This is a genomic window from Methylocystis silviterrae (assembly GCF_013350005.1).
GTDB lineage: Bacteria > Pseudomonadota > Alphaproteobacteria > Rhizobiales > Beijerinckiaceae > Methylocystis > Methylocystis silviterrae.
This window is the reverse complement of the sequence record NZ_JABVWW010000012.1, coordinates 1-55795: the sequence shown is the minus strand read 5'-3', so window position 1 is coordinate 55795 and position 55795 is coordinate 1. Positions and strand designations below refer to the sequence as shown.

The 55795-nt window shown below is 63.8% G+C and carries 56 protein-coding genes and 2 tRNA genes (1 of these 58 cut by a window edge); 34 read left to right on the top strand and 24 right to left on the bottom strand.

The annotated features are described in order from the left end of the window. Window positions 1-25, top strand: the end of a protein-coding gene (locus HUN39_RS13050) for a hypothetical protein (RefSeq protein ID WP_232366082.1). It extends 746 nt beyond the left edge of the window; the window shows 25 of its 771 coding nt (coding positions 747-771); its start codon lies off the left edge, out of view; the stop codon is at window positions 23-25. Here the strand turns inward: HUN39_RS13050 and HUN39_RS13045 are convergent. Beyond that, entirely contained in the window at window positions 22-372 is a 351-nt protein-coding gene (locus HUN39_RS13045) for a septal ring lytic transglycosylase RlpA family protein (RefSeq protein WP_175094936.1), read from the bottom strand. The two genes, HUN39_RS13050 and HUN39_RS13045, sit on opposite strands and share 4 nt — an antisense overlap. Window positions 373-796: 424 nt before the next feature. On the opposite strand from HUN39_RS13045, the gene HUN39_RS13040 reads away from it, so the two are divergent. From HUN39_RS13040 to glyS, 4 genes are all read left to right on the top strand, one after another. Then, a complete protein-coding gene (locus HUN39_RS13040) occupies window positions 797-1414 on the top strand; it encodes a hypothetical protein (protein WP_175094935.1) in 618 nt (205 codons plus the stop codon). Between the two features lie 83 nt (window positions 1415-1497). Beyond that, window positions 1498-1917 carry a hypothetical protein gene (locus HUN39_RS13035; RefSeq protein WP_175094934.1) on the top strand — a complete coding sequence of 140 codons (420 nt, stop codon included), beginning with the start codon at window positions 1498-1500 and terminating at the stop codon, window positions 1915-1917. A gap of 89 nt (window positions 1918-2006) precedes the next feature. Then, entirely contained in the window at window positions 2007-2969 is a 963-nt protein-coding gene (gene trxB, locus HUN39_RS13030) for a thioredoxin-disulfide reductase (protein ID WP_175094933.1), read from the top strand. Between the two features lie 328 nt (window positions 2970-3297). Further along, complete coding sequence (glyS, locus tag HUN39_RS13025; RefSeq protein WP_175094932.1) at window positions 3298-5475, top strand: glycine--tRNA ligase subunit beta; 2178 nt, start codon at window positions 3298-3300, stop codon at window positions 5473-5475. Between the two features lie 215 nt (window positions 5476-5690). On the opposite strand, the gene HUN39_RS13020 is transcribed toward glyS, so the two are convergent. Continuing rightward, a complete protein-coding gene (locus HUN39_RS13020) occupies window positions 5691-6920 on the bottom strand; it encodes a penicillin-binding protein activator (RefSeq protein ID WP_175094931.1) in 1230 nt (409 codons plus the stop codon). 179 nt (window positions 6921-7099) lie between these two features. On the opposite strand from HUN39_RS13020, the gene rsmI reads away from it, so the two are divergent. Then, window positions 7100-8014, top strand: coding sequence for a 16S rRNA (cytidine(1402)-2'-O)-methyltransferase (rsmI, locus tag HUN39_RS13015; RefSeq protein ID WP_175094930.1), 915 nt, complete (start codon window positions 7100-7102; stop codon window positions 8012-8014). Window positions 8015-8175: 161 nt separating this feature from the next. Continuing rightward, window positions 8176-8556, top strand: coding sequence for a YraN family protein (locus HUN39_RS13010; protein ID WP_175094929.1), 381 nt, complete (start codon window positions 8176-8178; stop codon window positions 8554-8556). 15 nt (window positions 8557-8571) lie between these two features. Here the strand turns inward: HUN39_RS13010 and HUN39_RS13005 are convergent, their stop codons facing one another. Then, complete coding sequence (locus HUN39_RS13005) at window positions 8572-9318, bottom strand: metallophosphoesterase (protein ID WP_175094928.1); 747 nt, start codon at window positions 9316-9318, stop codon at window positions 8572-8574. Between the two features lie 157 nt (window positions 9319-9475). Between HUN39_RS13005 and HUN39_RS13000 the strand changes: the two genes are divergently transcribed. The 9 genes from HUN39_RS13000 (at window position 9476) to ung (ending at window position 17880) form a co-directional block, all read left to right on the top strand. Further along, the gene (locus HUN39_RS13000) at window positions 9476-11179 is read left to right on the top strand and encodes a multiheme c-type cytochrome (protein WP_175094927.1); all 1704 of its coding nucleotides are present in this window, start codon (window positions 9476-9478) and stop codon (window positions 11177-11179) included. 261 nt (window positions 11180-11440) lie between these two features. Beyond that, window positions 11441-12409, top strand: coding sequence for a hydroxylamine oxidation protein HaoB (gene haoB, locus HUN39_RS12995; protein WP_175094926.1), 969 nt, complete (start codon window positions 11441-11443; stop codon window positions 12407-12409). Between the two features lie 182 nt (window positions 12410-12591). Further along, a complete protein-coding gene (tolQ, locus tag HUN39_RS12990; RefSeq protein WP_175094925.1) occupies window positions 12592-13335 on the top strand; it encodes a protein TolQ in 744 nt (247 codons plus the stop codon). 9 nt (window positions 13336-13344) lie between these two features. Continuing rightward, entirely contained in the window at window positions 13345-13794 is a 450-nt protein-coding gene (locus HUN39_RS12985; protein WP_018407708.1) for an ExbD/TolR family protein, read from the top strand. Window positions 13795-13805: 11 nt separating this feature from the next. After that, window positions 13806-14960: a cell envelope biogenesis protein TolA gene (locus HUN39_RS12980; protein WP_175094924.1), complete on the top strand. Its 1155-nt coding sequence runs from the start codon at window positions 13806-13808 to the stop codon at window positions 14958-14960. A 247-nt stretch (window positions 14961-15207) separates the two neighbouring features. Continuing rightward, window positions 15208-16527, top strand: a complete 1320-nt coding sequence (tolB, locus tag HUN39_RS12975; RefSeq protein WP_175094923.1) for a Tol-Pal system beta propeller repeat protein TolB — start codon at window positions 15208-15210, stop codon at window positions 16525-16527. 32 nt (window positions 16528-16559) lie between these two features. Next, window positions 16560-16856 (top strand): nucleotidyltransferase family protein, encoded by a 297-nt coding sequence (locus HUN39_RS12970; protein ID WP_018407705.1) that lies wholly within the window; start codon window positions 16560-16562, stop codon window positions 16854-16856. After that, window positions 16856-17215 (top strand): HepT-like ribonuclease domain-containing protein, encoded by a 360-nt coding sequence (locus HUN39_RS12965; protein ID WP_175094922.1) that lies wholly within the window; start codon window positions 16856-16858, stop codon window positions 17213-17215. The genes HUN39_RS12970 and HUN39_RS12965 overlap by 1 nt, the downstream gene beginning before the upstream one ends. Beyond that, window positions 17212-17880 (top strand): uracil-DNA glycosylase, encoded by a 669-nt coding sequence (ung, locus tag HUN39_RS12960; protein WP_175094921.1) that lies wholly within the window; start codon window positions 17212-17214, stop codon window positions 17878-17880. Before HUN39_RS12965 ends, ung begins: the two co-directional genes overlap by 4 nt. 53 nt (window positions 17881-17933) lie before the next feature. Here ung and HUN39_RS12955 read toward each other — a convergent pair whose 3' ends face one another. Next, entirely contained in the window at window positions 17934-18578 is a 645-nt protein-coding gene (locus HUN39_RS12955) for a glutathione S-transferase family protein (RefSeq protein WP_175094920.1), read from the bottom strand. Between the two features lie 20 nt (window positions 18579-18598). Next, window positions 18599-19708 (bottom strand): calcium:proton antiporter, encoded by a 1110-nt coding sequence (locus tag HUN39_RS12950; protein ID WP_175094919.1) that lies wholly within the window; start codon window positions 19706-19708, stop codon window positions 18599-18601. A gap of 179 nt (window positions 19709-19887) precedes the next feature. Between HUN39_RS12950 and uvrC the strand changes: the two genes are divergently transcribed. Further along, window positions 19888-21873, top strand: a complete 1986-nt coding sequence (gene uvrC / locus HUN39_RS12945) for an excinuclease ABC subunit UvrC (RefSeq protein ID WP_175094918.1) — start codon at window positions 19888-19890, stop codon at window positions 21871-21873. Between the two features lie 102 nt (window positions 21874-21975). On the opposite strand, the gene HUN39_RS12940 is transcribed toward uvrC, so the two are convergent. Next, complete coding sequence (locus tag HUN39_RS12940) at window positions 21976-22314, bottom strand: lysozyme inhibitor LprI family protein (RefSeq protein ID WP_232366081.1); 339 nt, start codon at window positions 22312-22314, stop codon at window positions 21976-21978. Between the two features lie 62 nt (window positions 22315-22376). Between HUN39_RS12940 and HUN39_RS12935 the strand changes: the two genes are divergently transcribed. From HUN39_RS12935 to HUN39_RS12920, 4 genes are all read left to right on the top strand, one after another. Then, window positions 22377-23222 carry a YihY/virulence factor BrkB family protein gene (locus HUN39_RS12935; protein WP_175094917.1) on the top strand — a complete coding sequence of 282 codons (846 nt, stop codon included), beginning with the start codon at window positions 22377-22379 and terminating at the stop codon, window positions 23220-23222. Window positions 23223-23304: 82 nt separating this feature from the next. After that, window positions 23305-25782, top strand: a complete 2478-nt coding sequence (locus HUN39_RS12930) for a DNA translocase FtsK (RefSeq protein ID WP_175094916.1) — start codon at window positions 23305-23307, stop codon at window positions 25780-25782. 69 nt (window positions 25783-25851) lie between these two features. Next, complete coding sequence (locus HUN39_RS12925) at window positions 25852-26766, top strand: outer-membrane lipoprotein carrier protein LolA (protein ID WP_175094915.1); 915 nt, start codon at window positions 25852-25854, stop codon at window positions 26764-26766. Between the two features lie 4 nt (window positions 26767-26770). Then, window positions 26771-27721, top strand: coding sequence for a sodium:calcium antiporter (locus tag HUN39_RS12920; protein ID WP_210266962.1), 951 nt, complete (start codon window positions 26771-26773; stop codon window positions 27719-27721). A 2-nt stretch (window positions 27722-27723) separates the two neighbouring features. Here HUN39_RS12920 and HUN39_RS12915 read toward each other — a convergent pair whose 3' ends face one another. From HUN39_RS12915 to pdxR, 9 genes are all read right to left on the bottom strand, one after another. Continuing rightward, window positions 27724-28758 carry an aspartate-semialdehyde dehydrogenase gene (locus HUN39_RS12915; protein WP_175094914.1) on the bottom strand — a complete coding sequence of 345 codons (1035 nt, stop codon included), beginning with the start codon at window positions 28756-28758 and terminating at the stop codon, window positions 27724-27726. Between the two features lie 36 nt (window positions 28759-28794). Beyond that, complete coding sequence (locus tag HUN39_RS12910; protein ID WP_175094913.1) at window positions 28795-29178, bottom strand: hypothetical protein; 384 nt, start codon at window positions 29176-29178, stop codon at window positions 28795-28797. A 73-nt stretch (window positions 29179-29251) separates the two neighbouring features. After that, window positions 29252-30040: a succinate dehydrogenase iron-sulfur subunit gene (locus tag HUN39_RS12905; RefSeq protein ID WP_210266961.1), complete on the bottom strand. Its 789-nt coding sequence runs from the start codon at window positions 30038-30040 to the stop codon at window positions 29252-29254. Window position 30041: 1 nt separating this feature from the next. Next, entirely contained in the window at window positions 30042-31874 is a 1833-nt protein-coding gene (sdhA, locus tag HUN39_RS12900; RefSeq protein WP_175094912.1) for a succinate dehydrogenase flavoprotein subunit, read from the bottom strand. A 145-nt stretch (window positions 31875-32019) separates the two neighbouring features. Continuing rightward, window positions 32020-32415, bottom strand: coding sequence for a succinate dehydrogenase, hydrophobic membrane anchor protein (gene sdhD / locus HUN39_RS12895; RefSeq protein WP_175094911.1), 396 nt, complete (start codon window positions 32413-32415; stop codon window positions 32020-32022). A gap of 13 nt (window positions 32416-32428) precedes the next feature. After that, complete coding sequence (gene sdhC, locus HUN39_RS12890) at window positions 32429-32836, bottom strand: succinate dehydrogenase, cytochrome b556 subunit (protein WP_175094910.1); 408 nt, start codon at window positions 32834-32836, stop codon at window positions 32429-32431. A 162-nt stretch (window positions 32837-32998) separates the two neighbouring features. Further along, window positions 32999-33721 carry an outer membrane protein gene (locus HUN39_RS12885; RefSeq protein ID WP_175094909.1) on the bottom strand — a complete coding sequence of 241 codons (723 nt, stop codon included), beginning with the start codon at window positions 33719-33721 and terminating at the stop codon, window positions 32999-33001. Between the two features lie 172 nt (window positions 33722-33893). After that, on the bottom strand, window positions 33894-35108 hold the full coding sequence (locus HUN39_RS12880; RefSeq protein ID WP_175094908.1) for an MFS transporter: 1215 nt from the start codon (window positions 35106-35108) through the stop codon (window positions 33894-33896). Between the two features lie 214 nt (window positions 35109-35322). Beyond that, window positions 35323-36846, bottom strand: coding sequence for a MocR-like pyridoxine biosynthesis transcription factor PdxR (pdxR, locus tag HUN39_RS12875; protein WP_175094907.1), 1524 nt, complete (start codon window positions 36844-36846; stop codon window positions 35323-35325). Between the two features lie 242 nt (window positions 36847-37088). On the opposite strand from pdxR, the gene HUN39_RS12870 reads away from it, so the two are divergent. Then, entirely contained in the window at window positions 37089-37286 is a 198-nt protein-coding gene (locus tag HUN39_RS12870) for a hypothetical protein (RefSeq protein ID WP_175094906.1), read from the top strand. Window positions 37287-37345: 59 nt separating this feature from the next. On the opposite strand, the gene HUN39_RS12865 is transcribed toward HUN39_RS12870, so the two are convergent. Both HUN39_RS12865 and HUN39_RS12860 read right to left on the bottom strand, forming a co-directional pair. Beyond that, a complete protein-coding gene (locus HUN39_RS12865; RefSeq protein WP_014892689.1) occupies window positions 37346-37624 on the bottom strand; it encodes a hypothetical protein in 279 nt (92 codons plus the stop codon). Window positions 37625-38150: 526 nt separating this feature from the next. Beyond that, window positions 38151-38225 (bottom strand) — tRNA-Val (locus HUN39_RS12860). 251 nt (window positions 38226-38476) lie between these two features. Here HUN39_RS12860 and HUN39_RS12855 point away from each other — a divergent pair. From HUN39_RS12855 to HUN39_RS12845, 3 genes are all read left to right on the top strand, one after another. Continuing rightward, window positions 38477-38656, top strand: coding sequence for a YdcH family protein (locus tag HUN39_RS12855; RefSeq protein WP_175094905.1), 180 nt, complete (start codon window positions 38477-38479; stop codon window positions 38654-38656). Between the two features lie 107 nt (window positions 38657-38763). Further along, complete coding sequence (locus HUN39_RS12850) at window positions 38764-40179, top strand: protein adenylyltransferase SelO (protein WP_175094904.1); 1416 nt, start codon at window positions 38764-38766, stop codon at window positions 40177-40179. Between the two features lie 102 nt (window positions 40180-40281). Continuing rightward, window positions 40282-40497 (top strand): YdcH family protein, encoded by a 216-nt coding sequence (locus tag HUN39_RS12845; RefSeq protein WP_175094903.1) that lies wholly within the window; start codon window positions 40282-40284, stop codon window positions 40495-40497. Window positions 40498-40544: 47 nt separating this feature from the next. Here the strand turns inward: HUN39_RS12845 and HUN39_RS12840 are convergent, their stop codons facing one another. After that, a complete protein-coding gene (locus HUN39_RS12840) occupies window positions 40545-41756 on the bottom strand; it encodes a cation:proton antiporter (RefSeq protein WP_175094902.1) in 1212 nt (403 codons plus the stop codon). 193 nt (window positions 41757-41949) lie between these two features. On the opposite strand from HUN39_RS12840, the gene purE reads away from it, so the two are divergent. Together purE and HUN39_RS12830 are read left to right on the top strand one after the other, a co-directional pair. Further along, on the top strand, window positions 41950-42414 hold the full coding sequence (gene purE, locus HUN39_RS12835) for a 5-(carboxyamino)imidazole ribonucleotide mutase (RefSeq protein ID WP_175094978.1): 465 nt from the start codon (window positions 41950-41952) through the stop codon (window positions 42412-42414). Then, window positions 42414-43490 (top strand): 5-(carboxyamino)imidazole ribonucleotide synthase, encoded by a 1077-nt coding sequence (locus HUN39_RS12830; RefSeq protein ID WP_175094901.1) that lies wholly within the window; start codon window positions 42414-42416, stop codon window positions 43488-43490. Before purE ends, HUN39_RS12830 begins: the two co-directional genes overlap by 1 nt. On the opposite strand, the gene nhaR is transcribed toward HUN39_RS12830, so the two are convergent. Further along, a complete protein-coding gene (nhaR, locus tag HUN39_RS12825) occupies window positions 43487-44377 on the bottom strand; it encodes a transcriptional activator NhaR (RefSeq protein WP_175094900.1) in 891 nt (296 codons plus the stop codon). The two genes, HUN39_RS12830 and nhaR, sit on opposite strands and share 4 nt — an antisense overlap. 119 nt (window positions 44378-44496) lie before the next feature. On the opposite strand from nhaR, the gene HUN39_RS12820 reads away from it, so the two are divergent. From HUN39_RS12820 to HUN39_RS12805, 4 genes are all read left to right on the top strand, one after another. Then, entirely contained in the window at window positions 44497-44724 is a 228-nt protein-coding gene (locus HUN39_RS12820) for a hypothetical protein (RefSeq protein ID WP_175094899.1), read from the top strand. A gap of 91 nt (window positions 44725-44815) precedes the next feature. Continuing rightward, window positions 44816-45484: a carbonic anhydrase gene (locus HUN39_RS12815; protein WP_175094898.1), complete on the top strand. Its 669-nt coding sequence runs from the start codon at window positions 44816-44818 to the stop codon at window positions 45482-45484. 45 nt (window positions 45485-45529) lie between these two features. Continuing rightward, the gene (locus HUN39_RS12810; RefSeq protein ID WP_175094897.1) at window positions 45530-47095 is read left to right on the top strand and encodes a SulP family inorganic anion transporter; all 1566 of its coding nucleotides are present in this window, start codon (window positions 45530-45532) and stop codon (window positions 47093-47095) included. Between the two features lie 132 nt (window positions 47096-47227). After that, window positions 47228-47917: a DUF2490 domain-containing protein gene (locus tag HUN39_RS12805; protein WP_175094896.1), complete on the top strand. Its 690-nt coding sequence runs from the start codon at window positions 47228-47230 to the stop codon at window positions 47915-47917. Between the two features lie 24 nt (window positions 47918-47941). On the opposite strand, the gene HUN39_RS12800 is transcribed toward HUN39_RS12805, so the two are convergent. The 5 genes from HUN39_RS12800 to HUN39_RS12780 form a co-directional block, all read right to left on the bottom strand. Next, window positions 47942-49951, bottom strand: a complete 2010-nt coding sequence (locus HUN39_RS12800) for an acetyl-CoA carboxylase biotin carboxylase subunit (protein WP_175094895.1) — start codon at window positions 49949-49951, stop codon at window positions 47942-47944. A gap of 74 nt (window positions 49952-50025) precedes the next feature. After that, window positions 50026-50661 carry an ATP-dependent Clp protease proteolytic subunit gene (locus HUN39_RS12795; RefSeq protein ID WP_175094894.1) on the bottom strand — a complete coding sequence of 212 codons (636 nt, stop codon included), beginning with the start codon at window positions 50659-50661 and terminating at the stop codon, window positions 50026-50028. 206 nt (window positions 50662-50867) lie between these two features. Next, complete coding sequence (gene tig, locus HUN39_RS12790; RefSeq protein WP_175094893.1) at window positions 50868-52214, bottom strand: trigger factor; 1347 nt, start codon at window positions 52212-52214, stop codon at window positions 50868-50870. Window positions 52215-52290: 76 nt separating this feature from the next. Then, window positions 52291-52375, bottom strand: a tRNA-Leu gene (locus HUN39_RS12785). Between the two features lie 218 nt (window positions 52376-52593). Next, entirely contained in the window at window positions 52594-52911 is a 318-nt protein-coding gene (locus HUN39_RS12780) for a hypothetical protein (protein ID WP_175094892.1), read from the bottom strand. Between the two features lie 109 nt (window positions 52912-53020). Here HUN39_RS12780 and HUN39_RS12775 point away from each other — a divergent pair, with 109 nt between their 5' ends. The 3 genes from HUN39_RS12775 (at window position 53021) to HUN39_RS12765 (ending at window position 55739) form a co-directional block, all read left to right on the top strand. Then, on the top strand, window positions 53021-54373 hold the full coding sequence (locus HUN39_RS12775) for a multicopper oxidase family protein (protein WP_408631407.1): 1353 nt from the start codon (window positions 53021-53023) through the stop codon (window positions 54371-54373). 253 nt (window positions 54374-54626) lie between these two features. After that, entirely contained in the window at window positions 54627-55559 is a 933-nt protein-coding gene (locus HUN39_RS12770) for a crotonase/enoyl-CoA hydratase family protein (RefSeq protein WP_175094890.1), read from the top strand. A gap of 3 nt (window positions 55560-55562) precedes the next feature. Then, window positions 55563-55739, top strand: coding sequence for a hypothetical protein (locus HUN39_RS12765; protein WP_175094888.1), 177 nt, complete (start codon window positions 55563-55565; stop codon window positions 55737-55739). The last annotated feature ends 56 nt before the right edge of the window (window positions 55740-55795 follow it).

The following is a 55795-nucleotide window of genomic DNA, read 5'->3' as shown; positions in this document are numbered from 1 at the left end:
CAGCGCATTCTGGTGGCGATATTAGTTCGCAACCTGCTCCACCCTGACATGTGCGACGCCCGCCGATCTGAAACCGAGGCTGTCCGCGGCCGCGACTGAGACATCAATAACCCGGCCGCGCGTAAACGGCCCGCGATCGTTCACCGTGACGACGATCGAACGATTGTTGCGCAAATTGGTCACGCGCACCTTCGATCCGAACGGCAATGTCCGATGGGCGGCCGTCAGCGCGCCGACATGCGCGCCGCTCGCCGTGCGCCCCCTGTGCGCGTAATAGGACGCTTGGCCGACCCATTCACCCGCTTTCGTCGCCGTGGACGCGAATAGGCTGACGGCGCCAAGGGCCAGAACTCCGGACACAAACTTTTTCACAACATTCTCCTTGCAAAGGCCGCAAGCGACTCCGCAGATCCGTCGCCAATAGAAATCGCTCGTGACCAAACAATGGCGAGATCAAAATCGCCACGCGGCCCGTTGCTGAACACTTCAAAAATTATGAAGCCGCGCTTAAACTAACATTGTTCCATTACTGCTTATTCTTGTCTTTGACAGACATGACTGCTCTGCGCGTAGAAACGTCTTTTATGTCTGTGACATAAGCGCAACACTTCCAAACTATTTTCAGCAGGAGACTCCGCCCCCTGCTCAAGCGTCGAAGGCAGAGCTTCTTGAAGTGCGTGCGCCGCGCGCGATTTAGTGACGTTGGCGGGGTTGGCGGCGAATTTTGAGCGGCAGGACCGCGCATGGATTTTCGCCCGCCAGCGCAACTTGTTGAGACCACGATCAGGAGCTGGAAATGTCTCAATCGGTCAAGACGGCGGTCGCGACGGCCGCGCTGGTTATCGGGTTGCTGGCCCATACGGGCGTCGCTGAGGCGCAAAGGGGCGGCTTTGGCGGCCGAGGCGGCGGGTTCGGCGGCGGCGGTTTCGGCGGATTCAGAGGCGGCGGCTTCGGCGGCGGACACGGCGGCGGACTTGGCGGCGGATTTGGCGGCGGATTTGGCGGCTTCAGGGGCGGCGGTTTCGGCGGCGGCTTCCGTGGCGCGGTTCTGCCCGGCGGGGGCTTTAGAGGCGGCTGGGGCGGCGGCGGCTGGCGCGGCGCCGGCTGGGGCGGCGGATGGCGCCGCGCCGGCTGGGGCGGCGGCTGGGGCAGGCCTATGATCGGCGGTTGGGGCGGCGGATGGGGCTGGCGACGTCCGTGGGCGCGCTCCTATTGGCCGTGGTATGGCGCGGGCCTGATCGGCGCCGGATATGGCTTGGGTTGGGGTTCGTCCTATTATTCCAACATCGGCTACGGCGGCTGCTACCAGCTTCGCAGCGTGTGGACCAATTGGGGTTGGCGGCCCCAGTGGGTGAACGTCTGCTCCGGCTGGGGCGGCGGTTGGGGCGGCTGGAACACCGGTTGGGGCTGGTAAGCCGATCGCTTCGCGTCGGCATTTGAAACACACGCGCCCTCCCGGTCTGGGAGGGCGTTTTTGCATCGGGAGAGGAGCTGGAGATGTCTAAAGTAATCAAAGCGGCGGCCGCGACCGGCGCTCTGCTCATTGGCTTGATGGCCCATTCCGGCGCCTCGCAGGCGCAGCGATGGGACGGATGGCGCGGCTTCGGCTGGGGCGGCGGCGGCTTCCAAGGCGCGATACTGCCCGGCGTCCACTGGGCCGGCCGTTGGGGCGGCCGTGCCGGCCCAGGCCGGCCGGTGGGCTGGGGCCAGCCTTGGGGCTGGAGCTATTACCGCACAGACCTGCCCGCCTATTCGCCGGGATACGGCGCGGGCGTTGGTTGGGGCTGGCCCAGCTACGCCACCGCCGGCTATGGCGACTGCTATCAGATCCGCCGGGTGTGGACCCATTGGGGCTGGCGACGCCAATGGATGAACGTCTGCCCGGGCTGGGGCGGCGATGGCGGCTGGGGCTGGTAAGCCGGACTTCCACGCGGCGGCCGGCCAAGCGGTTGCGGCGACGCTGATAATGGCTAGATTGCGGGCGTCTTCACTCGCGAGGCCACCTCATGCCGCAGCATGCGCGCGTCATCATCATCGGCTCCGGTCCGGCCGGCTATACGGCGGCGATCTACGCCGCCCGCGCGCTGCTCGAGCCGATGCTCATCGCCGGCTTCGATCAGGGCGGCCAGCTCATGATCACGACCGAGGTCGAAAATTATCCCGGTTTCGCCGAGCCGATCCAAGGGCCCTGGCTCATGGAGCAGATGCGCCTGCAAGCCGAACATGTCGGGACGAAGCTCGTCTCAGATCACATTGTCGAGGCGCATCTCGACGAGCGGCCGTTCAGGCTCACCGGAGATTCGGGCAAGTCATACACCTGCGAATCGCTGATCATCGCCACTGGCGCCAAGGCGAAGTGGCTGGGTCTGCCGAGCGAGGAAAGGTTCAAGGGCTTCGGCGTCTCCGCCTGCGCGACCTGTGACGGATTTTTCTTTCGCGGCAAGAAAGTGCTTGTCGTCGGCGGCGGCAACAGCGCGGTCGAAGAGGCGCTGTATCTTTCAAATCTCGCGTCGCATGTGACGATCATCCACCGCCGCGACGAATTCCGCAGCGAGCGCGTCTTGGTGAAGCGTCTGCTGGCGCAGGAAAACGTCTCGGTTCTCTTCAATCACGTCGTCGACGAAATCGTCGGCGACGAGAACCCGCTGAGCGTCACCGGGGCGCGCGTCAAGAATGTCGCAACCGGCGCGATCCACACGCTTGAAGCGGATGGCGTCTTCATCGCGATCGGCCATTCGCCGGCTTCCGAACTTTTCCGCGGCCAGTTGACGATCAAACCGTCCGGCTACATCGCCGTCGAGCCCGGATCGACGCGCACCAGCATGCCGGGCGTCTACGCCGCCGGCGACGTCGCCGACGAAGTCTATCGCCAGGCCGTCACCGCGGCGGGCCTCGGCTGCATGGCGGCGCTCGAAGTCGAGAAATTTCTGCTCGAGGCGCCGAAGTCGGCGGTCAAGGAAATCGCCTGAGATATTTCAGACGAGCGCGCGCCTCCACCCTCCCCTTGCAAACCGGGTGTTCCCGGTTTGCGTTTTTGTAAAATAATCAAAGTCGGCAACAGCCGACTTTGATTGGGGGAGGCTCGCGCCGAAGGCGCGGGGTGGGGTGACGACCCCCACGCGCGCGCTCGACACAATATGCGGCGCGCTGTACGAGCGTCCGAATGAAAGCTCTGCTTTCACCCCACCCCGGACTGCTTCGCAGTCCGACCCTCCCCCTCAAGGGGAGGGTGAATAAACCGAGGCGCATGTCTTCCGCACCGGGCGGAGGGAATGAGGCGCAGAGCATAAAAGCGCAATGTCCGATCTCCTTCTCGAACTTTTCTCCGAAGAAATTCCGGCGCGCATGCAACGGCAGGCGGCTGACGATCTGAAGCGGCTCGTCACCAATGCGCTTGTCGATCGCGGTCTGACTTACGAAGGCGCCGCCGCCTACGCCACGCCGCGCCGTCTCGCGCTGCAAGTGGTGGGCCTGCCGTCGCGCCAGCCGGACCTGCGCGAAGAGCGCAAAGGCCCGCGCGTCGGCGCGCCGGAGGCGGCGATCGCCGGGTTTCTGAAAAGCGCCGGCCTCGCCTCGCTCGATCAGGCGAAGATCGCGAAGGACCCGAAAAAGGGCGAGTTCTATGTCGCGGTCATCGAGCGCGCCGGCGCGGAGACGATCGACGTTCTCGCTGAAATTCTGCCGACGATCGTCAAGAGCTTTCCCTGGCCGAAATCGATGCGCTGGGGCGCGGCGTCCGAGCGCGGGGATTCGCTACGCTGGGTGCGGCCGCTCCATTCCATTGTGGCGACCTTCGGACCGGAGACGGAATCTCCCGAAATCGTCCGCTTCGGGGTCGACGGAATCGCGTCGGGCAATGTGACCCACGGCCATCGCTTCCTGGCGCCGCAGCCCATTCGCGTGAAGCGCTTCGAGGATTATGCGCTCTCGCTCGAGCGCGCCAAAGTCGTGATCGATCCGGCGCGTCGGCGCGACATCATTCTGCATGACGCGAAGGATCTCGCCTTCGCGCAAGGGCTGGAGCTTGTCGAAGACCCTGCCCTGCTCGATGAAGTCGCCGGCCTCGTCGAATGGCCGGTGACGCTCATGGGCAAGTTCGACGAGAGCTTCCTCGCCATTCCGCCGGAAGTGATCCGCGCAACGATCCGCGTGAACCAGAAATGTTTCGTGCTGCGCAAGGACGACGCGCTCACCAATCGCTTCATCCTCGTCTCGAACATAGAAGCCTCCGACGGCGGCGCGACGGTCGTCGGCGGCAATGAGCGCGTCATCGCCGCGCGTCTGTCTGACGCGAAATTCTTCTATGAGACCGACCTCAAGGCGAGGCTCGAAGAGCGTCTGCCGAAGCTCGACGCCATCGTCTTTCATGAAAAGCTCGGGACGCAGGGCGAGCGCGTGAAACGCATCGCAGCGCTGGCGAAGGAGCTTGCGCCGATCGTCGGCGCCGACGCTTTTCTCGCGGAACGCGCGGCGACGCTCTGCAAGGCGGATCTCGTCTCCGAAATGGTTGGAGAATTTCCCGAACTGCAGGGTCTGATGGGCCGCTATTACGCCAGCGCGCAAGGCGAGGACGCCAGCGTCGCCGCAGCGATCGAGGACCATTACAAGCCGCAGGGACCGAACGACCGCATCCCGACCGATCCCGTATCGATCGCGGTGGCGCTCGCCGACAAGCTCGACACGCTCGTGGGTTTCTGGGCGATCGACGAAAAGCCGACGGGCAGCAAGGACCCTTACGCGCTGCGCAGAGCGGTTTTGGGCGTAATCAGGATCGCGCTGGAGAATGAGTTGAGGCTATCGCTTCACGGCGTCATGGCCGGGCTTGTCCCGGCCATCCACGCGCAGCGTAAGGGCGTGGATGCCCGGAACAAGTCCGGGCATGACGTCGCGGTGGACCTTCTCGAATTTTTCATCGATCGGCTGAAGGTCTACTTGCGCGACAAGGGGGCGCGACACGATCTGATAGATGCGGCGCTTGGCGCCGTCGCTTTCGCCGACTCCGGTGAGGAGCAAGCGACAGGCGCGCCGCTACAGGACGATCTGCTCATGATCACGCGCAAAGTCGAGGCGCTCGACACATTCCTTGCGACCGACGACGGAAAAAACCTGCTCGCCGGCTATAAGCGCGCCAGCAACATCCTGAAAGCCGAAGAGAAGAAGGACGGGCCGGACGCCTATGCGCAGCGCCATGCGCCAAACCTGCGCATCGAGCCGCAAGAGCATAAGCTTGCCGCCGCCATCGCCCGCGCGCGCGAAGAGACGGCGGAGCATCTTACGAAGGAAGATTTCGCCGGCGCCATGCGCGCGCTGTCAAAGCTTCGCGAGCCGGTCGACGTCTTCTTCGACGATGTGACGGTCAACGCCGACAACGCCGATCTGCGCCTCAACCGCCTGCGCCTCCTCGCCGAACTGCGCCGCGTGATGATGGGCGTCGCCGATTTCGGCAAGATCGCGGGAGAGACCGGGACAGCGTAACCCTCTCCCATAGGGAGAGGGTGGCTGCGAAGCAGCCGGGTGAGGGGTTCCCCTCACGACGATTTGCGCGCAGCCCCTCATCCGACCCGGCAAAAGCCCGTCGCTTGCGACGGGCGTCCTAGCGGACGCCCTTTGGCCGGGCCACCTTCTTTCTGGGGGAGAAGGAAGCGCGCCCCCTCTTGAACAGGGGGTTGAACAGTGGCCGCTGCGAAGAGCTATGCCCCATTCCCGGTGAAATTACGCGGCGCGGGCGAGATGATCTTCGCCGAACCGCCGCCGATCTCCAGCACCGACAATCCGCGCTCGTTGCCGCCGTCCGGCCTGAAGCGGAAGACGCCGTCGGCGCCGTTGAAGCCGGAAGGATTGGTCAGCACGCTTTCCGAATAGCGTTGCGATCCTTGCGAGCGCGACAGCGCGATGGCGAGCGACACGGCGTCATAGGCGAGCGTCGCGACGCGCGCCGGGTCGGACCCGTATTTGGCCTTGTAGCGCTGCGCGAAAGCGTTGAAGCCGGCGTTCTCCGGGGCGGTGAACCAGGCGCCCTGCAGCGCCGGCAGGCTCAGCGTGCGCGCGTCGTTCCACAGGCCGGTGCCGAAAATCTGCACCTTCTTGGAGTCGATGCCATTCGCCACGAGCTCTTTCGACACCGCCTGCATCGCCTCGGCCTGCTCGGGAATGAACAGCGCGTCGAACTGATCGCGCACGGCGGCTAAACGCTTCACGGAATCGCCGGGCGCGCCCGGCTTGTAGCGCTCGATGACCGGCACGCGAATGCCGTAAGTCGCGGCGCTCTGCTGGAACTGCGCCATGGCCAGCGTGCCGTAATCGTTTTCGGGCACCAGCGCCGCAATCGATTTCTTGCCGTGCTGCGACGCGTAGCTGACGCCGCGGTCGACATAGCCCTCGACCGGGAAGGACAGCAGATAGCTGCCGCGGCCCGCGGCCGAGGAGTCCGTCGAAAAGGCGATCATCGGCTTATTGGCGGAGCGCGCGACGCGGCTGGCCTCCTTGACGCCGGCGCCAAACACCGGACCCAGAACGACTTCGGCGCCCTCGTTGATCGCCGCCTGCGTCGCCGCGGCGGCGCCGGACGGCGTCGAGCGATCGTCCTTGACGAGGATCGTCACGTCATTGGCGCCGCTGTCTGCATAGGCGAGCTTTGCTGCGTTGAGCAGCGACGCGCCGACGGAGGAAGGACCTGAAGGGCCCGTCAGCGGCACGATCAGCGCGATTTTCACCGCGCCTGTTCCGATCGTCTCGCTTTCCGCGGGGGCGGTCTGGGTCGCGCCGCTGAGCTTTAGATCGCGCACGCCAGGCGCCCACGGCCCGCTCGTGGGACTGCAGGCGGCGAGCGTGGCCGCAAGGCTGACGAGCGCGGCGCGCTTCGTCACGGCCCCGCCGCGCGTGAACGCGCCGGCGCGCGCGCGAGAAGACAATGTCGACATGAAAACCCCCTGCGCGCCCGGGGCTCCCGCCATGGCGCGGCTATTCCGCGCTAAGGGTCCGAGTCCCTAGCCGAAAGTCAATAGACGGTCCATTTGGAGGAATTGCGGCTGGCGTGCAGTTGGCGCTTGTCCTCTTAAACGAACATCTAGTATCTTAAAACGAACAAAGAGCGACGCGCATGACCATCGAGGCCATTTCTCCGCCTGCTGCGAGCTACACCGCCTTCGGCCTGCGCGCCGAAGCCGAGAGAATCGAGCCGGGACTGCACCTTGTCGCGACTCCGATCGGCAATCTGAAGGACGTTTCATTTCGCGCGCTCTCCACCCTCGCCGCGGCGGACGCCGTGGTCGCCGAGGACACAAGGGTCACCAAGACGCTGCTCGCCCATTATGGAATTTCGACGCCGCTGATCGCCTATCATGAGCACAACGCCAGGGTGATCCGCCCTCACCTTCTGGCGCGCCTCGAGGCGGGGGCGAAGCTCGCGCTCGTCTCCGACGCCGGCACCCCGCTCGTCTCCGATCCGGGTCTTCGGCTCGTCCAGGAGGCGCTGGAAAAAGGCGTGCATGTGACGTCAGTGCCCGGCCCTTCCGCCGTGCTGGCGGCGCTGGTCGTCGCCGGATTGCCGACCGACCGCTTCTTCTTCGAGGGGTTTCTGCCCCACAAGAGCGGTCCGCGGCGGGCGCGGCTCGCCGAACTCGCGCCCATTCCCGGCACGCTGGTGTTTTTCGAAAGCCCGCGCCGACTGGCCGAAACGCTCGCCGATTGCGCGGCGATTCTCGGCAAGCGCAACGCCGCGATCGCCCGCGAACTGACCAAGCTGTTCGAATCGGTCCGTCGCGGGACGCTTGACGAACTCGCGGCGACGCTCGCCGAAGAGGAGCCGCCAAGGGGCGAGATCGTGCTGCTCGTCGCCCCGCCCGGCGCCGACGCGGCGCAGACCGCGGCCGCCGATCTCGACGCCAAAATCGAAGAGGCGCTCACGGCGCATTCGGTGAAGGACGCGGCAAGCGTCGTTTCGGCGGCGACAGGCCAGCCGCGCCGACAGGTCTATGCGCGGGCGCTGGAGCTGGCGGCCGGGCGGGGGAAGTAAGATGAACTTGCGCCCCCTCCCCAACCCTCCCCCGCTGCGCGGGAGAGGGAGTCCGACTCGGGTCCCTGCAATGAAACTGCACAATCTGCGTCGTTAGGGTCCCCTCTCCCGCGCAGCGGGGAGGGACAGGGAGGGGGCATAGTGATCGCGCCCGTTTCATTGTGAGCGAGACAAAGCACGACGCCCGGCGCGCCGCTTACGCCTACGGCCTTCGCGCCGAGACGGCGGCGACGCTGTGGCTGCGGGCGCGGCTCTATCAGATCCTGGCGCGGAATTTTCGCGCGCATGGCGGCGAAATCGACATTATCGCGAAGCGCGGCCGCACGATCGTCTTCGTCGAAGTGAAGGCGCGCGCCGATCTCGAGGACGCGGCCATCGCCATCACGCCGCAAAAACACCGCCGCTTCTCGCAGGCTGTAGGACGCTGGCTCGCCGCGAATCCTTGGGCGATGAATTACACGCTGCGCGCCGACGCGATCTTCGTTGCGCCGCGGCGACTGCCGCGCCATCTCGAAAACGCCTTCGAGCTGCGCGTCGGATGAGGCGTATAGCGGACCTTACCAGGTCTGGATAAACCGCCGTTCGACACCCTCCAGCGCGACCGCCGTGAGCACGCCGCTACTCACGGCGCGGGTGTCGAGATTGATCCGGTTCGGCAAATCCTCAACATCATTATGCGGCGTATGCCCATGCACGATTACCTTGCCAAACGATTCGGCGCAGTCGAGAAACCCCTCGCGGATGTTCATCAGATCGTGGGAGGCCTGCAAATGCAGCGGCCTGCTGCGGCGCACGCCCGCGTGGCAGAAGAAATAGCCGCCATATTCCGCCCACAGCCGCGTTTCTTCGATGAAGCGGCGATGTTCCTGGGGGAAATGCGCGAGAAATTTGACGCGCACCTGCGACGCGCCGCCTTGCGCGACTTCCTCGCCCGCGTCCACGCCATAGGAATGCAGCGTCGTCAGCGCGCCGTTTGCAACCCAGTCGTCGAGCGCTGCCGCGTCGTTGAGGAAACGCAGCAGCGCTTCTTCATGGTTGCCGCGCAGCGCGACGATGGGCGTTGGGAAATCGCCGGTGGACAAGCGCTTTAAAACGCCGTTCGAGCCAAGTCCACGGTCGATATAGTCGCCGATGAAGACGGTGACCGCCTGTTGGCAAGGGCGCGCCCTGAGATCTTCGACCATCGCTTCGGCGAGAACGTGGAGAAGATCGGCGCGGCCATGAATGTCGCCGATCGCATAGATGCGCATGCCGGGCGGCGCCTCGGCGGTCTTCAAAGCGGAGGGGAACCAACGCGTCGTCATGGCTTCTCCCGAAGTGATCATTTATCGTCAGGAAGCGTTTTGACGAGCTATAGGGCGCCTGAGGGGGTGGCCTCATCGGCGGGGAAGCCTGTGGTCCTTTCCTCTAGCCGCCTCGGCCCCGACAATGCAGCCAGACGCAGAAGGGGCGAGGGAGAGCATGCTGAATTCACAAGGGGTTTCTCATTACGCGGCTCGCCTCGCGCTGATTCTCGCGTTCGCCGTGACCTTTGTCCTCTGCGCGCCGGCCCTTGCGGATACGCCGGATGAAACCTTCAAGGCGCTGGGTCTTGCCAAGACCGCCTCGCCCAAGGAGCTCTATGACGCGCTGACCAAGCGCTATTACGACGAATCGCAAGGCGCCGGAAAAGGCTCGTTCTCGAAATATTGGGAGCCGATCCCGATCTCGAAATATCTCAACCCGCATGATTTCTACAAGCCGCCGCAGACGATCGACGTCGATGCGCAGCGTGCGCAATGCGTCGAATGCCACAACCAAGTGACGCCCGGGTGGACGCATAGCTGGAAGGGCAGCGTGCATGGCAATCTCGACGCGATCCGCAATCTGCCGGACTCGGATGCGCGCGCCTATAAGAAGGCGATGATCACGGAGGTCGAGAACAACCTCCGCTCGATGGGAACGCTCAAGAACGGCGAACCGCTGAAGGAGGTCGGCTGCATCGACTGCCATATGGGAGTCGGCAAGGACCATGGTCAGCACAAGACCGAATTGCGCATGCCCGACGCGGCCGCTTGCGGACAATGCCATGTGCAGCAGTTCGCCGAACGCGAGTCCGAGCGCGACACCTTCACCTGGCCGCAAGATCAATGGAAGCCCGGCCATCCCTCACACGCGCTCTCGATGAAAGCCAATGTCGAGAACGCGGTGTGGGCGGCGATGGAGCAGCGCGAAGTCGCGGAGGGCTGCACCTTCTGCCACACGCCGCAGACGACCTGTAACTCCTGCCACACGCGGCACGAATTCTCGGCCGTGCAGGCGCGTAAGCCGCAGGCTTGCGCCATCTGCCACAATGGCGTCGATCACAATGAATTCGAAGGCTACATGCTGTCGAAGCACGGCACGATCTATCAGACGCGCGGCGACACATGGGACTGGAACGTCCGCCTCGCCGACGCGATGGAAAAGGGCAATATGAACGCCCCGACCTGCGCCTTCTGCCACATGGAGTATCAGGGCAAGTTCACGCACAACATGGTGCGCAAGTCGCGCTGGGCCTTCGTGCCGATGCCGAAGATCGCGGAAAACCTTAACCACCCCTGGTTCACGCAGCGCAAGGAGTCGTGGGTTTCGACCTGCTCCAACTGTCACTCCGACAGATTCGCGCGCGCCTATCTCGACGGCATGGACAAGGGCATCGTCTCCGGCCTCGACATCACCGAGAGCGCGCGGAGCGTCCTGGTGAAGCTTTACAACGACAAGCTGCTGCCGGGTCAGACGACGAACCGGCCGGCGCCGCCGGCGCCCGAGAAGGACGACGCCGGCGGCTTCTTCCAGCTGTTCTGGCAGAAGGGCAATAATCCGAGCGCGATCGAATATGTCTTCGCCGACATGTGGGAGCATCATCAGATCAAGCACTACAAGGGGCTCGCCCATATGAACCCCGGCGGCTACACCTATACCGAAGGCTGGTCTCAGCTCATCGGCGCGGCGGCGAAGATCAATGACGAGGATACGAAGCTTCGCGAAGCCGCGGAAATCCGCGCCGAGCTGAAACGCATCTCCGGCCAAAAGCGCGGCGACCTCGATCTCGACTCGCCGTCGCGCCGCGCCTTCGCGGGCGGTCTGGGCATCCTCGCCATGCTTGCCGGCGCTGGTTTGCTCATGCGCCGCAAGGCTTCGTGAACGCCACCGTTAGCGCCGTCATTGCGAGCGAAGCGAAGCAATCCAGCGTCGCAAAGCAGCTCTGGATTGCTTCGTCGCTACGCTCCTCGCAATGACGGCGCTGTTATCGCCGAGAACCCGCAATGTCATTCCCGACGCGCGCAGCGCGATCGGGAATCCAGGGGCGTTCTGCGATAGAATCGGCTGCTGCTCTGGATTCCCGCTTTCGCGGGAATGACATTTGGGTGCGGAAACAATCGGAACTCTATTAGTTAGGCTCGCATGACTCCCCGCATTCGGCTCATCGCCGGCGTCGCCCTCATCGTCTTCGGCTTCGCCCTGCTCGGCTGGGCGATATATGCCGGACTCAATCCAACCGCGCCGTTTGAAACCCGGCTCGCGCAGATCTCGGCGGAAGCGGCGAAGGATGTCGAAGGCTTTGGACTTACGCCCGAGCGCCTCCAGCAGATCGAAGTCTCGGCGAAGGACGAGCGCCGCCCTATCGCCACTGGCGTCGTCGCGCGCGATGAAGCCGGCCGGCTGACGCCGCTCACGTGGCGCAATCAGGTGACGGAGCCGATCTTCTTCGCGGAGGTTTTCGCGGCCGATGCGGCGAAGGTTCTCGCCGCAATCCGCGAACATACGCCGCAGGACGCCGTCGTGCTGGCGTGGTGGGACTTCTCGCGCGCGATCCGGCTTGTCGCTGGCCGCGCCGCGCCGCTCGACGACGCAGAGGCGCGCGGACTTCTGTTGCCCGCCGCCTGGTCGGCTGCGGGGGCGGCAGAGCGCGCGCGATGGGGCGCGGGCGTCCCGATTTCGTCAGCGAACAGCTTCACGCGTTTCATGGACGCGCTGCTCGACTCTGATGAGACGCGCGCGAGCGAGGCGTTGAAGAAGCTTGCGGACGGCAAGCCCGCCTATCTCGCCGTGCGCATTTCGGACGCGTGGATGCTCGCCGCCGCACGGCCGCAACAGCTCTCCATCGCCTATAAGGATTTCGCCGCGACCGGCGTTTCGCACGGTCTCATCAAATCCGCGCAACAATGGATGCGCGATCAAAAGATCGAAGGCGGCTTCGCCGTCGAACCGATGGGCGGCGCCACGCGGCTGCATTATTTCCAGCGCAAGAGCGACGGCGACAGGCTGATTGCGCGGCTATTGCCGTTCTCCACCTCCCTGCCCTCGCCGTTGACGCGATTTTCCCTCGTCTATCAGCACAAGGGTTGGTGGATTTATCGGCTCAATGAGTGAGGCGCCGCCAGAACCCATTCCGCTTGGCTAAGCTTTGCTTAACCCTCACACCTTGTTAACCCGTCCTCCCTATGGTTTGTTGTGCGGCGCATCGCAGCCCCACAAATGGCGAAATTGCGGGCGATAGACCGGGCATCGCAGCCAAAGCCGCCGCAGAACGCCTGCCGACTCAAGGACAAATCATGAATCCAGCCGAGATCGCCGCGAGCCCTCTCGCCGCTCCCGCCGCCGACATCACGATTTGGAGCATGTTCTGGGGCGCGCATATCGTCGTCAAGATCGTCATGGTCGGACTGCTCGCCGCCTCGGTGTGGTGCTGGGCGATCATCATCGACAAGACGCTGCTTTTCGCGCGCATGCGCCGCGCAATGGACCGCTTCGAAGAAAGCTTCTGGTCAGGCAATTCGCTCGATGAGCTGTACAGCAAGCTCTCCGAGCGGCCGCAGACCGGCACGGCGACGCTTTTCGTCGCGGCGATGCGGGAATGGAAACGCTCCTTTCAGGCGGGCGCCAGCGCCTCCTTCATGGGCCTGCAGGCGCGTATCGAGAAGGTGCTCGACGTCTCCATCGCCCGCGAGGTGGAGAAACTTGAATCCAATCTGCTCGTGCTCGCGACGGTGGCGTCGGCCGGCCCCTTCGTCGGCCTGTTCGGCACCGTGTGGGGGATCATGACGTCGTTCCGCTCGATCGCGGCCTCGAAGAACACCTCGCTCGCCGTCGTCGCGCCCGGCATCGCCGAGGCGCTGCTCGCCACCGCGATCGGTCTCTTCGCCGCCATTCCCGCGCTCATCGCCTACAACAAGATGCAGGGCGACGTCGCCAAGGCGCAGGCGCGCATGGAAAGCTTCGCCGACGAGTTCTCCGCGATCCTGTCGCGTCAGATCGACCAGCACGCGGCCTCGTCGAACCGCGACCGCGCGGCGTAAGGAGCGAGTATGGGCGCTTCCCTCTCGACCCCGGGACGCAAGGGCGGCAGGCGGCGGCGCGGCGTGCCGCGCTACGGCGCCATGGCCGAAATCAACATGACGCCATTCATCGACGTCATGCTGGTGCTGCTCATCATCTTCATGGTGGCGGCGCCGCTGCTCGCCACCGGCGTCGCCGTCGATCTTCCGCAGACCAAGGCCGGCGCGCTCAACATCGATCAGAAGCCGGTCTCGATCGCCATCGACGAGAAGGGACAGGTCTTCCTGATGGATCAGCCGGTCGAGACGACGCAGCTGCTCGACAGGCTGAAGGATGCCGTGAAGCAGGGGTTTGACGAACGCATCTATGTGCGCGGCTCCAAGGCGGTCAACTACGGCCGCGTCGCCGAAGTGATGTCGCTTGTCATAAGCGCCGGCTACAAGAAGGTCGCGCTGGTGACGGAGCAGGAGAAGAAGTGAGCTGAGCGGAAGTGAAAATTTCGCGCTCCGAACCCGGTTTTCCTCTCTCCTCGGCGATCCACGCGGGATTGCTTCTGGCGGCGTTCGTCTTGTTTTCCGACGCCAAGAAATTCGATGACGCGGTGGAGATGGTTCCGGTCGACCTCGTCACCGACAGCGAACTCACACAGATCATGAAGGGCGAGAAGACCGCGCGCGCGATCAAGCCCACGCCGCGCGTGGACAAGGTCGCGCCCGAAGCTGAGACGAAGCCCGAGCCGCCGCTCGCGCAGGCCAAGAAAGACATTGCGACGCCGCCTCCCGTAGCGCGTCCGCTGCCGCAGCCGACCGCTGACGATGCGCCGCCGACGCCGCCCAAGCGAGTCGCCGCGCTGCCGCCAAAGCCGGAGCCGCCGCCAAAGCCCGTCGAAAAACAGCCAGAACCGAAACCGGCGGCAAAGCCTAAAGCCGCCGCCCCGGAACTGGAGAAGAAAGAGCCCGAGAAGCAAGAACCCGAAGAAGCGGAAGTCGTGAAGCCAAAGCCGCCCGCCCGCACGAAGCCGGACAACGCGGCAAAGGACGCGGCTGCGACGGAGAAACCGAAAGAGCGGCTTAAGATCGACGAGGTGGCGAAGCTCCTCGATAGCAAGAAGCAGCAAGACAAGCCTGAGCCCGAGACGTCGATCGGCGAACTCGCCGAAAAGGCCGTCAAGGAGTCGAAGCCGAAGTCGGGCGAGGAAAATGCGCCGAAGTCGAAATTCGACGCCGCCAGCATCTCGAAATTGCTGAGCCGCGAAGCGCCGCAACGCAAGGCCGCGACCGGCCGAGCGATGCAGGCGGCGGCGCTCGGCGCGCCAACGGGAGCGGCCGCAACGATGTCGGCTTCGATGGAGGCGCGCATCGCCGCCTATATCCACGATCACTACTATCCCTGCTGGGCGTCTGGATTGTCGCTCGGCGGGCAGAGCTATACGCCGATCGTCGAGTTCCATCTTTCGCGCGACGGCGAACTTGAAGGGCGTCCGAAACTGCTGAACGCCTCGGCGAGCCCGACCGAACACGCCCGCGGCGAGCAAGCGATGCAGGCGGTGCGCCGCTGCAGCCCGATGCGCATTCCGCCCGAGTTCCTGCCCTATTACGAAGAGGCGCTGCACGAGGTCACGATCCGCTTCCAGGACGCGAATTAGTGAACTGGTTCGCTCGTGGCGAAAGGCTTCACCCCCTCCCCAGCCCTCCCCCGCTCTCGCGGGAGAGGGAGCAAACTCTGTGCTTCATCGGCCTCGCGCAAACGCCGATCGTGAGCGTCCCCTCTTCCGCGAGCGAAGCGAAGCGGGGGAGGGACAGGGAGGGGGCTGAAACGCCGCATCCAACAACCTCGTCCATCGCGGCAAAGCGCTACGCTTTCTTCACGCCGATGCTTGAAAGATATCGCCTATGACACTCTGCATCACCCGCCGCGCCGCCGCCGGCCTCATCGCCGGCGCCGCGCTCGCCCCTTTCCTTCCCGCTTCTCTGGCGCGCGCCGGACGCATCATCGATCTCAAGGGCGGCGGCTTTCAGCCGGTCAATATCGCCGTCGCGCCTTTCGTCGGCGACGACGCCGCGCGCACCGTGACCTCGGTGACGCTCAATAACTTCAAACGCTCGGTGTTCTTGAATCCGATCGACCCGGGCGCCCTGCCCGCGAACGCCGCGCCGCCGGACGCCGCGCCGCATCTGGCCGCTTTCAAGGCGGTGAACGCGCAATTTGTCCTCACGGGTCGTTCCCAACGCGCCGGCGACGGCAGGCTGAAAACGGAGTTCCGACTCTTCGACGTGACGACGGGCGAACAAGTCGCGGGCCAGCAATATGTCACCGAGGCCGCCAATATGCGGCGCGTCGCGCATCTCCTCTCCGACGCGGTTTTTTCCCGCATCACCGGCGAGAAGGGATTTTTCGACACGCGGGTCGTCTTCGTCGACGAAACCGGCTCCAAGGAGAGGCGCCGCAAGCGCCTCGCCATGATGGATCAGGACGGCGCGAATGTGCGCTATTTGACGCGCGGCGACGAACTCGTCGTCACGCCGCGATTTTCGCCCAATTCGCTCGACGTCACCTACATGTCGTTTGGCGCCGACGGCGACCCCAAAGTCCTGTTGATGAATATTGAGAACAGCCAGCGCGAAGTGGTCGGCAATTTTCCGGGCATGACCTTCTCGCCGCGGTTCTCGCCCGACGGACAGAAGATCATCATGTCGCTGGCGCAGGGCTCGACGACCAATCTTTATACGATGGATCTGCGCTCGCGCACGACGATGCGTCTGACCGACACCGGCGCCATCGACACCGCGCCCTCCTATTCGCCCGACGGCGCGCGCATCGTCTTCGAGAGCGATCGCGGCGGTTCGCAGCAGATATATGTCATGGGCGCGCATGGCGGTGAGGCGAAGCGCATTTCATTCGGCGGCGGCCGCTATTCGACTCCCGTCTGGTCGCCGAAGGGCGATTACATCGCCTTCACCAAGCAGAACGGCGGCAATTTCGCGATCGGCGTCATGAAGATTGATGGCTCGGGCGAGCGCATTCTTACCGAGGGCTTTCACAATGAAGGGCCGACCTGGGCGCCCAACGGTCTCTTCCTGATGTTCTTTCGCGACTCCTCCGGCGGCGGCGGACCGAAAATCCACATGGTCGACGTCTTCGGGCGTTCGGAGACTCAGGTGCCGACGCCAGGCTATGCAAGCGATCCCGCCTGGGGCCCGCTGCAGGATTGAGCAAACGCGCGCTTTTCGATTAGACTGCCTTTATGAAACGTGTCGAAGCCATCACGCGACTGCAGGAATACGCGCCGGCCATCAAGGCTCGCGGCGCAACATCGTTGTTCCTCTTTGGCTCCGCCGCACGCGATGAAGCGGCGGCGGACAGCGATCTCGATCTTTTCATCGACTATGATCCCGCCAGCCGATTCAACGCATTTGATCTTGTCGGCATTAAACTTTTTCTCGAGGATGAGTTGAAGACCGCGGTGGATTTGACCACTCGGGACGGCCTGCATCCTCGCCTGCGCCATGCGATCGAGAAATCGGCGGTCCGCGTTTTTTAATGGCTCGCGAATTCCTCCACGCCGTCGACGATATTTTGGACGCCATAGCCGGCATCGAGGACGCCACGCGCGGAAAGAACCTGGCCGACTATCAGCGGCAATGGCTTCTGCGCCATGCGATCCAACGCGCAATCGAGATCATTTCTGAAGCAAGCCGCGCAATTCCAGACGAAGTGAAGGCGACGCAGCCAAACATCCCATGGCGGAGCGTTCGCGCTATCGGCAATGTATTGCGTCACGAATATCAAGGACTATCCGATCAAATCATATGGAATGTGGTGGTCGATGAATTGCCGAAACTCAAAGAGGCGATTGCGCACATTCGGAATAAATTCGATACGACCGGCCCTTCAAAATGACCAAACCCGTCCGTCTCGAAGAAAGCTGGCGCAAACATCTCGCTGCGGAATTCGACCAGCCCTATTTCCGCGCGCTGCGGGAATTTGTTCGCGGCGAATATGTCGCAGGCCGGATCTATCCGCCGGCGTCGCAGATTTTTCGCGCCTTCGACGAATGTCCGTTCCACAAGGTGAAAGTCGTCATTCTCGGGCAAGACCCCTATCACGGCGCCGGGCAGGCCTGCGGCCTTTGCTTCGCCGTCGGCGCGACTACGCCGCCGCCGCCCTCGCTCCAGAACATCTTCAAGGAAATCGAAGCCGATCTCGGCCGTCCGGTTTCGCGCGATCCCGATCTTTTGCGTTGGGCGCGACAAGGCGTGCTGCTCCTCAACGCCACGCTCACCGTGCGCGAGAACGCCGCCGGCTCACATCAGAATAAGGGCTGGGAGCAATTCACCGACGCCGCCATTCACACGCTATCGCGAGAACGCCAAGCCGTCGTCTTCATGCTGTGGGGCGCCTACGCCCGGCGCAAGGGCGCCGGGATCGATCGGCGCAAACATCTCGTGCTTGAATGCGCGCATCCGTCGCCGCTTTCGGCCAACAATGGTTTTTTCGGCTCCAAGCATTTTTCAAAGGCGAACGATTACCTGATCGCGCACGGCCAAACGCCGATCGACTGGTGAGGAAAAAACGCAAACGTCACGCGCGTTATCCTTCACCCCTTTTGGCCGACGTCTCATCGACTCGCCGCCGCCGCTTCATGTATCTTGAGCAGCTCTTCGTCGGTCTGCGCGACGCGCGCAAAGCATGGACGCGACGTCACGCGCTCGACATATGCGCAGATGTGCGCGCTTTCGGGAACAAGGCCAAAACCGACTGTCCACCGCAAGGCAGCTCCCCACAAAATATCGGCAGCGGTAAAGCGCTCGCCGAAGAGATACGGGCCCCTCGCCAATTGCGTGTTGATCAGCGCCATGACGCCATCGAAATCGCCGTAGGGACTTCTGCTTGCAGGCGCCGGCTCGCGCTTCATCGACCGATCGACGATCGCAGGCTCGAACGCCGACCCGTAGAACACGAGCCAGCGCAGATAAGGCCCGCGCAAGGCGTCGCCAATGGCTGGCGCGAGGCCCTTCTGCGGAAAAGCGTCGGCAAGATAGATGAAAATCGCGCCGAGTTCCGTCACAAGCGCGCCCTTGTGAACGATGGCCGGCACCTTTCCGAGCGGATTGACCGCGAGATATTCCGGCTTGCGTTGTTCGCCAAGCTGGAAATTCAACACGCGCAGTTCGTAGGGAACGTCGAGTTCCTCAAGCAGGGTCAGCACGCCCGAGGCCCGCGTGCGCGGCGCGTAATACAAGATCGGATTGTCGTCGTTCATTGGCGCTCTTTGTCTGAAGTTTAGGGCACGAACAAAAGAAAAATATATGTCGCGAAAACGACGAGATGCACCAGCCCGGTCATGAGATTCGTGCGGCCGGCGCCGAAGCTCACAACGCTGAGCAGCAATGTCAGCAGCAGCAAGACGGTGTCGCGTTTTTCGAGACCGAAGACGATCTCCCGGTTCGTCGCGACGCTCAGCAGCGCCACGGCGGGAACGGTGAGCCCGATCGTTGCGACGACAGAACCGAGCGCGCCGTTGAGGCTTGTCTGAAGCGCGTTGCGCGTCGCCGCGCGGATCGAGTTCAGCGATTCGGGGAGCAGGACCAACATCGCCACAGCCGCGCCGGTCACCCGGTTCACGTCGTCGACGCCCCCCCAGCGAAGCGCCTCTTCAAGACCGGGAATGACACGCTCCGCGAGAAGCGAGACGCCAAGCAGGCTGGCGCCCAGTCCCACAACTGCGAATATCGCTGCCGCGCGCGAAGGCTTCGCCTCGCCGTGGCCCACGGCGGCGACATGCACGTCGATAAAGTAGGATCGATGCCGCACCGTCTGAATGAAGAGAAACGCGCCATAGAGCAGCACCGACAGGAAGCTGACGAAAATGAGCTGAATCGTAGACAGAGTAGGTCCGTAGCTCGACGTCGTATAATCGGGCAGAATGAGCGTAAGAACGGAAAGCGCGATGAGGATGGCCAGATAGGCGCTCGTCGCCATCGGCTGGAGTTCCTGCTCGTGGTGACGGAAGCCGCCGAGCAGAAGGCAGAGCCCGACAAGGCCGTTGCAAACGATGATGATCGCGGAGAAAACCGCCTCGCGCGCTTCGGTCGGATCCTCTTCGCCATATTCGATCATCGAGGCCATGATCGCGACCTCGATAATTGTCACGGCGATGGTGAGCACAAGCGTCCCATAGGGTTCGCCGGTCTTGGCGCCGAGAATTTCGGCGTGCTGCAAGGCGGCGAAGACGGCCCCGATCAACAATACCGCCGCGAGAGTCGGCGGAACGAAATTGATGGACGCCGGAATTTGCGAGATCCAGCGCTCGCCAAATAGAAAAACGCCGGCCAGCCCCAGCGCCAGCGCCGGAAACAGGACCGCGCCAACGGTGATCCTCGCCGCCTGCATGCCGTCCCCTGATCGTCGCAGCCCAAGCTTTGCGGGACTGTGGCCAGACGGTCAGGCGGGCGCAAGGCGGCGCGCCGGGGAAATGCGCGCGGGGTCGAGGTTCTACACAGCTCTTTGGTCCGGGCGGTCGCCTCCAGCGAGTCTTTCCATCGCGGCCGGCGGCGAATAGATCTAGGTGAATGACCGCCCCCGCAAATCCGCGCGATCTTCCCCCTGAAGAAGACGACGTTTTTGACGCGCCCGACGCCACGGCCGAGGCAGAGGCGGAGCCGTGCGATCCGGGAGCCGAGACGCCCGAGACGCCCGAAAGCGTCAAGCGCGGCGTCGACGTCATCAAGAAGCATTGGCGGCACGCGCCGAACGGGCCCGGCGTCTATCGCATGATCGCCGAAAGTGGCGAGGTGCTCTACGTCGGCAAGGCGAAAAACGTGCGCAAGCGCGTCGCGAGCTATACGCGCCTCGCAGGTCATGTGAACCGCATTGCGCGGATGATCTCGGCGACGACGACGATGGTGTTCATCTCGGTCGAGACCGAAACCGACGCGCTGCTCTTGGAAGCCAATCTCATCAAGCAGATGAAGCCGCGCTTCAACGTGCTGATGCGCGACGACAAGTCCTTCCCCTACATTTTGATCGCCAAGGATCATGATGCGCCGCAGATCCTGAAGCACCGGGGCGCCCGCGCGCGCAAGGGAGACTATTTCGGTCCCTTCGCCAGCGTCTGGGCGGTCAATCGGGCGCTGAATGCGCTGGAGCGCGCTTTTCTTCTGCGGTCCTGCGCGCAGAGCTTCTTCGACAATCGCACGCGTCCGTGCCTGCTCTATCAGATCAAACGCTGTTCGGGCCCGTGCACCGGCGAAATCTCCATGGAGGATTACGCCGAGCTCGTGCGAGAGGCGCGGGATTTCCTCTCTGGCAAAAGTCGCAACGTCCGCGAACAGCTGGCGCGCGAAATGACCGAAGCCTCCGAGCGACTGGAGTTTGAGCGCGCGGCGCGACTGCGCGACCGCATCTCGGCGCTCTCGGCGGTTCAGGGCGCGCAGGGGATCAATCCGCGCAGCGTTGAAGAAGCCGACGTCTTTGCCATCGCCAAGGACGCCGGACGCTTCTGCGTCGAAGCGTTCTTCTTTCGCGCCTATCAGAACTGGGGCAATCGCTCCTACTTCCCCCGCGCCGACGCGACGCTGTCCGAATCCGAAGTCCTCGACGCCTTTCTCGCGCAGTTCTATCAGGAGCACCCTTCGGCGCGCTGCGTCTTTCTCTCCCATCCGATCGAGGACGGCGCGCTGCTTGAAGAAGCCTTAACCGCGCGGCTTGGCCGCCGGGTCGAAGTGCTCGCGCCGCAGCGCGGCGAGAAGCGCGAACTCGTGGACCACGCGCTTCAGAACGCGCGGCAGGCGCTCGGGCGCAAGCTCGCCGAAGACGCAAGCCAGCAGCGCCTGCTCGTGGCGCTTGGCCAGGCCTTCGGTCTGGCCGCGACGCCACGACGCATCGAAGTCTACGACAATTCCCACATCGGCGGCGCGCAGGCGATCGGCGCGATGATCGTCGCGGGCCCCGCCGGATTCATGAAAGCCCACTACCGCACGTTCAACATCAGAAGCGCGGAGATCACGCCGGGGGACGACTTCGGCATGATGCGCGAGGTGCTGACGCGCCGGTTTGCGCGGCTCGCAAAGGAAGGCGAAAAGGACCAGGAGTGCGACGCTTTTCCGGCAAAGCCAGATCTCATCCTGATCGACGGCGGGCGCGGCCAATTCGACGTCGCGCGCGACGTCTTGCGCGAGCTCGGAGTCGAAGGGGTGGCGATCGCGTCGATCGCCAAGGGCGCCGACCGCAACGCCGGGCGCGAAACATTCTTCGTCGAAGGTCGCGAGCCGTTTCGCCTGCCGCCGCACGATCCGGCGCTCTACTTTGTGCAGCGCCTGCGCGACGAAGCGCATCGTTTCGCGATCGGCACGCATCGCGCGCGGCGCAAGAAGGAATTCACCAAGAATCCACTCGACGAGATCGCCGGCGTCGGACCGTCACGCAAACGCGCGCTGCTCCTGGCGTTCGGGTCGGCGAAGGCTGTCTCGAAAGCCGCGCTTTCGGATCTGGAGAAGGTGCCCGGCGTCAACAAGACGACGGCGCGGCTCGTCTATGAGCATTTTCAGCGCGAGTAGCGCCAGTCGAACGCCCGTGAACAGCGCGCTACTGACCGCCGCAGGAGACGTCGCCTTCTTCGCAGGTGAGCTGATGCTGCAACCGTTTCGTCTGCTGCTCGGTCACATCCGCGAGACATTGCGCCACGACCATGCTGTGAATGCTGCCGCCGATCGTCCCGGCGTCTCAAAGGCGCATTGCGCATCCCGGTAGGCGATCCAGGATTTTTGCGCCTCCCGTAATTTTGACTGGCCCGCCGCGCTGATCTTTTTCAGCAACTTGGCGTAGACGGCGTTGAGTTTCGCGTCGGCCTGTTTGAAATTCTCTCCCGCGCACAGATTGAGGTCAGTCTGAGAGCCGCGACCGTCGCAGTCCTTCGCGAGCGCCCAGCTCGTCGAATGCGCCAGAACGACAAAAGCCGCGCTGATGGCGGCGGCGCGCGGTAAACGAAAGCTTCTCATCGACGGATTCACTCCCTTTTGCGCCATCGCCATTCCCGGTCGGCACGCTATCATGGGCTGGCATGCGAAAATTTTTTCGGCACCTTTATGACGCCTATCTCAAGTTTAACCGCGACGATGGTTGGGCGATCGCGAGCTATATTGCGCTATCCATCCTGACCTCGCTCTTTCCGTTCCTCATCTTTCTGACGGCGCTTGCGGGCTTTTTCGGCCTGCGGGGCGAAGCGGAAGCCGCGAGAAAACTCCTCTTCGAAACATGGCCGGCGAGCGTGGCCGGGCCTATTTCGGACCAAATAAGCAATGTGCTGACGCAGCCGCGCGGCGGACTGCTGACCCTGGGCGCGGTCTTCGCCATCTATTTCGCCTCGAGCGGAGTCGAGGCGCTTCGCGTCGCCCTGAACCGCGCCTATGACGTCAAGGAAACGCGCTCCTGGTGGCTCTCACGTCTGGAATCAATTCTTTACGTCTTCCTCGGCGCGGCGGCGCTTCTCGCCGTCGCCGTTCTGCTCGTGCTGGGGCCGCTCGCGTGGACGATTGCGGAACGATATGCGCCGCTCATCGCCCATGATCTTGAGCCACTCTTCCAAACTGTGCGCTATGGCGTCACCACCGGCCTATTGGCGATTGCGCTTTTCGCCGCTCATAAGTTCTTGCCTGCGGAACGGCGCAGCTTCAAGCTCATCGCGCCCGGCATCGCGCTGACGCTCATCGCGTCGCTCGCGCTCGGCGTCGGCTTCGGCGCCTATCTTGCGCGATACGCCAGCAGTTATATTTCGATGTACGCCGGCCTCGCCTCGATCGTGATCGCCATCGTATTTCTTCAGATGCTGGCGGCGATCTTCATTTATGGCGCCGAGCTCAATCAGACAGTCGCGGCGGGCGGCAAGAACCCGGAGAACCGGGCTTAAGCGCACCTTAACCGAGATTTTTTACGCTGCCCGCATCCGCGCGCCGTTGGCGGCGCTGCGATCAAGCGAGGCTTCTCCTCATATGCGTAGCCATGCAAGGAGCCATTTTACCGAGCAGCTTCGCGAGTTTGCGGCGCGCAGGCTGGCGGAAATCCTGGGCGCCGCCTTGCTCGTGGGCGCCGGCGCGCTCACACTGGCGCTCGTCAGCTGGTCCGCCCGCGATCCTTCGCTCAACCACGCGACCTCGGGCCACGTCCGCAATCTGCTCGGCGGACCGGGCGCGATCGTCTCCGATCTGTTGATGCAACTCGTCGGCTTCGGCGCCATCGCCGCCATCGTGCCGATCGCGACCCAGGGATTGCGTCTCATGCGACGTCGCCGGATCGGCCGCATGATGCTGCGCGTCGGACTCTGTGTCCTCGGCGTTTTCGCAACCGCAGCGACCGCGTCGCTTCTGCCCGCGACCGAGCGCTGGCCGTTGCCCACCGGCCTCGGCGGCGTCGCCGGCGACGCCATCCTTACTGTTCCGCGGTTGATCTTTGCCGGCTCGGGCGTCCTGACCGCGCTCTTCGGCGTCGGCGCCGCTCTCGTCGCGATCCTCTCCGTGACCGGCGCAGCCGGGCTGGGCTTCGAGTCCGAAGCGGATATGCGCAGCCGGTCCTCTGAAGATGACGCGAAGATTCGTCCGGGCGCCGATGATGACGACGACGCCGGCGGCGAGCCTGGCGTCGCATTGATCTCGCTCGGCGCGCTCATTCATCTTGGACTGGCGTCGAAAGCCTGGATGCTGCGCGCCGCCGGGAGGCTCAGGCGCCGCGCCGCGACGACGGACCGGCCGCCGCCGCCGCGCTATCCGCGCGTCGAGCCGACCTTCGAGGACCTGGACCTTTACCCTGCCTTCGCGTCGCCGGGACCCCAAGATCTCGATGAGGAGCCCTATGCGCCCGCGGCCGCTCCTCCCCCTGCGCCCCGCAGGACGCGTGCGCCCGCCCGCGCCGCGCAGCCCCGCTTCAATACGCGCTATGAGACGCCGCCCCTTGGCCTTCTTGCCGAGCCGAAGAAACAGCCGAGCGGCGTCAAGCTCCCGCAGGAGGCGCTCGAGCACAACGCGCGTCTGCTCGAGGGCGTGCTCGAGGACTTTTCCGTCAAGGGCGACATCATCAATGTCCGCCCCGGGCCCGTGGTCACGCTCTATGAACTGGAGCCCGCGCCCGGCATCAAGAGTTCGCGGGTCATCGGCCTCGCCGACGACATCGCCCGCTCGATGTCCGCCATCTCCGCCCGCGTCGCCGTCGTGTCAGGGCGCAACGCCATCGGCATCGAACTGCCGAACCAGCGTCGCGAGATGGTCTATCTGCGCGAACTCATCGCCTGCGAGGATTTCGTCCGCTCTAACCACAAGCTCGCCATCGCGCTTGGCAAGACGATCGGCGGCGAGCCGGTGATCGTCGACCTGGCCCGCATGCCGCATCTCTTGGTCGCCGGCACCACCGGCTCCGGCAAGTCGGTCGCGATCAACACCATGATCCTGTCGCTGCTTTATCGGCTGAAGCCCGAAGAGTGCCGGCTCATCATGGTCGACCCGAAGATGCTGGAGCTCTCTGTCTACGACAACATTCCGCATCTGCTGACGCCCGTCGTCACCGACCCGAAAAAGGCGGTCGTGGCGCTCAAATGGGCGGTGCGCGAGATGGAGGATCGCTACAAGAAAATGTCGAAGCTCGGCGTGCGCAACATCGACGGCTACAACGCCCGCGTCGCCGACGCGCAGGCCAAAGGCGAGACGATCACCCGCACGGTGCAGACCGGTTTCGACCGCGAGACCGGCGAGGCGATCTTCGAGCATGAGGAGATGACGCTCTCCACGCTGCCTTATATCGTCGTGATCGTCGACGAGATGGCGGATCTCATGCTCGTCGCGGGCAAGGACATCGAGGGCGCGATCCAGAGATTGGCGCAGATGGCGCGCGCCGCCGGCATCCATCTGATCATGGCGACGCAACGCCCCTCCGTCGATGTCATCACCGGCACGATCAAGGCGAATTTCCCGACGCGCATCTCCTTCCAGGTGACCTCCAAGATCGACAGCCGCACGATTCTGGGCGAACAGGGCGCCGAACAGCTGCTCGGCCAGGGCGACATGCTCTACATGGCGGGCGGCGGTCGTATTTCGCGCGTGCATGGGCCTTTCGTGTCCGACCGCGAAGTCGAGGACATCGTCGCCCATGTGAAGACGCAAGGCGCGCCGCAATATCTCGACGCGATCACCGCCGAGGACGATGTTGGCGAAGACGGCGAAACGCCGCTGCCCGGCTCGATGGACGCGGAAGAAGGCGGCGACCTTTACGATCGCGCCGTCAATATCGTGCTGCGCGACAAGAAGTGCTCGACGAGCTACATCCAGCGCCGCCTCTCGGTCGGCTACAACAAGGCGGCTTCGCTCGTCGAGCGCATGGAGCAGGAAGGCGTCGTCTCCGCGCCTAACCACGCCGGAAAGCGCGAAATTCTCGTCGGCGGCGGCATCGATCGCGGCGCCTTCGATATCGAGGCGGCGGAGTAAGGCTTCGCCCCCATTTCCGCCAACTTATGCTAGGAAGACGGCGACCAGCTCCCAGAATCGGAACCCGCCGTGACATACGTTCACTTTGCCGCCCTGCTCGCCGCGCTTTCATTCGCCGTCCCGGCCGCCGCTGCGACTATCGCGCGCACCCCGCAGCCCTCGCAGGAAAGCGTTCCAGCGGCCGTTGAGAGCAAAGCAGCGGAGACGAAGCCAGCCGGGGCGAATCCCGCGGAAGCAAGGTCCAAATCGGCTGAGGTCAAGCCTGAGGACGAGAAGAGCGTCGACGCCAAGCCCGAGACGGTCAAGCCCGTGACGGTCAAGCCCGCGACGGCCAGGCCCGGCGAGGCGAAGCCTGCAGACCCCCCATCAGCCGGGAAGAAGGGCGTCAAACCAGCCGCCCAAGGCCCCGCCTCTGCCGCCGCCACGATCGCGCCTGCGCCCGCGCCGGAGCCGGAGAAGCCGCTCACCCGCGCCGAGGCGGTCAAGCGCGCCAACGCCTTTTTCAACGCATCGCCGGTGATGACGGCCGATTTTGTGCAGATCGGCGGCGACGGCAAACGTTCGGAAGGCAGGCTACACGTTCAGCGCGCCGGACGCGTTCGCTTCGAATATGCCCAGCCGGCGACGATGGAGGTCGTCGCCGATGGCGCCCAGGTCGCGGTGCGCGACCGCAAGCTCAACACGCAGGATCTCTACTTCATCACCCAGACGCCGCTCAAATTCTTGATGAAGGATAAGATCGACCTCGAAAAGGACGTCACACTCGAGGATGTGAAGATCGATGATTCCGGCGTCACCATCGCTATCGAGGACAAGGCGACCTTCGGCGGCACGTCGCACGTGCGTTTGATCTTCGACCCCAAGACCTTCAAATTGAAGCAGTGGCAGGTGAAGGACCCGCAAGGCTATGAGACCTTGATCTCGGTCTTCAACATCGATCAGGCGAAAGTGCCGGATCCGACGCTGTTCAAGATCAACAAATAAGCCGTTGCCGTCGGCGGATTCGATTTCGACCGCGATCCCCTATCTGGCGCTGGCGCTGGGTCTGCTCTGCGCCACGGGCGGCGGCGAACTGTTCGTGCGCGGCACAGTCGGGATCGCCTGCGCCGCCCGCGTTGCGCCCAGCGTCATCGCCGCGACCGTCGCCGCTTTCGCCACATCAAGCCCGGAGCTGACCGTCGCCATCCAGTCGGCGCTGGCGGGAGAGCCGGAAATCTCCTTGGGCGACGCGCTCGGCAGCAATGTCGCTAATTTGGCGCTGATCTTCGGCGTCGCGTTGCTGTTCGGGCCGCTCGCCATAATCCGCGCCCAGGTGACCCGAAATTTTGCCGTCGCCGTTGCGGCGCCTGTGGCGCTCAGCGTCATGCTGATCAATGGATCACTGTCTCGTCTGGACGCCGCAATCCTCTTGGGCGGTTTCGCGCTGTGGTTCGTGAGAGTCACACTGGGGGCGCTCGAGGAACGGCGCTTAGCCCCGGCGCTGCAGGAGACGTCTTCAGGCTTCATGCGCGCTCTTGTCGAGACCTCCATCGGACTCGGACTACTGATTGCCGCCGGAAGTCTCATTGTCTTTGGCGCAAGTGAAATCGCCAGGCGATTTGGGCTGAGCGATTTCATCGTCGGCGCGACTCTGGTCGCGGTGGGCACCTCGACGCCCGAACTCGCCACCGCGTTGATGGCGCGCATTCGCCGACAAGACGACGTCGGCTTTGGCGCCCTGCTCGGAAGCAATATCTTCAACGGCCTGTTCATCATCGGGGTGGCCGGCGCGATTGCGCCGATCCAAACATCCGAATTGGAGGCGGCGCCGGCTCTCATCGCCGGCTTGATCGCGCTCGCGCTGGTTTATCCGCCGCGCAGCGGCGTCTACCATCCGTGGCGCGGCGTTGCGCTGCTCGCCGTCTACGCAGGCTATTTGGCGGCGGTGACCGCCTCCTGAGGCTAGGCCGCCTTTTTCTTTGGCGCGAGCAGCTTGCGGTTCAGCAGGACTTCGGCGATCTGAATGGCGTTGAGCGCCGCGCCCTTGCGCAGATTGTCGGAAACGCACCATAGAACCAGCCCATTGTCGACGGTCGGGTCGGTACGGATGCGCGAGACATAGGTGGCGTCTTCGCCGGCCGCTTCATGCGGCGTGATGTAGCCGCCGGCCTCGTGCTTGTCGATCACCAGCACGCCCGGCGCCGCGCGCAAAATGTTACGCGCCTCGTCCGCCGAGATCGGCTTTTCGAATTCGATGTTGACCGCTTCCGAATGGCCGATGAAGACCGGCACGCGCACGCAGGTGGCGACAAGCTTGATCTTGGGATCGAGGATCTTCTTGGTCTCCGCGACCATCTTCCACTCTTCCTTGGTGAAGCCGTCCTCCATGAAGACGTCGATCTGCGGAATCAGGTTGAAGGCGATGCGCTTGGGAAATTTCTTCGCTTCGACGGGATTGGCGACGAACACCGAACGAGTCTGTGCAAAGAGTTCGTCCATGCCCTCCTTGCCCGCGCCAGAGACCGATTGATAGGTCGAGACCACGACGCGCTTGATCGTCGCCGCGTCGTGCAAAGGCTTCAGCGCGACGACGAGCTGCGCCGTCGAGCAGTTCGGATTGGCGATGATGTTCTTTTTGGAAAATCCCGCCGCGGCGCCGGCGTTCACCTCCGGCACAACCAGCGGCACGTCAGGGTCCATGCGCCAGGCCGAAGAATTGTCGATGACGACGCAGCCCTGCGCGCCGATCCTGGGCGCCCATTCCTTCGCGACGGAGCCGCCCGCCGACATGAGACAGATGTCGACGTCGGAGAAATCGTAGGAGTCGAGAGCCTTGCACTTCAGCGTTCTGTCGCCGAAGGAGACTTCCGTGCCGATCGAGCGCGATGACGCCAGCGCAACGACTTCCGAAACCGGGAAGCGGCGCTCAGCGAGAATATCGAGCATCTCGCGGCCTACGTTGCCCGTAGCGCCGACGACCGCAACCTTATACGCCATGATCAACTCCAGCCGGCGACCCCGGCGCTGAGATTTTTAGAAGGGGAGGCCGACGGACATATTCCCCGAAGGCGAAACGCCAATAGGCAATCCGCCTTTTGGCTGGCTCGACTTCTCTTCTTCCTTCGGCTTTCCCCCGGGCGGCGCCTTGCCCGGCGACCATCCTTCCAGCTCGCCGAACTGGCGATTGCCGGCGCCTCCCTGCTGCTGCTGCTGGCCGGCGCTGGCGCCGGCGTTGGCGCGCGGGGATTGCTGCGCCTTCGCTCTCTTGGCCTTCGGCTGCGTCGTTACAGAGCCGGAAGCGTCAGGCGCTCCGGGATCGGCTTGAAGCTGCTGCGCCGAGGCGCCTAGAGGGCCGCCGGCGATCAGATAGGCGGCGATGAGAAGCGAGGCGCAACTACGACGAGCGCGGATCGACATGGCGCAGATCTCCGAAGACGTTTGTTCCGTCCTAAACCGGCGGCGCGGCGGGATCAAGGCATGGCGACGGCGCTCAGCGCGACTCCGCTTCGTCCTGGGCGATGGCCATGTTTTTGAGTTCCGCGATCGCCTTGGCCGGCGACAGGGACTTCGGGCAGACCTGGGTGCAATTCATGATCGTGTGGCAACGGTAGAGGCGGAAGACGTCGTCCACATAGGAGACGCGATCCTTCGTCGCTTCATCGCGCGAGTCCTGCACCCAACGGAACGCCTGCAACAGCGCCGCCGGACCCAGGAAACGATCGGCGTTCCACCAATAGCTCGGACAGGCGGTCGAGCAGCAGGCGCACAGGATGCATTCGTAGAGCCCGTCGAGCTTGGCGCGCTGCTCCGGCGACTGCAGCCGCTCCTTCTCGGGGGCGGGTCCGGCCCGCAGCCAGGGCTGGATCGCCGCGTATTGCTCATAGAAGATCGTCAGATCGGGCACGAGATCCTTGACCACCGCCATATGCGGCAGCGGATAGATTTTGATCGCTCCGTCGATCTCATCCATGCCCTTGGTGCAGGCGAGCGTGTTCAGACCGCCGATATTCATTGAACACGAGCCGCAAATGCCCTCGCGGCAGGAGCGACGAAAAGTCAAAGTCGGATCAATCTTGTTCTTGATCCAGATCAGCGCGTCGAGAACCATCGGTCCGCAGTCGTCGGCGTCGATGAAGTAGGTGTCGAGGCGCGGATTGGCGCCGTCGTCAGGGTCCCATCGATAGATGCGCAATTCGCGCAGGCGCTCGGCCCCTTCGGGCCTGGGCCAGGTTTTGCCTTCGGCGACGACAGAGTTCTTGGGAAGGGTGAATTCGACCATCTTAATACACCCTTGCCTTCGGCTCGACGTAAGCCACCTCATTGGTCATCGTGTAGCTGTGCACCGGGCGATAATCGATGGAGGTGGTCTTCCTCTCGCGATCGATCGTCGCCAGCGTATGCTTCATCCAGTTCTTGTCGTCGCGGTTCGGGAAATCCTCGCGCGCATGCGCGCCGCGCGACTCCGTGCGGTTGGCGGCGCTTTCCATCGTCGTGACCGCCTGCACGATGAGATTGTCGTATTCGAGCGTCTCGACGAGATCGGAGTTCCAGATCAGCGAGCGATCAGTGATCTTGACGTCGCCGCCGTCGCGCCAGACGGCGTTGATCTGTTCGACGCCTTCGGCGAGGACCTCGCCGGTGCGATAGACGGCGCAGTGCGATTGCATCGTGCGCTGCATCCTGTCACGCAAGACCGCGGTGGGCGCGGAGCCATTGGCGTTGCGGAAAAAATCGAGCCGCGATAGCGCGAGATCGGCCGAACCCGCAGGGAGTTCCGGCTGCGTATCGTTCGGCTTGATGAGCTCGGCGGCGCGCAGCGCCGCGGCGCGTCCGAAGACGACGAGATCAATAAGCGAGTTGGAGCCCAGTCGATTGGCGCCATGCACCGAGACGCAGGCCCCTTCGCCGAGCGCCATCAGGCCCGGAACCACCTCGTCGGGATTGCCGTTCCGCTTGCGCAGCGCCTCGCCGTGAAAATTCGTCGGTATGCCGCCCATGTTGTAGTGCGCGGTCGGTATGATCGGAATCGGCTGGCGCGTTACGTCGACGCCGGCGAAAACCATCGAGCTTTCGGAAATGCCCGGCAGGCGCTCATGCAGGATCGCCGGATCAAGATGCTCGAGATGCAGATAGGCGTGATCCCTCTCCTTGCCGACGCCCCTGCCCTCGCGCACTTCCATCGTGATCGCGCGCGAAACCATGTCGCGCGGCGCGAGATCCTTCACTGAGGGCGCGTAGCGCTCCATGAAGCGCTCGCCTTCGCTGTTCGTCAGATAGCCGCCCTCGCCGCGCGCCCCTTCGGTGATCAGGCAGCCCGCGCCATAGATCCCCGTCGGATGAAACTGCACGAACTCCATGTCCTGCAGCGGCAGCCCCGCGCGCAGCACCATGGCGTTGCCGTCGCCGGTGCAGGTGTGCGCCGACGTCGCCGAAAGATAGGCGCGGCCATAGCCGCCGGTCGCGAGCACGGTGAGCGCGGCGCGAAAACGATGAATCGTCCCGTCATCGATCTTCAGGCACACGACGCCCCGACAGGCGCCGTCCTGATCCATGATGAGATCGAGCGCGAAAAATTCGACGAAAAACTTCGTGTCGAGCTTCAGCGCCTGTCCATACATCGTATGGAGCATCGCGTGGCCGGTGCGATCGGCGGCCGCGCATGTGCGCTGCGCCGGCGGGCCCTTGCCGAAGTCCGTCGTCATCCCGCCGAACGGACGCTGATAGATCGTTCCTTCGCTCGTGCGCGAGAAGGGGACGCCCCAATGCTCCAGCTCATAAACGGCGGGCGGGGCGTTGCGGCACATATATTCGATGGCGTCCTGGTCGCCGAGCCAGTCGGAGCCCTTGACGGTGTCGTACATGTGCCATTTCCAATTGTCCGGCCCCATGTTGCCGAGCGCAGCGGCGATGCCGCCCTGCGCCGCCACGGTGTGCGAGCGGGTTGGAAAGACCTTGGTGACGCAGGCGACGTTCAGTCCCGCCTCGGCGCAGCCGACGACGGCGCGAAGTCCCGAACCGCCTGCGCCGACGACGACGACGTCAAAGGTGTGATCGACGATCGCATAGGCCCGACCGCCCACCGACACATTTGATGCAGGACCCTTTGCAATCATCGATTAAGCCTTCTCGAATCTCAATTGCGCCGCGCGCGGCGTAGCTGCGTCGTTACAAGACGGGATCATTGAGATCAAAGCAGCGATGTCGCGCTGCTTCCTACTCTCGCCTGTCACGTCGACGTCCGTCGATCGCATCGCCTGACTACTTCGGCGCGGCGATGAGGAGGATCGCGAGGACCCAGATCGCTGCGATGACGCGCGACGCCCAAGTGTTGGCGACGATCGCCTGCGCCTTCAACACTTTGTCATGCACGTAATCTTCGATGATGTCGTCCATGCCGCGTCGCGCATGGAGCATGCCGATGACGCCAAACGCAAGAAGCACGAGCGCGGGAATCGGTCTGCCGATTTCGGCGCGCACGCCTTCGAGCGACTTGCCGGCAAGTCCGAGAATCCACCAGGCGCTCAACATCCCGAGCGGGACCAGCGCATAAGACGTCAGCCGCATGAAGCGTGCATGGGGCGAACCGATATGGTCGGAGACATAGGCGTCGCCGGGTCCGGTTCGACCGCTCTTGAATCTTGTCGCAACCGTCATGAGTTCGCTCCGCTCAGCTCGCCAGCGTCTTGAAGATGAAGACGAGCAGCGTCAGCAGGATGCCGCCGACGAGCGTCCCCTGCGCCAGCAGTTCCCGCCCCTTCGCGTCCATGTAAAGGCCGCGATCCCAGAGCGCGTGACGCACGCCGCCGAGCAGATGATGAAAAATCGCCCAAACCACCATCAGCACAAGCAGATTGCCGATGAAGCCTGACGCGATCCAGGACACGGCGGAGAATGCGCCGCCGCCGACCGCGGCGCCAAGCAGGAACAGCGCCAGAAGCGCCATGCCGACGTAAAGCCCCGCGCCGGTGATTCGATGCGCGATCGACATCGTCATCGTCAGGATGGGCTTGAAAACCGTCAGATGCGGCGACAGCGGCCGCCGCGCGGCGAGCCTGTCTGTGTCGGCGTCGGCCATGTAGAACCCTCTCGCGTGCGGCCGATTTCTTTCTCGGAACGCTTCCAAGCAGATAATTCAATTGTTGCGGCGCGGCAACCAAAAGCGATCGAACAGGCGCGCCGCAAAACGCAAAAGCCCCGTCTTCGGGGCTCTTGCCACGCGCGTTCATAGCATTTGGCTTCAGTAGTTCGCCATGGCCGGTCCGGGAGGCGCAAGCATCCAGTTGAAGCGGTAGTTGACGCCCGCGCGAACAGTATTGAGATACGCGCGCTGCTGGGTTTCGACGATGAAAGGCGCAACGTAGATCGGGTCGTAATTCGCGCCGATGTTTGTGTAGAGATATTCGACCTTCGCCGACCAGTTCGGCAGGAAAGCGTATTCCAGCCCGCCGCCTGCCGTCCAACCGGCTCCCGCGCGGGCCTGAGAGCCAAGCCATCCGTAGTTGAGACTCAAGTCGCCATAGGCAAAGCCGCCCGTGCCGTAAAGGAGCAGCTGCGCGTTCAGCATCGACACGCCCGCCCGCCCGCGCACCGTGCCGAACCAGTCGACGCTGCGCGTCACGCCCCAGCCCTGATTCCCGCCGCCGACGCCCGATCCTTGAAAATCCGTTTCGAGGCCGACGACGAAGAGCGGCGTGACCTGGTAATTATAGCCGATCTGGGCGCCGCCGATGACGCCGCCCGTATTCGACTGGCTCGAAGGCGCCAGCCAATGTCCATAGTCGTATCGATCGAGCCAGCCGCCGCCAAGATTGAGGCCGACGTAGAATCCGGTCCAGGAGAAGATTGGCGGCGGCGGAAGATAGACCGGCGGCGGCTCCCTGCGCGAAGGCAGGTCTGCGGCCGAGGCCGACAGGGCGGCCAGGGACGCCGCGACGGCGAGGCCGAAAGCTCGTTTTTTCATTAGAACCTCGATGATGCGTTCTTTGAAACGCCAGCGCCCCCGCCGGGGTTGAAATGAATGATCAACAATGGCGCAATTGCGAAATTTTATCGTTCATTTTCAATGCTTAATCGACGTGCTTAGCCATCCGTTAACGGCCTGAATTCTGCCGTTAAATTCTTAACGCGCCGGCTCAACCCCGCCTGTGGGGCCGCCCGATCCGACTGCCGCCCGCCGCGAACCCTGCGAGCGCCAACGACGCGCAAAGCGCGCCCGCCCAGAAGGCGGCCTGGGGACCAAAAGCGTCCCAGAGCGCTCCGGCGCCCGCGCTCGCGACAAGCAACGCGACGCCGCTCGCCAAGTTGAACACTCCAAAGGCCGAGCCGCGTAACGCCGCCGGCGCGACGTCGGCGACGAGCGCGGCGAGGAGACCTTGGGTGAGGCCCATATGCAGGCCCCAAAGCGCCACGCCCAGCCAAACGAGCGGCATATGATCGGCGACCGCCAAGGCGGCGTCGGCGGCGATCAGCGCGACAAGGCCGGCCATGAGGGGCGTCTTGCGGTCGCCGCGATCGGAGAAGGCGCCGACGGGATAGGAGGCGCCGGCGTAGACGACATTCATCGCGACGAGCGCCAGCGGCGCGAGCGCCTCGGGCAATCCCACGTCGCGCGTCTTCAGAATGAGGAAAGCTTCCGAGAAACGCGCCAAACTAAAGACGACGCCGATCGCCACGACGATCCAGAAGGGGCCGCCGAGCCGGCGGACTTCATCGATGTGCAGCGGAAAGCGCGCCGGCCGCGGCGGGCGGGAGGCTTCGGGCTCGCGCACGCCGAGCGCCAGGACCACAACGGCGAGAGCCGCCGGAATCGTCGCGATCCAGAACACGAAAGGGATGCTGTTGGCCGAGAACCACATCGCGCCCACCGCGACGGCAGGCCCGAGAAAGGCTCCGATCGTGTCGAGCGACTGGCGAAGCCCGAAGGCCGCGCCGCGAACCGAGGCCGGCGCGATATCGGCGACAAGCGCGTCGCGCGGCGCCCCGCGTATGCCCTTGCCGACGCGATCGAGGAAACGGGCGGCCATGACCCAGGCGACATTCGGCGCAAGCGGGAACATCGGCTTGGTCAGCGCGGCAAGCCCATAGCCGATGATCGCCAGCTGCTTGCGCCGTCCGAACCAGTCCGACAGCGCGCCGGAAAAGATCTTGACGATCGAGGCGGTCGCCTCGGCGACGCCCTCGATGACGCCGACTTCCGCCATCGAGGCGCCCATCGCCCCGACCAGATAGATCGGCAGCAGCGCATGGATCATCTCGGAAGAAAAATCCATGAGCAGCGACACGAGTCCGAGCGCCCAGACGCCGGACGGTATGGCGCGCAAACGGAAGGGGCCGATGTGATTATTCATGACGCCTCGAACAAACGCGCGCCAACCCTCTCCCATGGGGAGAGGGGGGTCGCCGGAGGCGACCGGGTGAGGGGCTGCTCGCGTCACTTGAAGTCAATGTGGCGCCGCGCCACTGCGTTACGCAAACCCATGCAGCGCGGCAACCCCTCACCCGGCTGCTTCGCAACCACCCTCTCCCGATGGGAGAGGGGACGCGCGCGAGCGATGGCGAATGCTACGCCTTCAGCGCCTGCGCCAGTCGGGCGATCCCGGTCTCGATCTCTTTTTCGGTGAGCGCGACGAAGCCGAGCATCAGCAGCCGATCGCCGCCGTCATTGTCGTCGAAGCGCAGCGCCGAACCCGTCGCCAGCGAACAGACGCCGACGCCCGCGGCAACGCCTCTCTTCTCCACCTCGGCCGCGTCCGGAAAACCGTCCGGCAGCTTCCAAACGAGATGCATGCCGGCCTGGTCGCCATAGATCTCGCAGACGCCGAAATGATTCCGCAGCGCGCCCAGCAGCGCGTCGCGCCGATCGCGATAAAGCTGGCGGATGCGCCGCAAATGGCGCCCGAATTCACCGCTCGACATGAAATCCGCCATCGCCGCCTGTTCAAGCCAGCTTTGGCCGTTGTTCATCAACATTTTCATGCGCCGGCCGGCTTCGGCGAGACGGCGGGGCAGCACGACATAGCCGAGGCGCAGTCCGGGTCCCATGCACTTGGAGAAGGTGCCGAGGTAGATGACGCGCTCGTTGCGATCGAGCCCCTTCAGCGCCGTCAGCGGCGAACCGATAAAACGGAAGTCGCTGTCATAGTCGTCTTCCATAATGTAGGCGTCGTACTGCGTCGCCCAGGCGAGAAGCTCGAGCCGCCGCTGCAGGCTCATGGTCACGCCGATCGGATATTGATGCGACGGCGTCACATAGGCGACGGCGCCCCTGGTTTTCGGCAGTCGCGACACATCGAGGCCGTCCTGGTCCACGGGCACGGGATAAAGCGTCGCCCCAAGGCTTTCGAGCACGAAGGCGGCGCCCTGATAGCAAGGCGACTCGACGACGGCGGTGGACCCGGGCGTCACGAGCAGGCGTCCGACGAGATTGAAGCCGTCCTGGCAGCCGCCGACGATGACGATCTGCTCCGGATCGGCGACGACGCCGCGCGCCGGCGCAAGATGTTTGGCGACGGCGCGCCGCAGCTCCATCAATCCTGCGGCGTCATTGTAGCTCGTGAGATTGGCGCCGACCGCCTTCAGCCGATTCTTGATGTGGTGCGACCAGGCCTTGAGTGGAAAGGATCGCGCGTCCGGCCGGCCCACCCAGAAATCGGCGGCGAGACGACGGCGCTCCGGGTCGGCGAGGCGATGGGTGCGCAACGCGCCGCAGGGCGGCGGAACTTCGATCGTGGCGCCCTGCTCTTCCGTCTGCGGCGTGCGCTGATCGGCCGACAGAAACGCCGTGTCCGGCAGATCCGGCGAAACGAAGGTGCCCACATATGGCTTCGTGCGGATATAGCCTTCCGCGATCAGCCGCTCATAGGCCAGCACGGCCGTGTTGCGTGAGACGCCAAGCTGGCTGCTCAGCTCGCGGGTGGTCGGCATCGGATCGTCGCACTTGAGCTGACCATTGAGGATCATCGAGCGGATCTGATCGAAGATCTGGTTCTGCAGAGTGTTCTTGTCTGACTCAGCCAGATTGATCGACAGTTGCACATGCCCGCTCTTGACGATGGGCGCTGGACGATCCGTGGTCGTGAAGGTCATCGCTGCAATCTCCCCTGGGCGCAAGCTAATGCGCTTTCAACCATGCCGCATAGGTCCACAGGTAAGGTAAGCATTGGCGCCACCTTTGGCAGGCCTGCAGGCGAGGACGCCAGCCAGAGAGGAGAACTGTTTTGATCTGGCGCCATCAGGTTGCTTGCTCCTGGCGCTTTTACTTGGACGCACATTGGGGAAAGCTGCGATCGTCCCAATTGGAAACGCCCTGAACATCAAGGGAGACCCAGATGCCGTTTTCGAAGTCGCGCTTCGTGCCCCTGGCGTTTTGGGTGGGCTTTTTGGCGTTAGGTCTCGCGACCAACGTCAGTCATGAGCAAAAGGCGCGCGGTTTCGCGCGCGACAAGCAGGAGATGAGCGTCGCCAGCGCCTCCGCCAAGCGCCTGCCCCTGCTGATCCAGGATCGCAATCAGGTCCTTCGCGATTAAGCGCGCGGACAATTTACTCCTCTGCGCCGCGCGAGCGGCGTTTTTTTTGCGCGGAATTCTTAAGGTTTGCGCAGGGGCACGAGGCGGTTCAGCACGGTAATGGACAAGAAGCCGCCAACCCAGGCGCCCACCGCCGCGAACGCGACATAGGCCCAGTTCGACGTATAGCTGATCACCGCAAAGGCCGAGAGCAGATACCAGATGCTGCTCCAGCTCGCAGCGGCGACGCGCCGCCGCTCGGACACGGCGGCGTTGAAGAATACATAGACCGCGTCGGTGATGGCGGTCGAGGCAGCGACGCCAATCCCAATCAGCGGGTCAATCGCAGGCAGATCCATGGTCTCCTCCGCTTTCGCCCGGTCGGGGCGGATGGGAGCAGCTATGGACGCCGCAGTGGAGCCAGGCAATCGAGATGGCGAACGCGCCTTAGCCACGAGCATTTATTCAGCGCCGCCGTCCTGGGAGGGCGCCTTTCCACATGCCCAAACGCATGTCTTCGCGGATTTGCCCTCGCAAAACGGTTGATAAAGGGCATAGTGCCACACCGAGTACGGTATCTGACCGTAAGGGCGCGTCGGGGCGCCCCCCGCTGTGCGAAGGATAGGGAAACAGTTTTTGGGCGCCTTTGCTTGATCTTTGGACTGGGCCGCGCCGGCGGCAAGGGTGACGCCAAGCAGGGTGAGGAATAGATACTTCCACATACGCCGCCCCTGCCTCTTCGAACGAAGCAAGACGCCAGATGGGGCGCGGATATGCTCGGGCAAGCGACCAGCTACAGTTTCGCGCGCACGTCGGGCTGACGGACGGTTGGGCCAATGTTTCCTGGCTTTGCGGCGAAGGGCGAACCGAAATGGGCCGCTTGGATGGTGGGCGCGACAGGGATTGAACCTGTGACCCCTACGATGTCAACGTAGTGCTCTCCCGCTGAGCTACGCGCCCCCAGGCCCATGGGCCGGAGCGCCCGTCTATACTGACGAACGCGGCGACGCGCAAGCGGGCTTTGCCTGCGACATCGGGAATCAGCCTTAACCGCAAGCCACGGAAAGAATTGACGTTCCGTAAAGGACACGTGCTTCGCGTGCAAAAGTTTTGTGACGTTGGGCGATTTCGAGTCTTGCGGCGCGCCCGCTTTGTGGCAGACTTAACGCCCCTCCCGCTTGTCGAGCGGAGAGAAGTTAAGGAGGTTTCGCATGTCCTTGCAGGGCCATATCGTCGAACTCCAGCGCCGCCATGACGCGCTCAAAAAGGAGATCGAGCAGGAACAGCTGCATCCCCAATCGGACGAATTGAAGATCCTGGAACTCAAGCGCAAAAAGCTGCAGATCAAGGACGAGCTCGTCAAATTGTCGATTAGCGAAACGCGACATTAGCGTTTCCCTTCGCTCACTTTCTGCTTCACGCCATGGGCGGAGAGAGATCTCCGCCTTATTTTTTTGGCATTCGCGCCGCGGCGCGCGATTTGCGAGCCCCCGTCCTTATGCCCGTTACCGAGCTTTATCGCCCCGAGACGTTACACGAAGGTCTGGGCGAGCCCTTCTTCGACCGCGTCGAACCCGCAACGTTCCCCGAGCATCGACTCCGCTACCGCAATCAGCGCTGGGCGGCGCGGGTCGGCCTCGACGGGCTGAGCGATGCGGAGTGGATCGAGCATTTGGGGCGTTTTTCGCCGCTCCCGGGCGGCTTGGCGCATCCGCTGGCGCTGCGCTATCACGGCCATCAATTCCGCGTGTACAACTCGGATCTCGGCGACGGTCGCGGCTTCCTCTTCGCGCAGCTGCGCGACGCCAAGGACGGCCGCCTGCTCGATCTCGGCACCAAGGGCAGCGGCCAGACTCCCTGGTCGCGGCGCGGCGACGGGCGGCTGACGCTCAAGGGCGGCGTGCGCGAGATTCTGGCGACGGAGATGCTGGAGGCGCTCGGGGTCGACACCTCCAAGACCTTCAGCCTGATCGAAACGGGCGAGGCGCTGATGCGCGGCGACGAACCGTCGCCGACGCGCTCCAGCGTGCTGGTGCGCCTGTCGCATTCGCATATTCGCATCGGAACGTTTCAGCGCCTCGCCTTCCATGACGACGCCGCGGCGATCGAGAGGCTGCTCGACCATGTCTGCCGCTACTATTTTCCCGCCATCGCCGATCTGCCGGCCCCGGAGAGGGCCCTCGCCTTTCTCGAAGAGGTCGTGGCGCGGGTCGCCCGGCTTGGCGCCGGCTATATGGCGTCAGGCTTCGTTCACGGCGTGCTGAATTCCGACAATATCAACGTCACCGGCGAGAGCTTCGACTATGGCCCATGGCGCTTTGCGCCGGTCTACGACCCGACCTTCACCGCCGCCTATTTCGACGAAAGCGGGCTTTACGCCTTCGGGCGTCAGCCCGGCGCGCTGGGCTGGAATCTGTCCCGTCTGGCCGAATGTCTGATCCCCCTCATCGGGTTAAAGGCCGCCGAAAAGGTTCTGGCGACCTTTCCCACGCGCATCCAGCAGGAATTTCGGGCGGCGCTGCTCAATCGGCTCGGGCTCGCCTCGGCCGGCGAGGAAGCCGACGCTGCGCTGGCGAAGGCCTTCGTCGATTTTCTGACAATGACGCAGGCCCCCTTCGAACGGACCTTCTTCGACTGGCGCGGCGGCATGGCGTCCGCCGCGCGCGCCAAACACAGTCCGTCCGCGGCGCATTACGAAGCGGAGGCTTTCACGCCGCTTCACGCCGCTTTGGCCGAACATGAGCCGGCGCCGACAGCGCGCCTGGATCACCCCTATTTCCGGGGCGCGGCGCCCTGTACGATGCTGATCGACGAGGTCGAGGCGCTTTGGGCGGCGATCGCCGAGCGCGACGACTGGACGCCGCTTTACGCCAAGATCGCTGCAATCGACGAGATGCGGAGCGCCTATGAATGACGACAGAGCAATTCGCTTGAACGCGCCATGGCTGCGGCGCGATAATTGCGATCTAGAGCCATCGATTCCCCAGCGTTCAATGGCGCTCAACGGCGGCTGTCAATGAACGACACGAGCGAGATCGACACGAGCGCGACCCGCGCTGAAGTCGCGTGGCTTCGGCTGGAGCATCACGATCTGGAGACCGCGATCGACGCGTTGCTGGCGGTCGGCGTCGCCGATCAGCTGCAGATTCAGCGGCTGAAGAAACGCAAGCTGCTGCTGCGCGACCGCATCGCCTATCTCGAAGACCAGCTCACGCCCGACATTATCGCTTAAGCTGGATTGGCTTCGTCCCTCCCGCCGCTCGGTGGCCGGATCGCCGCTTACGGCCGCCCCGCCACGAAGCCGAGGGCGCGCAGCAGCAGCGGCATGGTGAGGCCCTGAACCACAATCGAGAAGCCGACCACGGCGAAAGTGATGGCGAGTATCTCATCGCGTTGCGGCAGATCGCCCGGAAGCGACAGCGCCAGGGCGAGCGCAAGCGCGCCGCGCAAGCCGCCCCACCAGAGAACATGCTGCTCGCGAAACGAGATCTTCCATCGCGAAACGAAAAACAACGAACTCAACGGATAGACGACGATGGCGCGCGCGCAAAGCACCGTAGCGATCCCCACGACCAGCGCCGTCGCCCCAACGGCGCCGAACGGAGTCGACGCCACATCCGCGCCAATCATGAGAAACACCATGGAATTGGCCAGGAAAGCCGCGAAATCCCAAAAGGACAGAACGAATTCGCGCCCCTTGAGAGTGATGTAGCCGCCTTCCTGCTCGCTCAGCAGGCCCAGATTGCCCATGACGAGGCCGGCCGTCACTGTCGCCAGCACGCCGGAGACATGGAAATATTCGGCGACCAGAAACGAGCCGAATGCGGCGATGGTCGTCAGCGCTGCTTCGATGAGATGTTCCGAGGTGCGCAGCGACGCGAGGATGGCGGCCCCGCCGAACAAGGCCCCGACAAGGACGCCGCCGAACACGACTTTCACGAGAGTCAAGGCGGTCGCCGCGGCGCTCTGGTCCGCGCCGCCGCTTTGCACGAAGGCGAGCGCCATGACGAAGAGCACCGCCGCAGCGCCGTCGTTGAGCAGGCTTTCGCTTTCGACCAGCAGCCGCATCCGGCCTTTGATCCGGTTGTCCTTGAACATCGCAATGATCGCGACCGGATCCGTCGCCGCGATCAGCGCGCCAAACAGCATCGCCGAGAAGAGAGGCCAGTGAAGGAACGTCGTCATCGACGCCGTGACAACGGCTGCGGAAACGACCGTTCCGATTCCCGCGAGCGCGAGCAAAGGCAGCGAATCGCGCACCAGTTCGCGCCAGGACAGGGTCAGCGCCGCCTCGAACAGGAGCGGCGGCAAGACGAGGTCGAAAATCAGATCATGAGTCAGATGCGGCGCGAAGTCTGCGCCCGACAAAGCGACGGCGGCGCCGACAAGAACCAGTCCGACCGTATAGGGCAGTCTGATCTGACGCGCGGCGATTGCGACGATCATCGCCACCGCCAGCACCGCGACCGCTTGCCTCAGACCTTCATCCATGCCGCGTCTACTCCGATCAAAGGAAATCTTGCAGGGTTCTTTAGCTGCACGCCGCCGGTTCGCGAAGCGAAATCGGCCCGCGATCGGCGCCGATCGCGCGCTTGCCTATCGAGAAGCCATCGTCTATGCCGCATGGCTTCCCTTTGCGAAGGAAGCCAGAGTGGGGAAGTCTAAGCCGCCGGTCGCCGTCATCATGGGGTCGCAATCCGACTGGGCGACGATGCGCCACGCGGTGGAAACTCTCGCGGCGCTCGAAATCGGCTACGACGTGCGCATCGTTTCGGCCCATCGCACGCCCGATCGACTGGCGGCCTTCGCGAAGGGCGCCGAATCGGAAGGCTTTCAGGTCGTCATCGCCGGAGCTGGCGGCGCCGCGCATCTGCCGGGCATGACAGCCGCGATGACGCCGCTGCCGGTCCTCGGCGTTCCCGTCGAATCGGAAGCGCTGAAAGGCCTCGATTCGCTGCTCTCGATCGTGCAGATGCCGGGCGGCGTGCCTGTGGGAACCCTCGCCATCGGCAAGGCCGGGGCGATCAACGCCGCGCTGCTCGCCGCCGCAATTCTTGCCCTCGCCGACAAGGCGCTCGCCGCGCGTCTCGCGGACTATCGCGCGCGTCAGACGGACAACGTGGCGGCGACGCCGCGCGACGGCGCCTGATGCTCGCGCCCGGCGCGACGATCGGCATTCTTGGCGGCGGCCAGCTCGCGCGCATGCTGGCGCTGGCCGGCGCGCGGCTCGGACTGAAGGCGCATGTCTTCTCCCCTGTGTCCGACGACCCGGCCTTCGACGTCTGCGCCGCGCGCACGCAAGCCGACTTTAGCGACGAAGCCGCTCTCGCCGCCTTTGCCGAATCTGTCGACGTCGTGACGTACGAATTCGAGAACGTGCCCGCCCGCACGGCGCACGTCCTCGAAGCGCATCGGCCAGTGCGCCCCAATCCCAGGGCGCTGGCCCTGACCCAGGACAGGCTCATTGAGAAGCAGTTCGTGCAGAGCCTCGGGATCGCGACGGCCGATTTCGTCGCCGTCGACAACGCGGGCGCGCTTGCGCGCGCCGTCGCGCAGCTCGGCCGCAACTCGATCCTGAAGACGCGGCGCCTTGGCTATGACGGCAAGGGTCAGACTCAGTTGCGCGATGGCGGCGACCTCGCCGTCGCCTTTCGCACGCTTGGCGGCGCGCCATGCATTCTGGAAAGCGTCGTGCCCTTCGAGAAAGAAGTGTCGGTCGTCGCCGCGCGCGGACTGCACGGTGAATTTCGCGCCTATGACGTTTCCGAAAACCTCCATGAACAACATATTCTGGCGATGACCATCGCGCCCGCCGAGATCGCCGACGAAACGGCGACACAGGCGATCGACATCGCCCGGCGCCTCGCCGAGGCCGCCGATTACGTCGGCGTGATCGCGGTCGAGATGTTTGTGGTCCGCGATGGCGACCGCGAGACCTTGATCGTGAATGAAATTGCGCCGCGCGTGCACAACTCCGGACATTGGACGCTCGACGGCGCGCTGACCTCGCAGTTCGAGCAGCATATGCGCGCGGTCGCCGGCTGGTCGCTCGGCGCCGCGCGCCGGCACGGTCGCCGCGTCGAGATGCGCAATCTGATCGGCGACGACGTCAACGCGTGGCCGGAGCTGGCGCACGAAGACGGCGCCTGTCTGCATCTTTACGGAAAAAAAGAGACGCGCGCGGGCCGCAAGATGGGTCATGTGACGCGCGTGTTCAACGATTAGACCAGCCAGTCGCGAGCGCTTTCAAGGATTGTCGCGACGCCCGCGTGCTTGATCTTTCTCTGCGCGGTGATCGCATAGAATCGCTCGCTGACGCCGTCGAGAGTGGCGATGTATTTGACGCCATATTGCTCCTCGACCTGGGCGCGAACGGCGGTCGGCGCCATGAAGACGCCGGCGCCCGCCGCCCCAAATGTCTTCAGCAGCGCGCTGTCCTCAACTTCCGCGACGATTTTTGGAAAGAGCCTGTTGGCGTCCAGCCATTGGTCGAGCGAACGTCGTAACGCGGTGTTCGACGTCGGCAGCAAGAGCGGCGCGCCATCGAGACATCGCGGGAAATTCTTCCGGTACAGCTGCTGCAATTGCGGGACTGCAAAGGCCGCCACGCCGCATTCGCCGATCGGATGATTGTAGATGCGCGCATCCGCGGCGCCTGTCGCAGGCCAGTCTGAAAACACGAGATCGACTCCGTGCACTGGCAGTTCGGCCAGGAGGCGCTCGGTCTTATCCTCATGACAAACGACTTGATTATGCGCAGCGAGAGCGGGTTCGAGCAGACGATAGACGACAAGTTTCGGCAAGGCGTTGGACACGCCGACGCTCAGCCTGACGCTGACTGCGCCCGCGCGGTTCTTCAAGGCGCTGCCGAGCTCGCGGCCCAGCGAAAATATTTCGTCGGCGTAATTGAACACCGTGCGTCCGGTTTCGGTCATCACCAGATTGCGGCCTTCCTTGCGGAAGAGCTGCGCGCCGATCGACGCTTCCAAAACCGCGATCTGGCCGCTGATCGTCGGCTGCGCCAATCCGAGCTTTTCACTCGCGCGGGTGACGCCGCCTTCCCGGGCGACGTTCCAAAAATAGAACAGATGCTGATAGTTGAGACGGTCCATGGTTCCATAGCTTTTAACGATGCAACTAATTTATATATCCTTATTTTCAATCTCAATCCCCTGCGCCATCTTTGACGACGTCAGCGTCGCGGCGGCGCTTCGACCAAAGGAGGACGGCAATGGCGCATCGCTCCGCACTCATCGCGCTGGCCTTGGCAGGGGCGCTGACGTCACCCGGATTCGCCACCGGGCGCGAATTCATCGACAGCGCCCCTGGACACTGCCTGCTCTGCGACCTTTTTAGCCAATTGCGCAAGCGCAACGCAGATGCGGGCTGCCGACCGCCGACGGCCGACGACGTGGGCGTATCCGAACAGGCGGATGAAAGAGTCGGCGGCTTGAATTGACGCGACCGCCTGAGAGACGCTCGCCTCTTCTCATGCGGTTGGAGCGCGACTCACCGGCGCGATCTCGCGCATAGGCAATAGGAGCCCAAGAATGCAGCGGTTGATCGAAGGCCTACACCACTTCCAGTCGCAGGTGTTCGGCAGCCAGCGCGAATTGTTCGAGCGCCTCGCCCAGGGCCAGGCGCCGGAGACGCTGTTCATCACCTGCGCCGATTCGCGCATCGACCCGTGCCTGCTCACCCAGTCGGCGCCTGGAGACCTTTTCATCCTGCGCAACGCGGGCAATCTCGTGCCGCCCTACGGCGCCGTGCGGGGCGGCGAAGCGGCGACGATCGAATTCGCGATCGCTGGCCTTGGCGTCAAGGACATCATCGTCTGCGGCCACTCGCACTGCGGGGCGATGAAGGGCCTGCTTGATCCGCCGCCGGCCGGAGCTTTTCCCGCGCTGAGCGACTGGCTGTCGCACGCCGAAGCGACGCGGCGCATCATGCACGAAAAATACGCGGACAGAACCGGGTCCGAACAGCTCAACGTCGCCATCCAGGAGAATGTGCTCGCGCAGCTCGAAAACTTGCGCACGCATCCTGTCGTCGCCTCCGCCCTCGCGCAAGACAAACTGAGGCTGCATGGCTGGGTCTACAAGATCGAGACAGGCGAAGTCTTTGTTTATGACCCCGCGACGCGCCAATTCGCGCGCGCGCCGACGCCGTCGGAAATGCCTGCGCGCGAAGAGAGAGAACGCGTCAGCGTCGAGGTTTGACCTCGCGATCGCTTCCGCGAACCTGAACCATTAAAGGATGCGAAAATGTCTGTAGAACTTGATGTCGCGCCTTCTCGCCTCTCGGCGATCAAAGACGACGTCTTCGCTTCCGTCGTCGTGCTGCTCGTCGCCCTCCCCTTGTCGATGGGTCTCGCGCTCGTCGCCGGCTTTCCGTTCGAAAACGCTGCCGCCGTCGGCCTCATCAGCGGCGTCATCGGCGGCATCGTCGTCGGCCTGCTTTCGGGCTGTCCCCTGCAAGTGAGCGGCGCTGCGAATGGCGCGGCAGTGATGGCCGCCGTGTTCATCAAGGACCTCGGCTTCGAGGTTTTCGGGCTCATCGTGATAATGTCGGGCGTGATTCAGATTGCGGCCGGCGCCCTGCGCTTCGGACCGGTGTTTCGGGCGGTCGCGCCCGCGCTGATTCAGGGCATGCTCGCCGGAATCGGCTTGCTGATTTTCGCCTCGCAATTTCACGTCATGGTCGACGATACGCCGCCCGGGACGGGACAGGAGTTTGGCGGCGTCGTCAATCTCTGGTCGCTGCCGCTTGCCGTTTGGAAGGGCGTGACGATGGAGGCGCACCAATCCGCCGCCCTGATCGGACTGCTCACAGTCGCCGTCATTCTCTCGTGGCGCCGCTTTGCGCCGAGATGGCTGTCGTTTCTCCCCGCCCCGCTCGTCGGCGTAGGCCTGGCGACGGCGGCTGCAGCCTTCTTCGCCCTCGACATTAAATATGTCCCGGCGCCGGACGATCTTTTCGCCGCGGTGAATTTGCCGACAACGCACACCCTTGGCCGAGTCGGCGAGGGCGCGCTCTGGGCGGCGGCGTTGTCGCTCGCCTTCGTTTCGAGCGCGGAATCGCTGCTGACGGCGACCGCCGTCGACGCGATGCAGCGACGGACGCCGCGAACCCGTTACAACAAGGAGCTTGTCGCGCAGGGCGTCGGCAATTTCCTTTGCGGCATCCTTGGCGTGCTGCCGGTATCCGGCGTCATCGTGCGCAGTTCAGCCAATGTCACGGCGGGCGGACGCACGAGACTCTCGACCGTGCTCCACGGCCTGTGGATTCTGCTGTTCATCACGCTCGCGCCCGACGTGCTGCGCATCATCCCCGTGGCGAGCCTCGCGGCGGTGCTGGTTTACGCGGGGATCAATCTGATCAATCTCGGGTTCGCACGCTTTCTCTGGGGTCAGGACCGTATCGAAACCGGCATCTACGCGGCGACGTTGGCGACGGTGGTCGCGACCGACGTGCTGACCGGCATTGCGGTTGGCGTCGGTCTGGCGGTCGCGCGCTTGCTCTACACATTCTCGCATCTCAACATCCGCGGCGAACAGATCAACGGCATGACCGTGATCCACCTGGAGGGCGCCGCGACTTTCATACGACTGCCGCAACTCGCCGCCGCTTTCGAAGCCTTGCCGCGGGGTGCGCGTCTCCATGTGCATCTCAACGAGCTGACGTATATCGATCATGCCTGTCTCGATCTGCTCGCGAGCTGGGACGAGCAACTTCGCAGCGACGGCGGCGAACTGGTGCTCGATTGGGATGCGCTGCATGGCCTGTTCCGGGAGCGGACGCGTCCCACGCCAACATCAGTCGCGGCCTGATCTACCATCTCTGTGGTTTGACTGGCGCGAGAGGAGTCGCTCCAATGCGCTGGGTGCTCGATTTCCACGGAGACGGCGGTGTCAGCGGCGACAATTCAAAGGACGAGGCGGCTCGCCGTTTGCGGCGGGTCCTTGCTCGGGATTTTCGCGACGGCCGGCCCGGCGGCGGCTGTCGACGAAGATTTCAGGATCTGGGAAAACGTCACGACCATCGCCAAGCTCGGCTCGATTGATCCAAGTTTGAAAAAATGGCGCCTATGGCTGGAAAGTCAGGGGCGCTTTCGGAACGATGGCGCCACCGCCGATCAGGCTCTGGGGCGCGCCGGCGTCGGCTATGCGCTTACCGACAACGCCAGCCTGTGGCTCGGCTACGCGCATATCGCGACCTTTCCGCAAGACGCCAAAACGCAACACGAAAATCGGATCTGGCAGCAGATTCTGCTGACCGACAAAGCCGCCTTCGGCGACCTGACGAGCCGCACGCGCCTTGAGCAGCGCTTCATTCAGAACGTGAACCCCGTTGAATGGCGCCTGCGCCAATTTGTGCGCTTTTCGCATCCGCTCTGGGAAAACGCCCCCTTGAGCCTCGTGCTCTGGGATGAAGTGTTTGTGCGGCTGAATTCAACGACGCCTTCAACGCGGTTCGGCTTTGATCAAAATCGCGGCTTCGCCGGCCTTGGCTACAGTTTCAGCGAGAAGGCGCGCGTGGAGATCGGCTATATGAACCAGCTCATCCAATCGCGCGTCGTCTCGCAGCGCGAGCAGAAGTTCGATCACCGGATCAATCACATTCTTTCGGTGAGCATGTTCCTCAACCTGTAGCGCGCCGTCAGCGCGCGACGCCTTTTAGGCGAACTCCATGATCACGGCGTCGACCGCAAGGCTGTCGCCGGCCTTCGCCAGGATCTTCTTCACGGTCACGTCGCGCTCGGCGCGCAGCACGTTTTCCATCTTCATCGCTTCGACCATGCACAAGGCCTCGCCGGCCTTGACCTCCTGACCTTCGGCCACGTCGATGGTTTTCACCAGGCCGGGCATCGGACACAACAGGTGCTTGGAGGCGCCGGCGTCTTTTTTCTTGGGCATGTAGGCGACAAGTTCCGCCTCGCGCTTGGTATAGACGCGCGCCGTGACGTCGACGCCCTGATGCGACAGCCCATAGCCGTTGAGGATGGACCGCGCCTGCACATAGACCGTGCGGCCGTCAACGTCGCCTTCGAGCACGAGTTCGCCCGGACGCCACTGGGTCGAAACGCGATGGGCGCGCTGGTCGCCCTCGGCGAAACGCACGATCAGCGCTTCGCCTTGCGCCTCGACGCTGACGTCGAATCTCTGCTCTCCGAGCATGCAGACGCGTTCGCGCTCGAATTCGACCGGCCTTCCGCCGCGCAGCTGACCGGAGATCTTGCGTTTGCGCTCATTGCCGATGTGGTCCATGAGCGTCGCGATCGCGGCAAGCGTGTGCGCCAGATCTCCCCGAGGCTCGGGCGACGAAAATCCCTCCGGATATTCTTCGCTGATAAAGCCCGTCGAGAGATTGCCGGAGCGCCAGCGCGGACTCTGCATGAGCGACGACAGAAACGGAATATTGTGGCGAATTCCGTCGATCACGAAGCGATCGAGCGCGTCGGCCTGCGCCACGATCGCGCGAAGACGGTCCGGCGCATGCGTCACCAGTTTGGCGATCATCGGATCGTAGTGGATCGAGATTTCGCGGCCTTCGGTGACGCCGGTGTCGTTGCGCACCGCAACGCCGCCTTCTCGCTTCTCTTCCGGCGGCCGGTATTTGACCAGTCGCCCGACCGAGGGAAGGAAGTTGCGCGTGGGGTCCTCGGCATAAATACGGCTCTCGACCGCCCAGCCGTTGATCTTGACGTTTTCCTGCTTGAGTTGCAGCGGCTCGCCCGCCGCGACGCGGATCATCTGCTCGACAAGATCGACGCCGGTGATGAGCTCCGTCACCGGATGTTCAACCTGCAAGCGCGTGTTCATTTCAAGGAAGTAGAAGCTCTTGTCCTGACCGGCGACGAATTCGACCGTGCCCGCCGAATCGTAGTTCACGGCCTTGGCGAGGGCGACGGCCTGCGCGCCCATTTCGCGACGAGTCTTCTCGTCCAACAGCGGCGACGGCGCTTCTTCAATCACCTTTTGATTGCGGCGCTGAATGGAACATTCGCGCTCGTTCAGGTGGACGACATTGCCTTGCTTGTCGCCAAGCACCTGAATCTCGATGTGGCGCGGATTGACGATGAATTTCTCGACGAAGACGCGGTCGTCGCCGAAGGAAGACGCCGCCTCCGAACGCGCGCGCGTGAAGCCTTCGATCACTTCGGCGTCGGTGAAAGCGACGCGCATGCCCTTTCCGCCGCCGCCGGCCGATGCTTTGAGCATCACGGGATAGCCGATGTCCCTGGCGATCGTAACGGCCTCTTCGGCGTTCTCGATGACGCCAAGGTAGCCGGGCACGACGCTGACATTGGCGGCGGAGGCGAATTTCTTCGATTCGATCTTGTCGCCCATCGCCTCGATCGCGCGAACGTTCGGGCCAATGAACACGATATTCGCCTCGGCGAGCGCAGTGGCGAAGGCGGCGCGCTCGGACAGAAAGCCATAGCCGGGATGCACCGCCTCGGCGCCGGTTTCCTTACAGGCGGCGACGATCTTATCGATCAGCAGATAGGACTGGGCGGCGGGGGGCGGGCCGAGACGGACGGCCTCGTCGGCCATTTCGACATGCAGCGCGTCGGCGTCGGCGTCGGAATAGACGGCGACGGTGGAAAGTCCCATGCGCTTCGCTGTCTTAATGATGCGACAAGCGATCTCGCCGCGATTGGCGATTAGAATTTTACGAAACATGCGCGCCCCAATGCCCCAATCCCTCAAGCAATTGGCGCCGGGCGCTCAGAAAACGCGGCCGGCGCCTTTAGCGTTTAGCGCTTGGCGTCGCTCTCGTCGTCAGGCCGCCGCTCCTGCACGGCGTCGACGATCCCGAAATTCCGCGCCTCCTCCGCCGACATGAAATGATCGCGGTCGAGCGTGCGCTCGATCGTCTCATAGTCCTTGCCCGTGTGACGGACGTAGATGTCATTGAGGCGCTTTTTGACTTTCAGAATGTCTTCGGCGTGGCGCTGGATGTCCGACGCCTGACCCTGGAAGCCGCCGGACGGCTGATGCAGCATGACGCGCGCATTCGGGAGCGCATAGCGCAGACCGTCGGCGCCTGCGGCCAGCAGAAGCGAGCCCATCGACGCCGCCTGCCCGACGCACAGCGTCGAGACCTTCGGCTTGATGAACTGAATCGTGTCGTAGATGGCGAGGCCGGACGTCACCACGCCGCCCGGCGAATTGATGTAGAGCGAGATTTCCTTTTTGGGGTTCTCGGACTCCAGAAACAACAGCTGCGCGATGATCACCGACGCCATGTGATCTTCGATCGGCCCGGTGATGAAAATGATGCGCTCGCGCAGCAGGCGGGAATAGATGTCGAAACCGCGCTCGCCGCGCGAAGTGTTTTCGATCACCTGTGGGATGAGATATTGGCTGTAGTTTTCGACTGGATCGCGCATCGCGTATCGCCTCTGTGGTCCGGCGGAGGCTGATGCGCCTCGCCGGGAACTCTTGACCCGTCATATATCTGCGCCCGCGTCGGACGCAAAGACTCGATTGCGGCCGTCACGCCACGATCTCCGCAGCGCGCCGTGCGCATCAGCCTGGTATGCCGGATTTCCTCGCGGCGCGCCGCCGCCTGCGGGGACGACAGCCGGTCGACCGACTATTCCTCGTCTTCCTTGAACAGCACTTCGCGGGAGACGGTCTTGTCGGCGATCTTGATCAGCTTGGCGAGGTGATCGACGACGCGCTCCTCATAGATTGGGGCGCGGAGCTGGGCGAGAGCCTGCTCATTGTTGCGGTAATAGTCCCAAACCGCCTTCTCCTGGCCTGGGAACATGCGCGCCCGCTCGACCAAAGCGTCGGTCAGATCCTTTTCGTCCACCTTCACGTCGGCGCTTTTTCCGATCTCCGCCAGAACCAGCCCCAACCGCACGCGTCGTTCGGCGATCTTGCGGAACTCGGCCTTCGTCTCTTCCTCCGTCTTGCCGTCTTCGGCGACGGGTTGGCCCGCCCGCTGGCTTTCCTGCTCGTGCTGGCCCCAGATATTGGCGAATTCCTGTTCGACAAGGCTCTCCGGCAGCTCAAAGGAATAGCGGCTGTCGAGCGCGTCGAGGAGCGCGCGCTTCAGCTTCTCGCGCGAGGCCTTGTCGAAATCGGCTTCGAGGTTGCCGCGAACGGCGGTCTTCATCGCCTCGAGCGACTCAAAGCCGTATTTCTTGGCGAGCTCCTCGTCGAGCCCGAGCGTCTTGGGCGCCGAAACGGCCTTGACCGTCACGTCGAACTCGGCGTCCTTCCCCGCGAGCTGCTTGGCCGCATAGTCCTCGGGGAACCGGACCTTGACGACCGGCTGGTCGCCGGCGGCGGCTCCCTCGAGCTGCTCCTCGAAACCGGGGATGAAGGTTCCCGCGCCCAGCACCAGATCGACGTCTCCGCCCGCGCCGCCCTCAAAGGGCTCGCCGTCGAGCTTGCCGGTGAAATCGATCGTCAGTCTGTCGCCCTTCTCCGCCTTGGCCCCTTCTGGCCTCGCCTCGAATTCCTGAGCACGATCGGCGAGAGATTGCAGCGCCTTCTCGATATCGTCATCCGCCACTTCGGCGACGGGACGCTCCAGGGAGATGTCGTCGAAGGCGCCGATTTCGAACTTCGGCAGCGTTTCGAAGGTGACGACATAGGAGAAATCGCCCTCGGCGGTTAGCGCGCGCTCGACTTCCTCCTGCCCGCCGGGGAAATCGATCTTCGGCTCGAGCGCGATGCGCAGCTCGTTTTCCTCGACGATCTTGCGGTTGGCGTCATTGACCGCCTCCTGCAACACGTCGCTCATGATGCTCTTGCCGTAGAGCTTCTTGAGATGGCCAATCGGCGCCTTGCCGGGACGGAATCCCTTGATTTGGCTTTTCGCCTGAATCTCGCTGAGCTGGGCGGCGAGCTTGGCGGCGAGTTCGCCGGCCGGCAGGACCACCTTGTATTCCTGCTTCAAGCCCTGCGAGGAGGTCTGCGTTACTTGCATCTCGATTAGCCTTCTTAATGACTGCGACGTCGCCGGCGCGCGACGACGAATATGTGACTGCCACGGTAAGCGGCTCTGGTGCGGGCGGAGGGAGTCGAACCCCCACGACTTTCGTCACCGGAACCTAAATCCGGCGCGTCTACCAGTTCCGCCACGCCCGCGATCGGCGGATAGGGCCGCCTCAATTTCCCTGCCCGCGAACCGGGATCGCTTGAGATGAAATCGAACCGTTCGATTCCCTCTCAAACGATCCTGTTCCCCCGAAAAGGCGCAGTCCCTTGCGCGTTTTGAGGGCGCGCCAAGGCGCTCCCAAGCGCGAACTCGATTCGTCGGGCGTCGCTCTATAGCATGGACGCGGCGGGATGCCAGCCGCCGCCGGCTATTGTGGCGCCACGCGGTGATCCGCCCCCTCGAGGCCGCGGATCAGCGTAATGACCTTTTCGTGACCCTGGGGGTCGCGCCATTTGGCGTTGCAGAGCGTCGGACCGCAAACGACTTCCGGAAACTTATATAGGGGCTTGCCGCGGGCGGTTTTCAGCCCGTAGCCGACGTTCGGCTTCCAGCCGCCGGCGATCAGCGACTGGCGATAGTCGGAATAGCCTTGCGAAGCCTGCGCCCACGCGGCGAGCGGCAGAAACCCGCACGCGCTGCAGAAGCCTAAAATAGCGGCAGTCTTCTTAATGCGCGGCGCGCTCATGTCTCAAGCCTCCTCGTGTTTTGGCCGTTCTCGCGCCCTCGCGGCGCGTGAGATGTTGAAGCTCTCAATCATTGCCCAACGGGCCGGGCTGCGCCATAGCTAGATGGCGATGTCACAACTCCTCTCCCGCCGCGTCGTTCTTTCCGGCGTCGCCGCCAGCCTGGCGGCGCTTCCGGCGGTGGCGCAGTCGCCGCCGCGCTCCCTGCGGCAGATCGAGGCGCGGCCGGGGAAGGCGCGCCTGTCCGGCGGCGGCGAAACCAGCATTCTCGGTTTCGACGGAAGCACGCCGGGGCCCGTCCTGCGCTACCAGCAGGGCGACGAACTCGCCGTCCGTTTCCTGAACAAGCTCGACCAGCCCGCGACCATTCACTGGCATGGCTTGCGGGGCGACAATGCGATGGAGGGCGTCGCGCCGCTGACGCAGGCGGCGGTCGCGCCCGGCGGATCCTTTGATTACCGCCGCACGCTCGCCGATCCCGGCCTGTTCTGCTACCGGCCGAGCGTCTATGGCGCGACGCCGGAGCTCGTCGGGCGCGGCCTCAAGGGCCTGCTCATCGTCGACGAGCCGGCGCCGCTGCCCGCAGACGCCGACCTGCTTCTCGTCCTGGACGACTGGCGGCTCGATGACGCGGGCCAGGTCGTTGGCGGCTTCAACGATCCAGCGGCGGCAAGCGGCGTCGGCCGGATCGGCCCGCTGCTCTGCGTCAACGGCCAGGCTGCGCCAGCCCGGCAGAGCCTGGCGCCCGGCGCCAGGGTGCGGCTGCGCCTGGCCAATCTCAGCAACGCGCGCATTATGGTGCTGTCCCTCGCGGGCGCGCAGCCTTTCGTCATCGCCATCGACGGCCAGCCGTGCGACGCCTTCGAACCGATCAAGCGGAGCATTCCCGTCGCGCCGGGGGCGCGCTTCGAGCTGATGTTCGACATGCCGGAGACCGAAGGCGCCAAGGCCAATTTGATCTTGCGCGGACCGAATGGCGAGGATCGCGACCTTTTCGTCGCGGAAGCCAAGGGCGCAAAGGCGTCAAAGCGTCCGCCGATAGCGTCGCTCCCGCAGAATTCGGCGCTTCCTGCCGAGATCAAGCTAGCAAGCGCCAAGAAGGTCGATCTCGTGATCGAAACGCGCAAGGCCGCAACCGGCCCCGCCTGGACGATCAATGGCGCTTTGACCAAAGGCTATCAAGGCCCGCCGCTCTTCAAAGTGGCCAACGGAACCCCGGTGACGCTGGGCTTTGTCAACAAGTCGGGAGCGGCGCTCGCGATGCATGTTCACGGGCAGTGCATGCGCCTTCTGCATGACCTCGATGACGGATGGGAGCCCTATTGGCGCAACGGCGTGATCGTTCCCCCGGGAAAAACCAAGCACGCCGCCTTCCTCGCTGATTCGCCTGGAAAATGGGCCGTGCATGATGATATTCTGGAGCACGAAGCGGGCGGACTGGCGACTTGGTTCGAAGTCGCCTAGAGCAAGCGTCACAAAGGTTAATAGAACCCAGAAATAGAATCACGTTTTTTCCGTCTGTTCAGATCTCTGTGTGAACTTCTGTGACGGAAAAAGCTTCGACCGCGAGTTGAAGGCATTGCCAGATGCTGGATCAAACGCACGTGGAGCTTTTGGCGGCTTAGCCCGCCCGCGCCGCCGCGCCTTGCGGCGGGATCGGGACGGCTCGTTTTCTTGCACGATCGAGGGGGGAGGCCTTGGCCCCGAAGTATTGGAAATGAGTAGCGCCGCGCACCTACGGCATCCTCCCCAAGATTTCCCTCACTGGCGCTTCGAACATTTAGACATTGAATATGACGCACCGACGCAATCGGTGTGGATGAATTATCGCGCAGACTCGCCGCATTGCTATACTTTGCGGATGTTGCAAGACGCAATCGACTTTCGTGACGCGATCAAACGTCTGGCGCAGACGGAGGGCGCGAAGTGGCCGATCCGCTACATCGTGATGGCCTCCAAGAAGCCGAATGTGTTCAGCTTGGGCGGCGATCTTGCGACATTCGTTTCCTGCATCAGGAACAATGATCGAGATTCGCTGCTAACCTACGCCTATGCTTGTATCGAGGTGATGTACACGCTGGCGTCGGCTTTCGATCTTCCTGTCTTGACGCTGTCCGTCGTTAGGGGTCAATGCATGGGCGGCGGCTTCGAAGGGGCGCTGGCCACCGATTTTGTCATCGCCGAGGAGAGCGCGCGTCTTGGAGTGCCCGAGATCGCCTTCAACACTTTTCCGGGGATGGGCGCTGTGACCTTTCTGACGCGGCGCGTCGGACCCGCGCGCACGCAGCAGATTCTCTCGGCCGGTCGCGTTTATTCCGCTCGCGAACTGTTCGATCTCGACATCATCGACGTCGTCGCGCCGGAAGGCCGGGCGCTCGAAACCGCCCATGAGTGGATGCTCGACCCCGACGGCGCAAACTGGCGGCGCCGTCAGGCCCTCGTCAAGTTTCGAAAGCAATGTTTCCCCGTACGTAAGGAGGAATTGCTTCGGGTGGTCGAGCTTTGGACGGATTGCTCCATGGCCATTTCACGGCATGACCTGCGCTATATGGAACGGCTTGTTTCGGCGCAGTTGCGTCTTCCTGGCGACGAGCTTCCCGACGGCAAGGGCGAGGCTTCGAAAAAGCCGCTGTCTCCCAAAGAGGATTAGCTCATGCTCGTCCGTAGGAAACCAGCCGCCAGCGAAAGCTCCGACGTTCAGATCCATAGCGACCTCGTTGAAACCCTGTTCGGCACCGCCGGTTCGTTTTTTGCGGGCCTTCTCGGCGGCCTCATCGCGCCTGCGCTCGCCTGGTTTCTTCTCGGCGAGTGCGCATTCCACGGATGCTGAGCGCCCGTTCCACGGGATCGTGAGCAGCCAATCCAAGGCATCGTGAGCGCGCGTTC

Excerpts from the sequence above, each read along its gene's own strand:
- HUN39_RS13040 (WP_175094935.1), top strand. The coding sequence starts at position 797 with ATGTCTCAATCGGTCAAGACGGCGGTCGCGACGGCCGCGCTGGTTATC.
- HUN39_RS13035 (WP_175094934.1), top strand. The coding sequence starts at position 1,498 with ATGTCTAAAGTAATCAAAGCGGCGGCCGCGACCGGCGCTCTGCTCATT.
- trxB (WP_175094933.1), top strand. The coding sequence starts at position 2,007 with ATGCCGCAGCATGCGCGCGTCATCATCATCGGCTCCGGTCCGGCCGGC.
- glyS (WP_175094932.1), top strand. The coding sequence starts at position 3,298 with ATGTCCGATCTCCTTCTCGAACTTTTCTCCGAAGAAATTCCGGCGCGC.
- HUN39_RS13020 (WP_175094931.1), bottom strand. The coding sequence starts at position 6,920 with ATGTCGACATTGTCTTCTCGCGCGCGCGCCGGCGCGTTCACGCGCGGC.
- rsmI (WP_175094930.1), top strand. The coding sequence starts at position 7,100 with ATGACCATCGAGGCCATTTCTCCGCCTGCTGCGAGCTACACCGCCTTC.
- HUN39_RS13005 (WP_175094928.1), bottom strand. The coding sequence starts at position 9,318 with ATGACGACGCGTTGGTTCCCCTCCGCTTTGAAGACCGCCGAGGCGCCG.
- HUN39_RS13000 (WP_175094927.1), top strand. The coding sequence starts at position 9,476 with ATGCTGAATTCACAAGGGGTTTCTCATTACGCGGCTCGCCTCGCGCTG.
- haoB (WP_175094926.1), top strand. The coding sequence starts at position 11,441 with ATGACTCCCCGCATTCGGCTCATCGCCGGCGTCGCCCTCATCGTCTTC.
- tolQ (WP_175094925.1), top strand. The coding sequence starts at position 12,592 with ATGAATCCAGCCGAGATCGCCGCGAGCCCTCTCGCCGCTCCCGCCGCC.
- HUN39_RS12985 (WP_018407708.1), top strand. The coding sequence starts at position 13,345 with ATGGGCGCTTCCCTCTCGACCCCGGGACGCAAGGGCGGCAGGCGGCGG.
- tolB (WP_175094923.1), top strand. The coding sequence starts at position 15,208 with ATGACACTCTGCATCACCCGCCGCGCCGCCGCCGGCCTCATCGCCGGC.
- HUN39_RS12970 (WP_018407705.1), top strand. The coding sequence starts at position 16,560 with ATGAAACGTGTCGAAGCCATCACGCGACTGCAGGAATACGCGCCGGCC.
- HUN39_RS12965 (WP_175094922.1), top strand. The coding sequence starts at position 16,856 with ATGGCTCGCGAATTCCTCCACGCCGTCGACGATATTTTGGACGCCATA.
- ung (WP_175094921.1), top strand. The coding sequence starts at position 17,212 with ATGACCAAACCCGTCCGTCTCGAAGAAAGCTGGCGCAAACATCTCGCT.
- HUN39_RS12955 (WP_175094920.1), bottom strand. The coding sequence starts at position 18,578 with ATGAACGACGACAATCCGATCTTGTATTACGCGCCGCGCACGCGGGCC.
- HUN39_RS12950 (WP_175094919.1), bottom strand. The coding sequence starts at position 19,708 with ATGCAGGCGGCGAGGATCACCGTTGGCGCGGTCCTGTTTCCGGCGCTG.
- uvrC (WP_175094918.1), top strand. The coding sequence starts at position 19,888 with ATGACCGCCCCCGCAAATCCGCGCGATCTTCCCCCTGAAGAAGACGAC.
- HUN39_RS12940 (WP_232366081.1), bottom strand. The coding sequence starts at position 22,314 with ATGAGAAGCTTTCGTTTACCGCGCGCCGCCGCCATCAGCGCGGCTTTT.
- HUN39_RS12935 (WP_175094917.1), top strand. The coding sequence starts at position 22,377 with ATGCGAAAATTTTTTCGGCACCTTTATGACGCCTATCTCAAGTTTAAC.
- HUN39_RS12930 (WP_175094916.1), top strand. The coding sequence starts at position 23,305 with ATGCGTAGCCATGCAAGGAGCCATTTTACCGAGCAGCTTCGCGAGTTT.
- HUN39_RS12915 (WP_175094914.1), bottom strand. The coding sequence starts at position 28,758 with ATGGCGTATAAGGTTGCGGTCGTCGGCGCTACGGGCAACGTAGGCCGC.
- HUN39_RS12910 (WP_175094913.1), bottom strand. The coding sequence starts at position 29,178 with ATGTCGATCCGCGCTCGTCGTAGTTGCGCCTCGCTTCTCATCGCCGCC.
- HUN39_RS12905 (WP_210266961.1), bottom strand. The coding sequence starts at position 30,040 with ATGGTCGAATTCACCCTTCCCAAGAACTCTGTCGTCGCCGAAGGCAAA.
- sdhA (WP_175094912.1), bottom strand. The coding sequence starts at position 31,874 with ATGATTGCAAAGGGTCCTGCATCAAATGTGTCGGTGGGCGGTCGGGCC.
- sdhD (WP_175094911.1), bottom strand. The coding sequence starts at position 32,415 with ATGACGGTTGCGACAAGATTCAAGAGCGGTCGAACCGGACCCGGCGAC.
- sdhC (WP_175094910.1), bottom strand. The coding sequence starts at position 32,836 with ATGGCCGACGCCGACACAGACAGGCTCGCCGCGCGGCGGCCGCTGTCG.
- HUN39_RS12885 (WP_175094909.1), bottom strand. The coding sequence starts at position 33,721 with ATGAAAAAACGAGCTTTCGGCCTCGCCGTCGCGGCGTCCCTGGCCGCC.
- HUN39_RS12880 (WP_175094908.1), bottom strand. The coding sequence starts at position 35,108 with ATGAATAATCACATCGGCCCCTTCCGTTTGCGCGCCATACCGTCCGGC.
- pdxR (WP_175094907.1), bottom strand. The coding sequence starts at position 36,846 with ATGACCTTCACGACCACGGATCGTCCAGCGCCCATCGTCAAGAGCGGG.
- HUN39_RS12870 (WP_175094906.1), top strand. The coding sequence starts at position 37,089 with ATGCCGTTTTCGAAGTCGCGCTTCGTGCCCCTGGCGTTTTGGGTGGGC.
- HUN39_RS12865 (WP_014892689.1), bottom strand. The coding sequence starts at position 37,624 with ATGGATCTGCCTGCGATTGACCCGCTGATTGGGATTGGCGTCGCTGCC.
- HUN39_RS12855 (WP_175094905.1), top strand. The coding sequence starts at position 38,477 with ATGTCCTTGCAGGGCCATATCGTCGAACTCCAGCGCCGCCATGACGCG.
- HUN39_RS12850 (WP_175094904.1), top strand. The coding sequence starts at position 38,764 with ATGCCCGTTACCGAGCTTTATCGCCCCGAGACGTTACACGAAGGTCTG.
- HUN39_RS12845 (WP_175094903.1), top strand. The coding sequence starts at position 40,282 with ATGAACGACACGAGCGAGATCGACACGAGCGCGACCCGCGCTGAAGTC.
- HUN39_RS12840 (WP_175094902.1), bottom strand. The coding sequence starts at position 41,756 with ATGGATGAAGGTCTGAGGCAAGCGGTCGCGGTGCTGGCGGTGGCGATG.
- purE (WP_175094978.1), top strand. The coding sequence starts at position 41,950 with ATGGGGTCGCAATCCGACTGGGCGACGATGCGCCACGCGGTGGAAACT.
- HUN39_RS12830 (WP_175094901.1), top strand. The coding sequence starts at position 42,414 with ATGCTCGCGCCCGGCGCGACGATCGGCATTCTTGGCGGCGGCCAGCTC.
- nhaR (WP_175094900.1), bottom strand. The coding sequence starts at position 44,377 with ATGGACCGTCTCAACTATCAGCATCTGTTCTATTTTTGGAACGTCGCC.
- HUN39_RS12820 (WP_175094899.1), top strand. The coding sequence starts at position 44,497 with ATGGCGCATCGCTCCGCACTCATCGCGCTGGCCTTGGCAGGGGCGCTG.
- HUN39_RS12815 (WP_175094898.1), top strand. The coding sequence starts at position 44,816 with ATGCAGCGGTTGATCGAAGGCCTACACCACTTCCAGTCGCAGGTGTTC.
- HUN39_RS12810 (WP_175094897.1), top strand. The coding sequence starts at position 45,530 with ATGTCTGTAGAACTTGATGTCGCGCCTTCTCGCCTCTCGGCGATCAAA.
- HUN39_RS12800 (WP_175094895.1), bottom strand. The coding sequence starts at position 49,951 with ATGTTTCGTAAAATTCTAATCGCCAATCGCGGCGAGATCGCTTGTCGC.
- HUN39_RS12795 (WP_175094894.1), bottom strand. The coding sequence starts at position 50,661 with ATGCGCGATCCAGTCGAAAACTACAGCCAATATCTCATCCCACAGGTG.
- tig (WP_175094893.1), bottom strand. The coding sequence starts at position 52,214 with ATGCAAGTAACGCAGACCTCCTCGCAGGGCTTGAAGCAGGAATACAAG.
- HUN39_RS12780 (WP_175094892.1), bottom strand. The coding sequence starts at position 52,911 with ATGAGCGCGCCGCGCATTAAGAAGACTGCCGCTATTTTAGGCTTCTGC.
- HUN39_RS12775 (WP_408631407.1), top strand. The coding sequence starts at position 53,021 with ATGTCACAACTCCTCTCCCGCCGCGTCGTTCTTTCCGGCGTCGCCGCC.
- HUN39_RS12770 (WP_175094890.1), top strand. The coding sequence starts at position 54,627 with ATGAGTAGCGCCGCGCACCTACGGCATCCTCCCCAAGATTTCCCTCAC.
- HUN39_RS12765 (WP_175094888.1), top strand. The coding sequence starts at position 55,563 with ATGCTCGTCCGTAGGAAACCAGCCGCCAGCGAAAGCTCCGACGTTCAG.